We start from the raw sequence: 57,671 nt of genomic DNA, 5'->3' as shown, positions 1-57,671 counted from the left end.
TTTACATTAATTTTTGTTTTTAATTTTTTACCTATACCATAAGGCTTTAAAGAAGTATGGTTTTTATTAGCTGGGATTACAACCTTGCCTTCTCCTACTAAATTGAGTAATTCTTTAACATCCATATTTTCATATGTTGCTACTTTTTTTAACTCTTGTGTTATTATTCCCTTTCTTGCTGCATCCATCTGTGTTGTATAACTCATTTCATTTCCCCTTTCATTTTATCTTTTTAAAATTTTTAATCAAAAAAATCTTTCTTAACTTGGCAACAATAGCACCAAATAAGAAAGATTTTCTTAATATAAAAAGTCGCACAATAAATGTACGACCTCTAATCAAAATTAATAAATAATGTAATTAACAATAAAATGTTAAAACAAAATATATACAATATTTAATCTCCCTACGTCGGCATTATCCAAACAGGTTCAACGGGTTTAGAATTTAAAAATTCAATCTCAGCAATAGCTCCCCTAAATATTTTATTTTAATTTCATTCTAGCACTATACTACATTGACTTCAACATTATATATTTTTTTATATAGATATTTAAATATTTATTATTAACCTCTTCAATAAAATATTTAGATATATTTTTCGTATTTGTATGATAATAATAATTTTATCTAATTATGGTCAGATGAAAAAGCAATAACCTTATTGTAAAAACAAAACCATATTGATTTAAATATCAATATGGTTTTAAGTATATTTCCTATTATCTATATTAATCCAAATTTAAAATTATTAAGCAACTTTATTTTCAGATTCTTTCCTTCTCTTACCAAATTCTGCCACTGCAGTGTAGAGAACATCTGTTGAAGAGTTTAATGCAGTTTCAGCAGAGTCTTGTATAACTCCAACTATAAATCCAACACCAACTACTTGCATTGCTATTTCATTTGGTATTCCAAATAATGAACAAGCCAGCGGTACTAAAAGTAATGATCCTCCAGCTACTCCTGATGCCCCACAAGCAGACACTGCTGATAACACTGATAATATTATTGCTGTTCCTATATCAACTTTTATTCCTAAAGTATTAGCTGCTGCTAAAGCAAGAACTGATATTGTTATTGCAGCGCCACCCATGTTTATAGTCGCTCCTAAAGGTATTGATACTGAATAAGTATCACTATCTAATCCTAAATCTTTACAAAGTTTCATGTTTACTGGTATATTTGCAGCTGAACTTCTTGTAAAGAATGCCGTAATTCCAGATTCTCTTAAACATCTTAATACTAATGGATATGGATTTTTTCTTATTGCTATAAAAGTTATTATTGGGTTAACTATTAAAGCAAAGACTGCCATACTTCCTAATAATACAGCTATTAATTGCCCATAACTTAATAATGATTCTATTCCCGATGTTGCTATTGTATCAAATACTAATCCCATTATACCAAATGGAGCTAAATTAATTACCCATCTAACAGCTTGAGATATGGCGTCAGATACATTTACAATTACTTGCTTAGTTGAATCTGATGAATTTTTAAGTGCAAGTCCAAGAACAACAGCCCAAGTTAACACCCCTATATAGTTTGCACTTGCTATTGCATTTACTGGATTGTCAACTACATTCATTAATAAAGCTTTTAGTACTTCGCCTACACCTCCTGGAGGTGTCACTCCTTCAGCTCCTGCAGTAAGTGTTAATGTTACCGGGAATAAGAAACTTCCCACAACAGCTACAATACCAGCTATTAATGTGCCCACAAGATATAAAGTTATTATAGATTTTATATTTGTTTTTTGTCCTTCTTTATGCTGACATATGGCCGCCATAACTAAGAAAAATACTAATATTGGAGCCACAGCTTTTAAAGCTCCTACGAATAATGATCCTAAAATTCCTATTGGTGCTAATTGTGTTGGCATAGTCAAAGCAAACGTTATCCCAACTATTAAACCAATAATTATCCTTTTTACCAAGCTAATGTTATTCCATTTGTTGATTAGTTTTTTCATTTTTTCTCCCCCAAGTTTTTTTCTTGAATTTATAATAACATTATTCGACAACGTTTTCAAGAAAAAACCTTATTTCTCACAGAAAAATTTTTGCAAGCATATAATTATACAAGCATTTTAAATTTTATTTGAAGATGTATTATTAAATAATAATTAATTAAGCACTTGGTATACCAATATTATAACTAGGTCAATTCTCATTTTAAATAGTATTTTTAAAATCATTTTATTATTTCATGCAACACCTCGTGAAAACCTTATCCTATTTCTATTTTGATTTTATATAAAATAAAAGGAATGGTTTTCAACCATTCCTTTTACACCTATAGTATTTCTTGCATATATGTAAGCATAGTTTCAACATATTTTGCAAAATCTTCTTCATTACTTGGAAAAGAGTATTCTTCTATAAATTCCATTGTTTTATTTAAAATCAACTTAAAAATAGCTTTTTTATTATCTTCTTCTAATTCAATTTGCTCTCCTGTTTCCGCATTTATTATAGATTCTAATAAGTAATTTGTACACCCTTGTGCTAACTCTTTAATCTCTTCTATTTCAGCAAGTTCTTCTTCACTTATATTAAATTCTTTTATGTCTGTCATTAATATTTCTTCCCTTCTAAATTTGTATTTGTAATATATCATAAAAAAATATATATAACAATAATTAAAACCAAGTTATCTGAGTTCTTTCATAATTATGCTTATAGTCCCTTATAATATCTTCCATTTTATATAAAATATTATATTTTTCACATTCTGATTTAAAAATTTTCCATAAATAAGTTGCATTTGGTGAGGTGTTTTCATATACATCTCCAAATGTATTCATATATATTTTATCTAAGTTTTCTCTTGGAAATATTTTTCTCAATTGTTGAAAGTAATATTCTCTTTGATTATTTCTAAGTGTTACTCCCATGCCATATGTAAAAATAAATTTTCCACCACATTCATGTACTTTTCTTATAATATTTTTTATATTATCTTCATTATCATTAATGAAAGGTAATAACGGCATAAGCAATACACCCGTATATATATTATTATCACTTAACTCTTTTATAGCCTTAAATCTTTCCTCTGACGTACATACTTTTCTTTCAATTTTTTTGCACAGTTCATCATCAAAGGTTGTGATTGTCATTTTAACTATAACCGGAGAATGGCTTTGTATTTTTTTCAGTATATCTATGTCTCTGGTTATTAAATTGCTCTTTGTAGCAATTCCTATTCCAAATCTGTATTCATCAACTATTTTTAAAGCTTCTCTAGTAAGTTCATATTCTTTTTCAAATGGATTATAAGGATCGCTCATTGCTCCCGTTCCAACTACTCCTTTTTTTCTTTTAGATTGAAGTTCTTTTTTTATTGTTTCTATTGAGTTTTCTTTTATTCTTACTCTATCAAAATCTAGAATTTGATAACAGTTGCTCCTAGAATCACAATAAATACATCCATGACAACAACCTTTATATATATTCATATTGTAATTAATTCCAAACCAATGTGGATTTTCATTATAAGATGATATAATTGTTTTTGTTGGTATAAATTCCATTAAACTTCGATCCTTTCTTTTTTACTAAGTATTATATTTATGGATTATATCATAAATATAATACGTCAACATATATTATATAAATTTATTAATAGATGTTTTGTATATATTTTATAATTAGATTAATTCATTATGTTTATATGATAAATAATTTTTTGAAATTGAATAAAAATTACCAATAATATTTATACTCAAAATATGGTAATCATTATATAATTATTACTATAATAACTTGGAGGTATGAAATGAAATTAAAAAATTTAATTCATTATAAAGATTTTGATTGTGATAATATTATATTTAACTCTTTAACAAAAAGTACTGATGATGAGATACTAACTTATATAATTAATGTTACGTCTGATTTGTTAAATGGAGTATTTTTAGCTGACGATTTTAAAATAAAGTCAAAAGAAAATCTCATGAGCTATGACGAAAGAGATCTTGGAGAATTAGCTACATATATGTGTATAACACCTTTTATCCAATCTACTTTATCAAAAGAAGCTAACTGGCAAGAAAAAGCAACTTCTTACTTAGAGTGTTTTATAGGATATATTATTGGTACTATGGATAAAGAGGAATTTTTAGGTAATTTAATAGAAATGAAAGATATCTTAAATATGTCTAATAAGTTCTATACTGGATTGATTGTTTACTTTAGTGAAAATAAAAAAATTATAACTAATGGTATATTAAACAAACTACAATTTTAATTTTTTATATAAGAAAAACACTATCAATCTGTAGTGTTTTTCTTATATTACTTTACTCATCACCCCAAAATTCCTTACATAAACCCTTAATATCATCAGGCTTTTTTATCCTAATATAAGGACTCCATTCTTGTGGAAAAAGGTTTTTATATCTATAATTTGAATATCTATTATCTAGGAGTAAAATTACTCCTCTATCCTTATCAGTTCTTATACATCTACCCACAGCTTGAAGTACTTTTGCCATTCCAGGATAAACATATGCATAATCAAATCCTTTATTATTTTCATTTAACTGATCCTTTATTATATTTCTTTCAATGTTTATTTGCGGCATTCCAACCCCAACAACAATAACTCCTATAAGCTTATCTTCTGTTAAATCTATGCCTTCTGAAAAATGTCCTCCTAAGACACAAAACCCCACATGAGTCTCTTTATTATTATTGAATAAATTTAAGAACTCTTCTTTTTCTTCCTCACTCATATTATTTTCTTGTATGATTACATTCAGTTTTTCATATTTATCTTTAATTTTTTCATAAGCCAATTCCATATATTTATAGGATGGAAAGAACACCATATAATTTCCAACTTTGCTTTCCACACAAACTTTAATATATTCAACTAAATCTTCTATTGTATCTTCTCTTTTATTATATTTAGTAGAAATGTCATCTCCTATTATTATCAGCCTATTTTTTACATCAAAAGGGCTTTTTAAACTTATTACAAAATCTCCATCTTCACTGCCGTAAATATCTTTATAATAATTTAACGGTGTTAAAGTTGCAGAGAAAATTGTTGTAGATTTGGATTTATTCATTTTTTCAATAATTAAGTCTGAAGGATTTCCGCAAAACAATTTCACATTAGTACCGAGCAACTCATCACTATATATAGTTTTATAATTATTATTGTAAAACGTTGAAATAAATAAAAATTTATTAACTTCAAAATACAAGTCCAGTAGTTCAGAGTTTTCTTCATTGCTTCTTGATAAATATTCATCCATAAATTTCATTAAGATATTAAGTAGCTCTATAAGAGATTTAGGCAGTTCCTCTTCAATAATATGTTTTTCTTTTATTAGATTTAATACCTTTGATTTATCTATAAAATATTTTTCTATTTCTTTTATTGTATTTAATATTCTTTTATCTTTTTTACCTATTATTTTTTTCATTTTCATAAAAATATTTTGATTTATTTCTCCAGAGTACATACTTCTACTTCTGTCTAATAAATTATGTGCCTCATCTACAAGAAATGTAAAATCTGTTTTTTTACATCAAAATACCTTTTTAAATAAACTCTAGGATCAAATATATAATTATAGTCACAAATAATTACATCACTAAACATTGTTAAATCAAGACATAATTCAAAGGGACACAATTTATAAATTTCACTTATTTCATCAATATTTTTTCTGCTAAAATCATTATATTTACTTAAAATTAGCTTAAGATCCCTGTTTATTTTATCGTAATATCCACTGGCATAAGGACAATATTCTGGATTGCAATTAGTTTCTTCCATCTTACATATTTTTTCTTTGGCGGTTATTGTAACACTTCTCAAAACTAAATTTTGTTTTTTCATCAAGCTTATAGTGTCATTAGCTACCTCTCGTGTTATGGTTTTTGATGTAAGATAAAAAATTTTTGAAGTTTTCTCTTCTCCCATTGCTTTTATAGCTGGAAAAAGTGTTGATATAGTTTTTCCAGTACCTGTTGGTGCCATGGCAAAACATTTTTTGCTATCTACAATACTTTTATAAACTCGCACTGCAAATTCTCGTTGTCCTGGTCTATATTTTGCAAAGGGAAACTTTAAATTTTTAATGGATTCATTTCTTGTTTCCATCCATTGTTTCTCCATATTAGCCCATAATTTATATTCATTAATTAATTTAAAGAAAAACTCTTTTAATTCACTTAGTTGAAAGTTTTTTCTCAATATTCTTGTAGATTTATTTTCTATATTATAATAAGTTACTTGCAGATCTATATTGTCCAAATTATTTTGAATACAATACATATATCCATAGCATTTTACCTGAGCCCAATGAAGTGGGTAGCTATCTTCATCTATTAATAACAGATCTTTCGTGGTAGTTTTTATTTCATCAATTATAATTTTATCATTTTCAATTAAGAGTCCATCTATTCTTCCTTCTACTTCTATCTCTACTTCATCAAAAGCAAATTTATGTTTTATAGATACTTCTGAGGTGTATTCATCTCCATAGGATTTTTGTACTCTTTGATGGCCTCTAATTCCTTCAATCGCTTTAATATTTCCTACAAATCTGTTGTCTATGCTTCCCTTTTTCATAATAAACTCAACTAAGCTTGTCACTGATATTTTTATCTTTTTCATAATAACTTCCTTATTCCTATTTTTATAAATACCTATGTTTTATCTTATTATATACAAATTTACTATAAATTTAAAACTAGCACAAATTTATTAACGTATTAATAAATGTAATTTTATGTAACATTCAAAGCTATTGTGTCATATTATAGGATATAGGCATTAAAGAAATATGTCTTAATTTTATTACAAGGGAGGACAGTGAATTATGAATAAAGATAAAAATTTAATAAATAAAGTTAACCCTTCAAGTGTGAATAATTCTAATGCTTCTATTATAGTTCAATTTACTGTTTATACTAGCGAAGAATACCTATCTGCCTTGTTGAATGATCTTGGAGAAAATAACTTAAATATTTCTGCATTTTATATATCAGAAAATAACAAACAACTAAAATTTGTATTTATAGTAGGCGAAGATGATGTTCAGTCTTCAAGCGATGTAAATATTACAAGAAGTATATTAAAACAAAACAGATTTAAATTTGATGAAACAAAGGTAGTAAGAATATCAACCCCTAATAACGCAGGCTTACTTGCATATCATTACAGTGAATTGATTAAAAATTTAACAGTTTATAATTCTTACATTGGAGAAGATGGAAGTATTATATATGAAACTTGTTGCCCAACAAAAACCTTAAAAGCAGTAAATGAACTATCTTAAAAACAAAAGTGATGAATTATCTTATAATTCATCACTTTTTATTTACAATTAATTATGCTGTTTCCAACTTATAAAAATCATAGAACTTTTCTTCTTTTTTTATTAAATCATTAAAACTACCTTGCTCAATTATTTTGCCACCTTCCATAAAAATTATCTCGTCATATAAACTCAATAATTCCTGACTCATTTTATGCGTAATCGTTATTAATGTAAGATTATCTAAATTTAATAATCTACTTTCAATATCATATCCAGTTTGCATATCTATTGCTGAAGTCCCTTCATCTAAGACAAGGATTGGCGTCTGTTGAATTAAAGCTCTTGCTATGGCTATTCTTTGTCTTTGTCCTCCAGATAAGTTATTTCCATTCTCACCTACAAAATAATCCAATCCCTCTTCCAATTCATTAATAAATTTATCTGCACCACTTAATTCTAATATATTGCTTATATTCTCATATGAAAATTCCTTATATAGACAAATATTATCTTTTATGTTTTTATCAAACATATATACATTTTGATGAATTACAGAAATCATCTTATTAATTTTTTCTATGTTTACATTTCTAATTTCTTTGTCATCATACTTGATTTCTCCATTGTAGTCTGCATAATATCCAAGAACTAACTTTGCCAAAGTTGACTTTCCACAGCCACTAGGACCTACAATGGCATATTTTTTATTTTTCTTTATTTTTAAATCTACATTTTCAAGAATATTTTTATTCTCTTCATATGCAAAATTTACATTACTTATTTCTATAGATCTGTCAAATGAAGGATCTTCACTTCCTGTAAAGCTACTATCTTTATAATTAGACATATCATCTAGCCTTTTTATTACAGAAGTCATAGACGTAATCTTTGGAGCATAGCTCATTATCATAATAACAGGTTGAATAAAACTTCCTGACAATTGAACAATAGCTATCAGTGTCCCCATGGTAATATTGCCTTTTAAAACCAGGTATGCTGATAAAAATACTGCAATAAATTGAGTTCCCATACCAAGTAACTGAGATAAAGTTTCGTTTATTACTAGTAATTTATCTGCTTCAAACTTAGTCTTAGCTAAATCTTTATTTTCTCCTTCAAATTCTTCAAATGCATCTTTCTTTAAATTATAAGATTTTATAACATCATACCCACTAAGCATATCTTTGATTACAGTAGTAAATGAAGTAAGTTTATTAGAAAGGTTCATCTGTTTACTTTCTAGTTTTTTCCCAAAAATACTTGGTACTATAAAGATTAATAACATACTTACAAATAAGCAACCTGTCACTAAGGGGCTTAAGTATAGCAATATACCTATTGTTGCTATAAACGCCACTGAAAACTGTAAAACCAATAATAAAGATGTAATATAGTTTTCTTCCACTAATTTAATGTCATTAGTCAGTGCTGATATATAGTCTGCTGTATTTTTAGAATTAAAATCTTTATAATTGTGATTTATTATACCTGAAAAAATTTTACTTCTAAGTTCTCTCGTTACATTCCTAATAAACATTTTGCTAAGGATATCATAAATAAAATATAATAATCCCATAATTCCACAATATACTAAAGTAAAAATTAAGATTTTTTTAAATCCTTCCATATCTCCATTCATTACTTTGTCTATGGTTGATTGTAGTAATAATGATACACCTACCATGGTTATAGATGATATAACACTAAATATTATTGTAATAAATAATAATATTTTATTTTTTTTAATGCATTCCTTCATACATATTCTCCCCTCTGTATTTCTAACAATTGACTAATGTAATTTTTTCTTTATTTTTTCTTTGTTTATATACATTAATTCATCAATATCTTTAATATAATCATCAATTTGAGAATAATCATTATAAAATTTTTTATAGCCCGTACTTATAGTTAAGTTGTATGATTTATTTAATTTAACATTATATTTACACAGCTGAAGATTTACATCTCTAATTATATTATTTATTTGAATTTCATTTTCTTTGTAAATAATTATAATAAACTCATCTCCACCCATTCTACCTATCTTACCTATACCTTTAAAATACTCTTTTAGAAAATTAGCAATATTAATTAAAGCTTTATCTCCTTCATTATGACCATAAGTGTCATTAATAAGTTTAAAGTCATTAACATCCACATAAACAAGCGAAAATGGCCTATTTTTATTCATAAAATTATTATATATATATAGTTCACTCGTCATCCTATTCCATACACCTGTTAAATTATCATATCTTAAAAGTTTTTCTTGAAGATATATGTAATGTATTACTAAAGAGATTCCTACAGATCCCCAAATAAGTAATAGATTATTTAAAAATATTTGAATAATAGCTGCAATAAAAGGTATAGCTTCAAACATAATCAAATTTATATATTCTTTATCTTCTGTTTTTTCTTTATTAATAAATATAATTATTAAACTTGTTATAAAGTAAAAATATGTTATAAGAATGGATGTAATAAAAAAAGTACCTCTGCTATATACGTTTAGATTATTAACTTCAAATATTAAACCATATTTATAACTCAATATACTTATTGAAAAATTTATTATTAATGGTATCATCGTAAGTTTTGATTTTAGCTCCACGTTAAAATATTGCAATAAATATATCATCCATAAAAATGATACCATGGGAGATAATCCAAAACCAATAATATTAATTGTTTTTGTAATAGGAACAAGAATAGTATTATGATGTAATAATAAAATTTTATCTAATATTTCTAATATTATAATTATTATAGTGGTAATTATTATATAAACATAAGTTTTATTTATTTTTTCGTCCATTTTAAATTTTGTTTTATATTTATGTAGCATAACTACCAAAAAAATAACCACAATTATATCTAAATCTATAATTGGTAAAATTTTTTTATACATTTTTCCCCCTCAGTAGTAAGAAATTACTACTTTTATATTACTTTCTTATCTAAATTATATACAAACGTATAGAAAAATGTATTACAAAATTTATTAAATATTATTTTCAATATAGTTTACTACTTTATTTATTATATTTTTCATATATCTATCACTTTACATGCTCCTGCAGTTCCATATATTACACAATCATCTATTTTAAACATTATACCCTTTCTCATATTTCAAATTAAATTTAATATTTCGCCTACAAAAAAGTAGTTTTGACAACTGGTCTTACGTTATCAAAACTACTTGTTGTGAGCTTATTTCATCATATTTTCAAATTTTGTAGTTTTGACAACTGGTCTTACGTTATCAAAACTACTTGTTGTGAGCTTATTTCATCATATTTTCAAATTTTAATGTAAGTAAAACTTTTGCTGTATAATATGAGTTTTTATTGAAATTTACTAATATTTTTTATTAAAAATTTATAAATTATAATAAAGTTATTCCCGCTTGACTACATTCTTCAATCATTTCTTGAGGCCATATTCCTACTTGTACTTCACCTATATGAGCTTTATTTAAAAAGAACATGCATATTCTAGATTGACCTATACCTCCACCTATTGTATATGGTAATTTTCCATCTAACAATTCTTTGTGATAATCTAATTCTTTTCTATCTTCACATTTAGCTGCTTTTAATTGTCTTTCTAATGCATCTTCATCTACTCTTATTCCCATAGAAGAAAGTTCTATAGCACTATCTAATACTGGATTATAGAATAATATGTCTCCATTTAAATCCCAATCATCATAGTCAGGACTTCTTCCATCATGCTTTTCTCCACTGCTTAATACTTTTCCTATTTGCATTAAGAAAACTGCTTTTTTATCTTTTGCAATAGCATTTTCTCTTTCTTTTGGACTAAAGTCAGGGTACATATCTAGTAGTTCCTGTGAAGTTATGAAAGTTATTTCCTCTGGTAATATGCATTCTACCTCAGGATATATGCTATGAACATGTTCTTCAGTTTCCTTAAAAACCTTATATAAATCTCTTACAACTTTTTTTAGTGTTTCCATAGTTCTATCTTCTTTATCTATTATAAGCTCCCAATCCCATTGGTCAACATATAAAGAATGTAAGTTATCTAGTTCTTCATCTTTTCTAATAGCGTTCATATCAGTATATAAACCTCTACCTACAGGGAATCCGTATTTTTTAAGAGCCATTCTCTTCCACTTAGCTAAAGAATGTACTATTTCTGCATCTTTTCTTAGGTAAGGAATTTGAAAACTAACTGGTTTTTCCACTCCATTTAAGTTATCGTTTGTACCTGTTTCTGGTAAAACAAACAATGGAGAAGATACTCTTGTCAATTTTAGCATTTCTCCTAATCTATTTTCAAAAAAATCCTTTAAATCCTTTATTGCCTGCTGAGTTTCTATAACCCCTAAATTTGTTTCATATCTTTCTGGTATTACTAAACACATATTACTTCACTCCTTTTGATTTATTATTGTGATTTTTCCAATAAAAAAAGCCTTTCATCCTATAATAAATAGGACGAAAGGCTAGACTTCCGCGGTACCACCTAATTTAACTTTAATAAAAGTTCAACTCATTCAATGTACTAAATAATACATCGCCAAGTAGGTAACGGCTTGGTTCCGACTAAGTCTACTCTCTATTAGATTTCGGTTAGTGGCTCTGGGAGGTTCTTCATTATATACTTTGTACTGGACTCACACCATAACCAGCTCGCTTTAACTCAGTACTATAATTACTCTTCCCTTCATTGCTTTTATTCTTTTTTTAACTAATTAATAGTAATGTTATACGAATAAATATTATTTGTCAATAAATATTTTTAAAAATATTATTTCTCATTATAAAAATATTATTCTTGTTTCTAATATATTTTACTGTATATCTCTTTTAATTCACTAACTAATGGTGATCTTGGGTTAGCAGAGGTGCATTGATCATCAAAAGCTTCTAAAGATAATTTTTCTATAACAGAAAAATACTCATCTTTTCCTATACCACACTCTTTAATGCCTGTTGGTTCATTTAATTTCCTCATTAATGTTCTTATTTCTTCGATTAAATTTTTAACTCCCTCTTCAATACTATTCGCTTTTAATCCAAGTGTTTTTGAAATTTGCCAATATTTTTTATCAGCTACAAAATATTTATATTTAGGAAATGCTGTAAATTTATTTGGTATTTGTGAATTATACTCTATTATATAAGGCAACAAAATTGCATTTGCTTTTCCATGAGGTATATGAAACTGTGCTCCAAGTTTATGAGCTAAGGAGTGATTTATACCTAAAAAAGCGTTGGCAAATGCCATTCCAGCAATACAAGAAGCATTGTGCATTTTTTCTCTAGCTTCTTTGCATTCAGCTGTGTCTTCACCTTTATATGATATTGGTAAATATTTAAATACCATTTCTATGGCTTTTAAAGCCAGTGCATCTGTGTAGTCTGTTGCCATTACAGAAACATATGCTTCTATTGCATGAGTTAACACATCTAGTCCTGTATCTGCAATGACTGATTTGGGTAAGCTCATAACAAATTGAGGATCCACTATTGCCACATCTGGTGTTAATTCATAGTCAGCTAAAGGATATTTTATATTATTCTCTTTGTCTGTTATAACTGCAAAAGAAGTAACTTCTGACCCAGTTCCTGATGTAGTTGGTATTGCCACTAATTGTGCCTTTTTACCTAATTTAGGGAACTTATAAACTCTTTTTCTTATATCCATAAATTTAAGTCTTAAATCTTCAAAATTCACATGTGGATTTTCATAAAATAGCCACATTCCTTTTGCTGCATCTATTACTGAACCTCCACCTAATGCTATAATTGTATCCGGTTTAAATTTAACCATTTCCTTAGCTCCATTTAATACTGTATCTACGGATGGGTCTACTTCAACTGCTGTAAATTTTTCTATCATAACTGGATTTTTTCTTTTTCTTAATTGATATTCTATCTTCTTTACATATCCTATATCTTCCATAGTTCTATCCGTAATTATTATTATTCTTTCTGCATTTGGTAATTTTTCTAAATATTTAATAGATCCCATTTCATGATAAATTCTATCTGGAACTTTAAACCACTGCATATTTGTAGTTCTTTTTGCCACTTTTTTAAGGTTGATTAAATTAAGTGCAGATATATTGTCTGTAGTAGAGTTATTACCCATAGATCCACATCCTAAAGTTAATGATGGTATATTTGAATTATATATACCACCTATAGCACCTTGACTTGATGGAGTGTTTATTAAAAGCCTTCCTGTTTTTACTTTATTACTAAACTTCAAAATTATATTATCATCATTTGAATGTATACATGCCGAGTGTCCAAGACCACCAAACACTGTCATTTCAACACACTTATCTATACCTTCATCTGAATTTTTCACTTTTATACAAGCCAATACTGGACTAAGCTTTTCTCTTGATAAAAGATAATCCTCTCCTACTCCATTAATTTCTGCCACCAATATTTTAGTATCTTTCGCCACTTCAAATCCTGACATCTTTGCTATTGTATAAGCACTTTGACCTACTATTTTCGGATTTAATGATTTAGTTTCACTATTTATAACAGTATTTTCTAGCAATTGTTTTTCTTCATCATTTACGAAATAACATTTATTGTTTTTCATTAAAGAAACAACATCTTTGTATATTTCATCTTCTATTATTACAGCCTGTTCAGAAGCACATATAACACCATTATCAAAGGATTTAGACATTATCAAATCATTAACTGCTTGATTAATATCTGCAGATTTTTCAATAAAACAAGGCACATTTCCTGCTCCAACTCCTAGAGCTGGCTTGCCAGAAGAATATGCTGATTTAACCATTCCAGGTCCACCAGTTGCTAAAATTATTGATGTACCCTTATGTTTCATAAGTTCACTAGATGCCTCTAATGATGGTTTATCTATCCATTGTATACAGTCTTTTGGTGCTCCTTCTCTTATAGCTGCATCTCTTAATATTCTAGCTGCTTCAGATGAGCATTTTTGTGCAGATGGATGAAAACTAAATATTATTGGATTTCTTGATTTTATAGATATTAATGCTTTAAACATAGTTGTTGATGTAGGGTTAGTAACGGGAGTTACCCCGGCAACTACTCCTATAGGTTCTGCTACCATCATATATCCTTCTTCATCATTTTCTTCTACAATTCCAACAGTCTTTTTATATTTTATACTGTTATAGATATATTCTGTGGCAAAAATATTTTTTATTACTTTATCTTCAAAAATTCCCATTTTAGTTTCATCCACAGCCATTTTAGCCAATTCAATATGCTTATCAAGTCCTGCTTTTGCCATGGCTTGGACTATTTTATCTATTTTTTCTTGGTCCAAATTTAACATTTCTTCCATGGCTACATTAGCTCTTTTAACTAATTCATCAATCATATTTTCTACGTTCTTTTTTTCTTTTAGATTTTCAGTATTTTTTATCTCTTTATTCATTATGTTAATCCTCACCAAATATAATTATTTTATTTAAGCTTGTTATATTTTGATGATTATTGGCATATTTATACCTTATATTTACTTCCACATCTTTCAAATCTAATTTATAATTAAAAATTTACCCACATACTTTTTTAATATAAATATAAAGTCTATAAATAATTTAAGGCCTAATATCACTATTAATGATAATAGACCTTTTAATTTTTTATTTTTATAATAAAACAGCAAATATAATTTTTGATTCTAAATCACTATTATTTTCCCATCTATGTTTCATTCCAACAGGAATTTTTACACTGTCCTCTTTCCTTAGTTCAAATTTTTCATCATCTAAATGTAAAGTAACCTCTCCCTCTAATACATAGGCAATTTCATACCCATTATGATGAATATAGTCAATACACGATGATGATTTTGGGGATAAATTCATAATGGCAAATTCTAAATTATCATTTGCACCAGAGGCTAACATTTCATATATAACATTTTCAGCTCCAGGAAGTATTACTTTTTTTCTATTATTCCCTCTCACAATTAAATCCTCTTTTATTACCTCTGAAGTAAAAAATATAAACAAAGGTGCATTCAATGCATTTGCTATAGACTTTAGAGAGTTAACTGATGGATTTGCCAAACCTCTTTCTATTTGGCTTAGTAAAGATGGTGTAACTTCCGCCATTTTGGCCAACTCTCTTATACTCAAATCTTTGCTTTTTCTGTATTGCGCTATTTTTGCCCCTATATTTAAATCACTCATTTTTATTCTCCTTAAAAATTTATATGATAATTTTTTAATTCCCTTTTTATTATACCATAATTTCCCAACTTCCTAACTTGTAATCAAATGTAATTCATTTTGTTAAATCAAATTTAACACATTTTTATTTTCATAAAATATTTTTAATTTATTAAGTATTACTTTAAACAAAAAAATGTGAGCATACACATTAAGCTCACATTCTTATGTTATATATTAATAATTTAAGTAAAGGTTTATTTGCAAAAATATGACCTTTACTGTGAGAGTCTATTTTAATCTTCAAAATATCCTTTTGGATATAAAGGGAATTTTGAAATTAAGTTTCTTGCTTGAACTTTACATTCTTTTAAAACCTCTTCATTATCTATATTATTAGCAACCTTTTCCATTATTTCTGCAATTTCAGTGATTTCGGTATGCCCAAATCCACGTTCTGATATTGCTGTAAGCCCTATACGTACACCACTTGTAACAAATGGGCTTTCTGGATCATTTGGAATAGTATTTTTATTTACTGTTATACCTATAGATTCTAGAGCTTCATCAAACTGTTTACCTGTTATTTTTTTAGCCCTTAAATCAACAAGCACTGTATGGTTATCAGTTCCTCCACTTACTATTCTAAATCCCCTTACTTCCAATTCTTTTGCTAAATATTTAGCATTATCTAAAACTCTTTTCATCGTAGCAATAAACTCTGGCTCTCTTACTCTCTTAAACATATTTGCTTTTGCTGCAATACCATTTATTTGTATAGAACCGAGAGTTCCAGGAAAAGTGGATCTATTTAGTTCCTTTGCATATTTTTCTTTACACATTACAAATCCACCTCTAGGGCCACAAATTGTTTTTGAGCAAGAAGATGTACAAAAATCTGCATAAGGTATGGGTGAAGGAATTACTCCAGCTCCTATAAGTCCTGATATATGAGCCATGTCTACCATTAAATACGCTCCAACTTTATCAGCAATTTCTCTCATTCTTTTGTAATCTATAAGTCTTGGATAAGCACTAGCTCCAGCTATTATCATTTTAGGCTTAAATACTAAGGCCTTCTCTTCAACTTCATCATAATTTATTATTTCCCTTTCTAAGTCTACACCATAGTGCTCATAGTTAAATATTTTGCTTACAAAATTTGCTGGGGATCCATGAGTCAAATGTCCACCGTGATCTAACCTCATAGCAAGTATTTTGTCTCCTGGGTTAAGTACCGCATTAAATACGGTATAGTTGGCAGTTGCTCCTGAATAAGCTTGAACATTTACATATTCACAACCAAAGGCTTCTTTTGCCCTCTCAATACATAAGTTTTCTACCTCATCAGCATATTGTGATCCCGCTTGATATCTTTTACCAGGAAGGCCTTCTTCTGTTTTGTTTACAAATACACTCCCCATAAGTTCCAGTATTTCTGTTGGTGCCGAACTTTCAGATGCTATCATTTCTATATTGTATTTTTGTCTTTCTAATTCTTTTTCTACTATTGAATATAATTGTGGGTCAGTTACTTTTGTTGTTTTTAACATAATCATATCTCCCCCTAAAATATTGTTAATATCTGAAACTCAATCAAACTATTTTTATTGTAAATATATCCAATTATGTTTAATCATTTTTAATTAATTAAATTTTATTAATTAAATAGTAGTGTAACATTTTAATTTTGTCAATTAAATTTAAATAATTTAAATTTAATTAAACACTTTGAAACACTTTTTTGAATTTACAATTTTTCATAAATAAAAAAGTCTGTTATATTTTTTATAAAACAGACTTTTATTATATATTTATATTAATTTGTAATTTTTTTCTTTTTTAATATTCTAGTTTTTGAAAATCCTTTAATGCATCTTTTAGATAAACTTCTTTTAGTGAGTAATCTTCACTTACGAGTCTTCCAAGGGCATCTGCCTTTGCCAATAGTATCAAATCTTGCGGACAAACTGACTTTTTAAATAACTTTCGAGTACTTTTTAACTTACTATTTTGATTTGCTAGTTGATTTGGTTGCATGTGAAGTTCTACCATGTTTAGTACATAATCTTCAAATGCATTCTCTTGTTTTTTAACTGTTCTATCTAAAAATTTTCTAACTAATTTTAACCCAGCTCTTTCATGATTATAAGAAATTATTTTTCCATCTTCTTTCGTTGTGGTTGCAATCACTTTTCCAAAATCATGACATAAAGCTGAATACATAAATCCAATTGGATTTTTAGCTTTATTCTTTAACTTTGCAGCCTCATCTATAACCATCATAGTATGATTAAATACATCACCTTCTGGATGGTGTATTGGAGATTGAATTACCCCTACTAAATCACCTACTTCAGGAAATTTCATATCTAAATTATTATCATCTTTTAGATTCATAAAATATCTAGATGGTTTTTCATATGTTAATAGCACTTCTTCAAGTTCTTTTCCTATGTTTATATTTTTTGTCATAGTTTAAAATTCCCTCGTTTATTCATTAATTTCAATTTTCAAACTTATCAATTTATACTTAATGATTAACAATATCTAATTTTTCTATATCACTAATATCAGTCCCTGTTATTACTAATATGTCATTAGGAAGTATTTCTGTGGATCCATTTGGAATAATTATTTCGCCTTTTCTCTTTATCATAGCTACAAGAATTTCATCTGAGATATCTGCCTGTGCAATTGTTTTATTTACAAAATCACTTGTAGTTCCCACACATATTTCCATAAGTTTTGTACTCTTTCCTTCTTGATACATTCTCAATTTATCAAAATTATTACCTGTTACAACTAATATATCTCCAGGAAGTACTTTTGTAGAACCATTTGGAACAAATACATCTCCTTCTCGTTTTATCATCACTATAAGAATATCCTCTGGTATATTACTATCCATAATAGTTTTATTTGCCAAATTGCTATCTTCAGTAATTGATATTTCTATTAGCTTTGTGTTTTTATCTTCTTTATAGTCATTAAATGTTTTGAAAACTGATGATTCATCATCTATTAAATCTAATTTTAATGCAATTTTAGGTATAAGAGTACCTTGTACTCCAACAGAAAATAATGCTATGAAGAATATAATGTGAAATATATCACTATTAATGGGAACTCCATAAGTTATTGCAAATATGGCAAAAGCTATAGATGCAGCACCTCTAAGACCTACCCAAGATATAAATATCTGCTGTTTGAAAGGTATTTTGAACCAACTTAGAATACTAAATGTAGCTATAGGTCTTGCTATAAATATCATAAATATAGATATTGCAATACCTTGAACCATTATACTGGACATTTGAGAAGGATAAGATAATAATCCTAATAAGAAAAATAATATTATTTGCATAAGCCATGATATGCTATCAAAAAATTCAAATATACTTTTTTTGTGAGGAATTTTACTATTCCCAATTATTATTCCTGTTATATATGCACTTAAATAACCATTTCCACCAAATAACTCGCTTAATCCATAAGATAACACTGCAATAGCTGTTACAAATATGGGATAAAATCCATCTATTTCAAAGTTTATATGTCTTAATAGATATATAGTTAATTTGGATAAAACAATAGCTAATATAATACCTACTACAATCTGACTAAATAGCATTGGTAATATACTTGAATAGCCTTTATTAGTCATTAATGAAAGTATAATTATAGTTAACATATACGCAAAAGGATCATTGCTCCCACTTTCAATTTCTAATATAGATGCAATTGAACCTTTTAAATTTAGTTTTTGTGAACGAAGTATAGAAAACACTGAAGCTGCATCTGTAGATGCTACTATGGAACCTATAAGAAGACTTTCTAACCATGTAGTTTTTAATACTCCATAGCAAAATGCGCCTGTAAGACCAGCCGTTATAACCACCCCTATGGTTGACATTAGTATAGATGGAATTGCAATAGGTTTTGCCATTTTCCAGTTTGTACCAAATCCACCAAAAAACATTATAAATATAAGGGCCAAGGTACAAATGTCTTTTGTTAATTCAAAATTATTATAATCAATCCCAAATATCCCATCTGCTCCAAAGACCATCCCAAGTATTATAAAAATTAAAAGTATGGGTACCCCAAATTTATATAACACTTTACTAGACGTGACGCAAGTTAATATTACGAGAGCGCATATAACCATTAATTCTATCATCCTACCACTCCTTTACAATATAGTTTTTTATATTATTATACACAATTATAATATAAAAATTAATAAGTTAACAGTTTGTCAATTTAATTTTAACTTTTTTTTAACTCATTTTTAACTTAATTTTAACCTCAAATGTCTTTTGTTGTCAATTTTTGTATTTTTATGTACAAAGAAACCTTCTATTTTTCATAGAAGGTTTCTTGTATTACACAAAATATTAATTTTAAGGTTATATTTTTAATGAATCACTAATTTAACTATTTTTGTACTACTATTTTTTAGATTCTTTTAATACTTTTTTAGTTGGATATATATTCTTATATATATCATGTAATTCAGTTACCAACGGTAATCTTGGGTTAGCTGGAGTACATTGATCGTCAAATGCATCTAAAGCTAATTTTTCAATTGCAGCAAAATAAGTTTCTCTTTCTACTCCACATTCTTCTATAGACATTGGTATATTTAATTCCTTCATTAAACTTCTAATAGCCTCAACTAAACTCTTTACACCTTCTTCAGTTGTATTAGCTTTTAATCCAAGAACTTTTGCTATTTCAGCATACTTCTTGTCTGCTACGAAAGATTTATATTTAGGGAATGCAGCAAATTTAGTCGGCATTTGTGCATTGTACTCTATTACATGTGGTAATAATATTGCATTTGCTCTACCATGTGGTATATGGAACTCAGATCCTAACTTGTGAGCTAATGAGTGGTTTACACCTAAGAAAGCATTGGCAAATGCCATACCTGCCATACAAGATGCATTGTGCATTTTTTCTCTAGCTTCTCTGCCCTCAGCAGTGTGTCCACCTTTATATGATAATGGTAAATATTCAAATACCATTTGTATAGCTTTCATTGCAAGAGCATCTGTATAATCAGTTGCCATTATAGATACATATGCTTCTATGGCATGAGTCAATACATCAAGTCCTGTATCTGCAGTAACAGCAGCTGGTACAGACATTACAAATTGAGGGTCTATTATAGCCACGTCTGGAGTTAACTCATAATCAGCTAAAGGATATTTAATATTATTTACTTTATCAGTTATAACTGCAAATGAAGTTACTTCTGAACCTGTTCCTGAAGTAGTTGGTATAGCTACCATTTTTGCTTTTCTACCTAATTTAGGGAACTTATAAACTCTTTTTCTTATATCCGCAAATTTAAGTCTTAAATCTTCAAAGTCTGCTTCAGGATTTTCATAGAATAACCACATGCCTTTAGCAGCATCCATTGCAGATCCTCCACCTAAAGCTATTATTGTGTCTGGCTGGAACTTTCTCATTGCTTGAGCACCATTTAATACTGTGTCTACTGATGGATCTGGTTCTACATCAGCAAATACCTCTACCATTACTGGATTTCTTCTTTTTCTTAATTGATATTCTAATTTATCAGCATATCCAAGTTGAACCATCATTCTATCAGTTACAATCATTACCCTTTCAACATTTGGTAGTTTTTCTAAATATTGTATTGAACCTACTTCATGATATATTCTTTCAGGGACTTTGAACCATTGCATATTAACTCTCCTTTTAGTAACTTTCTTAACATTTATTAAGTTTACAGCAGATACGTTGTCTGTAGTTGAGTTATTACCCATTGATCCGCATCCTAAAGTTAATGATGGAGTATTTACATTATATATATCTCCTATTGCCCCATGAGTAGATGGTGCATTTACTAAAAGTCTTCCTGTTCTTACTCTATTTGAGAATTCTAATATTACATCATCGTTGTTTGAGTGAATAACTGCTGAGTGTCCAAGTCCACCAAACTCTGTCATTTCAACACATTTTTGTACACCTTCTTCAGCATTTTTTACTTTTATACAAGCTAAAACTGGAGACAATTTTTCTTTTGATAATGGATAATCCATCCCAACACCTTCTATTTCAGCAACTAATATTTTAGCATCTTTTGGAACTTCAAATCCTGCCATCTTAGCTATTGTATATGGACTTTGTCCAACTATATTTGGATTTAATGCTTTAGTTTCTGGGTTTATAACTGTTTTTTCTAATAATTCTTTTTCTTTTCCATATACGAAGTGACAGTTGTAATGCTTAAGTAAAGCAACTACTTCATCGTATATACATTCTTCTATTATAACTGCTTGCTCAGAAGCACATATCATTCCGTTATCAAATGATTTAGATAATATTAAATCATTTACTGCTTGTTTTATATCAGCAGATTTTTCTATGAAACAAGGTACGTTTCCGGCTCCAACTCCAAGTGCTGGTTTTCCTGCAGAGTAAGCAGATTTAACCATTCCCGGTCCTCCTGTTGCAAGTATTAATGATACTCCATTATGCTTCATTAATGCGCTTGATGCTTCTAATGATGGTACCTCTATCCATTGTACGCAGTTTTCTGGAGCTCCTGCTTCTATCGCTGCATCTCTTAATATTCTAGCTGCTTCAGCAGAACATTTTTGAGCTGACGGATGGAAACTAAATATTATTGGATTTCTGCCTTTCATAGATATTAAAGTTTTAAACATTGTTGTTGAAGTTGGATTTGTAACAGGAGTTACCCCAGCTACTACACCTATCGGTTCAGCCACCATCATATATCCTTCTTCATCGTTTTCTTCTATTACTCCAACTGTTTTTTTGTATTTTATACTGTTATATATATATTCTGTAGCAAAAATATTTTTTGTTACCTTATCTTCAAATATTCCTCTTCCTGTTTCATTTACTGCAAATTGAGCAAGTTCTATATGTTTATCAAGTCCAGCTTTTGCCATAGCTGCTACTATCTTATCTACTGCTTCTTGATCTAACTTTAACATAGCTTCTTTAGCTATAGTTGCTTTTTCCACTAATTCATTAATCATACTTTCAACATTTACCTCTTGGTTCACAACTTTAACTTTTTTTGTTTCTTTACTCATTTGGAAACTCCCCCTGTATAATTATAATGTTAATAAACCTTGTTATATTTTTAACAACTTTTCATACTTTTATATTAAATTATCTTATTTAATCTGTCAATACATTTGTTAAATTTTTATCAAATTAATATATAAAATTAAATTCACATATATAACCCCCCTTAGAACAGCTTATCTACTAACTTTTTAATTAGTTATTTTTATAAGCAAAAATGAGTCATATTACAAAATCAATTTTTTATATAGTTTATTTTTTAACAATAAATTTTATTCCAATGAGTTTTTATTGAATTTACTTATAAAAACTTTTAAACTATATATTGTCCTTGAAAATTACTACTAATAAATTTCAATAATTAATATTATCAAAAACTATTAATATGTAAGTTTATTAATATAGTTATTTAAAGATAATTTACATTTTTAATATTCAACAGGAGGATTTATGAATTACAAATTAATTGCATTAGATATTGATGGAACTTTAATCAATAGTTCACACCAACTTACAGAAGGTGTAAAAAAGTCTATAAAAAAAGCAAAAGAAAAAGGCGTTAAAGTAGTTTTATGCACTGGCAGGCCACTAAAAGGTGTTGAAAAATTCATAGATGAATTAAGCCTTAAAGAAGAGGGAGATTATGCTGCTACTTTCAACGGAGCTTTAGTTCAAGATACTTTTACTGAAAATCCAGTATCTCACTTAACACTAAAATATGAAGACTTAGTAGATTTATACAATCTAAGCCTGGAAGTTGGGTCTAGAAGCCATTTTTATGACACTAAAACTATTTATACTTTTAATAAAGATATCAGTGATTATACGGTATTTGAATGCCACCTTACCGGAGTTCATTTAAATGTTACTACATTAGATGAAGCTCCAAAAGATATTGCCATGTCTAAGTTTATGATGGTAGATCATCCAGAAATATTAGATGAATGTATAAAAAAAATTCCTAAAGAATACTACGAAAAATATACTATAGTAAGGAGTACTCCTTCATTTTTAGAATTTTTAAATCCAAATGCCAATAAAGGTAATGGTATTTCACTTCTTGCTCAAGAGCTTGGTATAAAGAAAGATGAAATCATCTGTGTTGGAGATGCAGAAAATGATAAACATATGATAGAATATGCAGGACTTGGAGTTGCCATGGGAAATGCTACAGGAGAAATAAAAGACTTAGCAGATTATATTACTCTTTCAAATGATGAAGATGGAGTTGCTCATGTTATAAATAAATTCATACTAGAAGAAAGATAATTTTAAAAGGAACTACTCTATATAAATTTTAGTAGTTCCTTTTTATATAGTATTTGTAGACATAACTATAAAATAATTGTAAAATATTCATTGTTATAATTTTCCAAAATACACTCAAAAGGAGCCTATGTAATGGAGTATAATAATTCTACAGACATATATAAATTATTTTTAGAAAATATACCTTATCCTGTATGGATACAAGACATTGATACAAAAATAATTTTTATAAATGATCATTATGAAAATTTATATAACGTAAAAGCATGTGATGTCATTGGGAAAAAAACTGTTGATGTATTTTCTAAAGAAAAGTCTGACACTTATAATGAACAACTAAAAAACACATTGATAACAAAAAAAGTAACTATTTCTGAAGTACTTATTAAAGGTTTATACTTTAGAACTTATATATTTCCTATTCTTGATAAAAAACAAGAAACACAAGGTGTTGCAGGCATAGTTATCGATATAAATGAAAAAAAACAAAAACACTTAGAATTAATACATCAAAAGAATATTTTAAGAACTATTATAGATACACTCCCTGAGGCAATTTTTTACAAGGATGAACATTCTAAATATCTAGGTTATAATAAGGCGTTTTTAAATAACTTTAAAAATTTTCACAATTGTAACTTATTAGATGATGATGGTCTACTAGAAAAAACTGACCTAGATTTAATGTATAACAAACAAAGAGCCATGAACTTTTATAAACAAGACAAAAAAATTTTAAAAACTAAAAAACCAATTAGTTTTGAGAATTGTTATAAACACGCTGACGGTCATATTATAACTGAGGAAAGCATAAAAACACCCATAATTGATGAATATGGAAATATCCGTGGTATAGTTGGAATATCAAGGGATATAACTCAACATAAAACATTAGAAGATAAGCTAAGATATTTAAGTGAAATAGATGCCCTTACTGATCTTTATAACAGAAATAGTTTTGAAGAAAAAATAAAAAAACTTAATAAAGCAAATTATCATCCTTTAGGTATAATAATGGGAGATGTTAATGGATTAAAATTAATTAATGATACCCTGGGTCATTTAGAAGGAGATAATTTATTGAGAAGCATTTCTAATGTTTTAAAATCCTCTTGTAGCGAAAGCGGATATGTTTTTAGATGGGGTGGAGATGAGTTTATAATTCTTGTTCCTAATGCTGATGAATTAAAATGTGATAAATTAATAAAACAAATTTTAAATGATTGCAAAAAATATGATTACAAATATATGCAACTTAGCATTTCTTTGGGAGCTGTAGTTAAGCATGAGGTTGATGATAATATCTATGATTGCATAAATAAGGCTGAAGAAAAGGTTTATCGTCATAAATTATTAGATAATAAAAGCATTAAAAGCTCTATTATGGATTCTTTACTAAAAAGTTTAGAAGAAAAAAACTTAGAAACTAATGAACATGCCAAAAGAGTAACTAAATATGCTTTAGCTTTAGGACAAAAGTTAAACTTTAAAATTTCAGAATTAGATGAATTAATTCTGGTAGCTAGACTACATGATATTGGCAAAATAGGGATTTCTGAAGATATATTACTAAAACCAGGTTCCCTTACTAATGAAGAATTCGAAATAATGAAAACTCATACAGAAAAAGGATATCGAATTATAAATGCCTCTAGCGAACTGTATACTGTTGCAAAGTGTGTTCTTACACATCATGAAAGATGGGATGGCAAAGGGTATCCTCTCGGTCTAAAAGGAGATGAAATACCTTTAGTATCTAGAATAATTAATATTGCTGATTCTTTTGATGTGATGACTAACAATAGACCTTATAAAAATACAAAGAGTAAAAATGAGGCTATAAAAGAGCTACAAAGGTGCGCTGGAACACAATTTGATCCTACTTTAGTACATTATTTCATAGAATATATTAATGATATAGAGGAATAATTCCCCTATATCATTTTTAAATTGTATTCTATAGTATTTTTAGATTACTTCTAATTCTTTAGATTTTATTTATTAATTAATTATTTATATATTTTTCAAAAACATATCCAAAATCTTTATTATTGTAATTTTCTCTTATATCGCTCATCCAGCTAAAATTAAACTTAGTAATTTCTTCTATCATATTGGCAGTATTCCCCTCCATACGAGACCTACTTACAGCATCATTTGCCATGTCTAGGCTTTTCATTCCATATTCATATGACTGTCTATTTTTATGCTGTATTTTGCCAATCTCAAATAAAGCTTTATATAAATCTTTTAATTGTTCTATTTGTTTTTTATCAACATCTATACTGAAATAATTATCTGCAAAACTAAATTTTATTTCAACATCTAAATCTACTGTTCCTGCTGTTTCTAGTGTTACCGAGTGAACATTTTCACTACGAAACTCATGTCTTTTTACTACTCTTTTTTTACTTACAGCAGATGCACCATCCACATGTATTAATCCTCTATTTGTAAATACATACTCATCTGATTTTGATTTTATAACAAAGTAGATTTTCTCCCCATCTTCGTTCATTATATAATCATCTCCATCAACTTTGTTAAAGTCCTTTGGATCTATTATCTTTCCTATATCAGATAGACCTAATGTATCTGCTGCCATTTTTCCAAATATATTTCCTGCCATATTGTCCTCCAAATTATTTGATTTTTACTACATTTATATATTATATCATTTTAGGATTTCTATTCAATCATGATAATTTTAAAATTAATTCTGGAGCAGATTTCATGAAAATGTATTATTATATATATCATTTATATAACTATGTTTACTTTAAAATACAGGTATTACAATTCCATTATATTTAGATTCTATAAGTTCTCTGCATTTATCAGATGTAAGAACTTCTTCAAGCACTTTTATTTTTTCCCTATTCTTGTCTTCGATTCTATATGCAAGTAAATTAGCATATTCATCATTTATAGGTGCTGTATAAATTCCGTCTTTCTTTGCACTAAGACCTGCAGGTATGGCGTAAGTTGTATCAACAAATCCAGCTGTAACATCTTCTAATGCTGGAGGAATTTGTGCAACATCTAGTTGAACAAATTCTAAATTTTTCGGATTTTTAGTAATATCCTTGACTCCAACTATATCACCTTTTTTTAGAGCTATTAATCCTTCACCCTCCAAATATCTTAAAGATTTTGATGCTGAAGCAGCATTATCACTTATTGCAATCTTATCTTCGCTTTTAAATTCATCAATAGAGTTTATTTTCTTAGAATATAACACTCCTGGACAAACATATAATTTAGATCCTGCCATTATTTTATAGCCCTTGCTCTTTACCGCCTCATCTAAATATGGTTTGTGTTGAAATAAATTTGCATCTATTTCTCCATTATTTAATGATTCATTAGGTAGTACATAATCATTAAATGTTAAAACCTCCAACTTATACCCTTTTTCTTCTATAAGTGGTTTTAACTCTTCTAATAATTCTCCACCAGGAACTAATGTAGCCCCTACTTTAATTGTTTTATCCTCTTTAGATTCAGGTGATGAATTCGAGCATCCAACTAAGGATGCACATAGTAGTGCACTTAGTGCTAAGTTTAATAATCTTTTTAATTTCATAATAATGTTCCCCCTTAAATTTGTAATAAAATAAAAATCTGCTTTAATTAAGTCACTGGGTGGGCACTACACTTCATGTCGCCAACGAAATATTTTCGTTACCAATTAAGACAACTATGCTGCTTAAGATTTGCATTGTTTATATTCTCTTTTTTATAAATTTTGTATAAATTCAAAACTAATGTATTTTTCTAGTAAATAAAAAAAACTTGAGTATAAACTCAAGTTTTAATAACGAATTTATACTTATCTTTCAGCAAATATACTGCAGGATTTAGCACCATGTATATAAAAATATACTGGTTGCCGGGTTTCATAGGGCCAGTCCCTCCACCACTCTAGATAAGAGATATTTATTTTTTAATTTGATAATTATAGTAACACCATTCTTTTTCAAAGTAAATTATATAATTTATTTTTTATATTTTTATTTATTTTTTATATTAGTCTCCTATTTTTATTATTTTATCTTTAATATTATTAGCAAATCCTATATCATGAGTTATTATCAAGATTGCCATGCCTTTTGACTTTAAATTTTTTATTATTTTTGAAACTTTTTTTATTGAATCCACATCTAATGCTGATGTTGGTTCGTCAAAACAAAGTACTTTTGGTGTTAATGCACAGGCTCTTGCTATGGCAACTCTTTGACATTGTCCTCCAGATAATTCATAAGGATAAGAATTTATTTTTTCCTCTAAATCTACCATTTTCAAAATTTCTTTTGCATCTTTTATTGCATTTTCCTTAGGCTTTTTCAAAACATTTACTGGAGCTGATATTATATTTTCTAAAACAGACATATGTGGAAATAAATTAAAATTTTGAAATACCATTCCTGTTTTATTTCTATTTTTTAATATATGACTTTTATCTCTCATTACACAATTATCTAATATTATTTCTCCATGATCAAAATCTTCAAGACCATTTATACATCTAAGAATTGTAGTTTTCCCTACACCTGATTTTCCCAAAAGTACGCATACTTCACCACTATTTACTTCAAAATTTATATTATTTAGTACTTTATTATTTCCAAAGGATTTATTTAAATTTTTTACTTGTAACATAATTTTTCTCCCATCTTTTTATCTATAATACGCATACTTGTTTTCTATTTTTTTAAACATAATTGTCAAAATTCCAATTAAAACTAAATACACTGCTCCAGCCTCTATTAAAGGAACTATACTTGCCTGTTGATTTTGTGATATTTGAGCGATTCTCAATATATCATTTAACCCTATTACATAAACTATAGCAGTGTCTTTAATTAAAGTTATTACTTCATTAGACATGGCAGGTAACACTCTTTTTATGACTTGTGGAAAAATTATTTTTCTGTACATTTCAAATTTACTAAATCCTAGTACAAAAGCACCTTCATATTGACCCTTGTCTATAGATTGAATTCCACCTCTAAATATTTCAGCAAAGTAAGCTGCATAGTTTAATGAAAATGCTAGGATTACTGCATCAAATCTGTCAAATATTATTCCCATTAAAGGAAGACCGAAAAATACAAATACAAGTTGTAATAATAAAGGTGTTCCTCTCATAATTAATATATATAAATTTGCCATTTGGCTTATTATTTTATTTTTAGATAATCTTAAAAAAGCTATCATAATTCCAAGTGGTACTGATATTATCAAGGTTATGAAAAACACTGATAATGTAATTTTTAATCCTTCTAGCATTGTAAAATTTCCTCCTTGTTTTTTCCTTAATTTTCATACCTTAATCAGCTTTTCCAAACCATTTTTTATAAATTTCATCAAAAGTTTTATCTTTTTTCATTTCTTTTATTGTCTTATTTACCTTGTCTCTAAGCTCAGTATCATCTTTTCTAAATGCAACAACATAATCTTCAGTTCCGAAATTATCATCTAATATTTTATACTTTTCTTCACCTTTTTTACTTATATAATATTTAACTAAAGTTTCATCTCCAACTATTGCATTTATTCGTCCTGCTTCCAAATCCCTAAAAACTTTGTCGAAAGTATCATGTAAAACTGGTGAACCATCTAAACTTTTTAATACTTTTGTATCTTTTTCTAAAGCTTCTTGTCCAGCAGATCCTTGTTGAGTTCCTATTATTTTACCTTTTAAATCTTCTTTATTTTTAATTGGTGAATCTTTTAGAGTTACTATAAGCTGACTATTTTTCATATATGCATCTGTATAAGTAACTTTTTCTTTTCTCTCCTGAGTCAAAGAATAGCCATTCCATATGGCATCTATGTTTCCTGAGTTTAATTCAGTTTCTTTCATCGACCAGTCTATACTTTGAAATTTTACATTCACATTTAGTCTCTTAAAAGTTTCTGTTGCTAAATCCACATCAAAGCCTACTGTCTTTCCATTGTCATCTAAATATCCCATAGGAAAATATGTATTATCATACCCTATTACTATTTCATTATTATTTAAATCTACATTTTTTTTATTACACCCTACTACCCCTATCATAATTACTAAAACTGCTAATCCCATTGTTAATTTCTTTAGTATCTTTTTCATTTCTTTCTCCTCCTAATAATTTAATTTTTATTTGTTAATTATTGCAATAAAAAAACCACATAGGCTAATACCTATGTGGTTAATATTTGTAATATATACTCCACCATAGATACAAGCCTTTTTAACAACGCTAAAAGGGCTTGTATCTATGAATTAAATTTCATAATTTACAATCCCTTGGCTCTATGATGGTGATGATGAAGTTGTATATTTAATTTTATTGTAATTGTTGATTTTTTCATAACACCATTTCTCCTCTTCGTATTTTTTTATTAAAATTAATTATGTTTACTTGTAGTTTATAGTAATACCATTATTTGAAATTGTCAAATGTTTTTTGTTTTTTATCCTAGTTTATTTTGATATTATGTCCATAAAATCAAAGTTTTCCACATCAAATAATCCTTTATCTGTAAGTTTTATATTAGGTATTACTGGAAGTGCTAAAAATGCTAAAGTTAAAAATGGATCTATCTCTTTGCTTACTTTTAATAAATTGTATGCTATATCTACCAACTTACTAAATTTTGAATTAACATACTCTATATCTTTATCACTCATTAATCCACCAATATTTAAAGGTAAGCTTTCTAAAATTTCATTTGAAGATGAGATTGCAATTCCACCATCCATACTTATGACTTTATTTACAGCATTCACTATATCCTCATCATTATCACCAACAACTATAATATTATGGGAATCATGAGATATAGTCGTTGCTATAGCTCCATTTTTTAATTTGAAGTTTTCTACTAAACCTATACCTATATTTCCTGTATTTTTATGTCTTTCTATTACTGCTAACTTTAATATATCTTTTTCATTGTCATATTCAAACTTATTATTAACAACGTCAACCTTAGCTTTTGATTTTTCAGTTATTAAGCTATGAGGATTTAATGAAATAATATTTACTACTTCCTCTCCATTTTTCTTTTCAAAATATATTTGTATGTCTTCTTTAATAATTTTTGAAAGATGAACAGTTTTTAACACTTTAGAAAAATCTTTTTCTTTAGTTGTAAATAAAGGCATTTTTTCTTTCCCTACTAACTTTCCATCCTTATAAACTTCTTCTATATTGAATTTTTCTAAGTTATCAAATACGATTATATCAGCCTTATATCCTGGAGCTATTGCTCCCACATTTTTTAAATTGTAACAGTTTGCTGGATTTATAGTGGCCATCTGTATTGCTGTTATTGGATCTATTCCATTTTTTATTGATAATCTAACATTGTAGTCTATATGACCTTCTTTTAATAAATCTTCTGGGTGTTTGTCATCCGTACACAATAAAATTCTTTGATAGTTATATTCATTGACACCATTTATAAGATTTTTAAGGTCTTTAGTTGCTGAACCTTCCCTTATCATGACATACATACCTAGTCTTAATTTTTCCAACATTTCATCTTTTGTTGTGCATTCATGATCCGTGTTTACTCCACTTAAAACATATGCATTTAAGCCTTCTCCATTTATACGAGGAGCATGGCCATCTACTCTTTTTTTATTTTTATACGCTAGATTTAGCTTGTCTATTACATCTTTATCTTTACATATGACACCAGGATAATTCATCATCTCACCTAAACCTAGAACTCTTGGATGATTTATATATTTTTCCAAATCATCAGCCTTAAGAACTGCTCCTGAATTTTCAAAATTAGTTGCTGGTACACATGAAGGTAGCATAACATATGTATTTAAAGGTAGTTCTTCACTTGAATTCAATATATATTCAATTCCATCAAGACCACAAACATTAGCTATCTCATGTGGATCTGTGATTATAGTTGTAGTTCCTCTTGGTACTATAGCTTTTGAAAATTCCCCTGGTGATAACATAGATGACTCAATATGAACATGGGAATCTATAAGGCCCGGTGCTATATATTTCCCATCTAAGTCTATATTAGTATTTCCTGTATATTTTCCAATCCCTACTATTATCCCATCATGTACTGCCACATCTCCTGTTACAATTTCATGGGTAAATACATTAACTATCTTTACATTTTTTAATACTAAATCCGGATTTTTATTTTTCATTGATCTATCTATTAATTCACTAATATACATAATACTCTCCCAACTATCAAATATTTTTTAAATCCTATAATATCATATTTATATTCATAGTCAAGTTTTTTATTAAATTTTTTTCTTCCTCACAATGGTTTATCTTAATCATTTATTCATCTATAATATATTTATACATATTTGTAAAATTATGTAATTTTATAATAAGGGGACAAATTTATGAGAAATTCAATGAAAAAGTTTTTAGCTATTTTTTTAGCTAGTATAATTTGCTTTTGTAGCTTTCAAAATTTAAGTTATACTTTTGCTGCAGAAAATTCTGTACTTTCTAAAGGATATGTTCATGTTACATCTGCACCTGACAAATTAAATGTTAGGTCCAAACCTTCCACATCTTCCAAAATAATAGGAACTATAGATCATAAAAAATCAGTAAACATAGTAGATAGCGTTACAAAAATTACTAAAGTCTATGACAAAGATAGTAAATCTTATACAAATGTTGTAACAGACCCATGGTATAAAATATCTTACGCTAAAGGTTATGGATATGTTTCTGCTGATCATAATTATGTTAAGTTATCAAATGAAGACAAGCCTTATCAACCTAGTAATAGTACTGCCGTAAAAGGAATAGATGTAAGTTATCATCAAGGAAATATCAATTGGAACAAAGTAAAAAATTCTGGTGTTAAATTTGCTATTATTCGTGGTGGAAGTGGAACTAAAGAAGACAGTAAGTTTAAAGCAAATATAGAAGGTGCTTTAAATGCTGGAATAGAGGTTGGTGTTTATTGGTTTTCCAATGCTTATACTGTAAATAGTGCAAAAGATGAAGCTCAAAAATGTATGGAAGTAATTTCACCTTATAAAAATAAGTTATCTTTTCCTGTTTTCTTTGACTACGAAGAATACACTATAAAATCGGCGCAAGATAGTAAAGTTAATCTTAGCCTTCGTTCAGTATCTAATATTTGCGAAACATTTTTGTCTAAATTAAAATCAAATGGATATAAATGCGGAATATATACAAATAAAACCGTATCAAAATTTTATCTTAGTGATAATCTAAGGAATTCTTATGATTTTTGGATAGCTCAATATATAGCTCAATATAATGATAATTGTAATTATTGGGGAAAATATACCATGTGGCAATATAGTAAAGTTGGAAAAGTTGATGGTGTAAATGGAAATGTAGACTTAAATTATTACTATAAAACTAATCCTCTAAGCATTTCAAAAACTACTATGAATTCTATTCCAAATCAAAAATATACTGAAGGTAAAATTACTCCAAATATAAGTATAAAATATAATAATAAAACCTTAGTAAAAAACAGAGATTATACTATATCATTTAATAACAATACATCTATAGGCACTGCAACAGCCACTATAAAGGGTAATGGTAAGTACTCAGGAACAAAAAAAATAACCTTCAAAATTGTTCCTAAAACTGTAACAAATGCTAAAATTTCAAATACTACTTCTTCGAGTATAAAACTAAGTTGGTCAAAAGTTGCAAATGCAGATGGATATAGAATCTATAGATCATATAGTAAAAATGGTACTTACACTAAAATAAAAGATATTACTAAAAATTCTACTTTAAGTTATACTGACTCACGTTTATCTAGTAATAAAAAATATTATTATAAAATAAAATCTTTCAAAACTTCAAAGAAAGAAAAATACTATAGTTACTATTCAAGCATAGTAAATGGAGAAACAAATTTATCTACACCTACAGTAAAATTATCAACTCCAAAAACTAAAAGCATAAAAGTTTCTTGGAAAAAAATTTCTGGGGCCAAAGGATATGAGGTTTATAGATCAACTAGTAGAAATGGAAAGTATTCAAAAACCACTACAAGCAACTTAAGTTATACCAATACAAATCTAATTAAAAAGAAAATTTATTACTATAAAATCAGAGCATATAAAGTTGTAAAAAACAAGAAAGTTTATAGCCCTTATAGTTCTATAAAATCTATTTCTACCAAATAGTTAAATTCTAAAAGCAAAATAAAGAAGGTATTGCTTATTAAGCAATACCTTCTTTATTTTTATTTTCTATTTTTTTCATTTTTCTATAATAAGTTATCATAAGAGGTACAGCAGCTGCTATCCAAGCTATAGGATCTGATAAACAAATACCTGTAAATCCTATAAACTTTGGTAGTGTAAATGCCACTATACTTCTTGCAACTAGTTCATAAACCCCTGCCATCATAGGTACAAAGGATTCTCCCATGCCTTGAAGTACATTTCTATATACAAATATAAATCCTAGTGGTATAAAAAATACTGCTGAATAATTAAATACTTGTTGAGCGTAGCTAAATATTTCAGGTGTTGGATTTTCTATAAATAAAGTGACAAAATATTTTCCAAGGAATATAAGAATAGCCCCTGCTATTAAACTCGTAACTATAGATACTTTATTCATTATTTTCATACCATTTTTAATTCTATCAAATCTACCGGCACCTAAGTTTTGTCCTGCATAAGTTGCTATTGTAACCCCAAAGGAAATTGATGGTTGCATAACAAGTTGAAGAACCTTTGAGGATGCTGTATACGATGCTATTACTATTGATCCGAATACATTTATAGCACTTTGAACTATTATAATTCCAACAGCTGTTACAGAAAATTGCAATCCCATAGGTACACCAATCTTCAAATGTTTTGTATAATAGTGTGTTTCAACTTTAAAATCTTCTTTTTTAAGCCTTAATACTTGGAACCTTTTATAACTGTAAATTAAGCATAGTACTGCTGAAAATCCTTGAGCAATATTGGTAGCATAAGCGGCTCCTGATACACCCATTTTAAAATTAATTATAAATACCAAGTCTAAAATAACATTAAGAATAGATGAAATTATTAAAAAATACAGTGGTGTTTTACTATCGCCTAATGCTCTAAGTATGCCGGCAGACATATTATAAAGAGCCTGAGTTATTAATCCTGCAAAAATTATAGTTATATATGTGTTTGCATTATCAAAAATATTTTCTGGGGTATTCATCATCCTAAGAAGAGGATTTTTTACTATTAAAGCTATTACTGTCATTAAAAAAGTTGAAATTAATGTTAATGTGATATTACTTGCTACAGCCTTTTTTACACCTGCTTCATCCTTTGCTCCAAATTTTTGAGAAACTAATACTCCAAATCCACTAGTTAAACCTAGTATCATACCATTTACTAAAAAAAACATAGATCCAGTAGAACCAACTGCTGCCAGTGCATCTACTCCTACAAATCTTCCAACTATTATTGTGTCAACCATGCTATACAACTGTTGAAATATATTTCCAATTAATAAAGGTATGGAAAAAAATATAAAAATCTTTAAAGGACTTCCCTGAGTCATATCATTAGTCATATATTTATTTCTCCTATCTTTATTTGTTTTTATATACTGTAACAAGAAATGCTCTATATCTATTGTTACATCATAATCTATTTGAAACTAATAATTATTTATAAGTTAAACAATTCATAGTTTTTTTTACAATAAAAAAGCAAGCATTACTATACTAATGTCTGCATTATTTTTTTCAATCTTATAAATGATATCAAATAAGAAATTATAGGTCAACAAGTATATTTTAACCTCTTAGCATGAAATCGTTTTTAGTTTAAAATTAATACTTTTAATTTAAATGTAAAAAAGGTGTACTAAAATTAATACACCTTTTTTTGGTGACCCATCCGAGACTTGAACTCGGGACACCCTGATTAAAAGTCAGGTGCTCTACCGACTGAGCTAATGAGTCCCAACTTTTTAATACTTCTTTAATATTAATTTTCCCTCATTATTTTCTATTATTCATTCAATTCTATGTATTAAATTTGTAGTTATGTATAAAATTTCCCTTTTTAACTCATTTAAAACTATTGATTTCTATTTATGATATAATAAATAATTATAATAAAAAAATAAAAGGTGGTAATTTATGACTAGTAAGAGAAAAAAAGGAATTCTAGCAAGCTTTTTAGCAGGAGCAATGGCTCTTGTAGGATGTTCTCAAGGAGAAATGAATGATGAAGTTAGAACTCCTCCCAAAGAACTTCCTATAGCAACTATAGTTATCAAAAATTATGGAACTATTGAAGCTGAACTTTACCCTCATATAGCGCCAAATACAGTAAATAACTTCATATCATTAGCTAATAGTGGTTTTTATGATGGACTTACTTTCCATAGAATAATAAAAGACTTTATGATACAAGGTGGAGATCCTAATGGTAATGGTTCTGGCGGTCCTGGATATAGTATTAAGGGTGAATTTACTAAAAATAAATTTAAAAATGATCTAAAACATACTGAAGGTGTTCTATCTATGGCAAGAAGCCAAAACAAAAACAGCGGTGGCAGTCAATTTTTTATTATGACTAAAGATTCTCCTCACTTAGATGGGCAATATGCTGCTTTTGGTAAAATTATAAAGGGTATTGATATAGTTCATGAGATTGAAAATACAAAAACAGGAAATAACGACAAGCCTGAAAAAGATATAGTCATAGAATCTATAAAAGTCGATACTAAGGGTATAAAATATGATGCTCCTGAAAAAATATAATATTTACTTTATTTAAATTTAAACAAAAAGAAGACGGAATTTCAGGGGTGAAATTACCGTCTTTCTTTAATTATGGGGTATGTTATATTTAAATATTTGTATAATGGGGATCATACAATACTTAAATATAGGGTTTGGTGTATTTAAACATGGGGTTGTTTAAATACGGGGTTTTACTACCAAGCCTAAAATAAAAAAACTACCATTAAGGGTAGTTGCCATTCTATTCTAATATCATAAACTTTTATAAAAATAGCTTGGGTTTATGATAACAAAGAATTTTTTATTCTTCGGCAACTGGCTGGCATAGTGTGATTAACCTTAGCCCCTATAGCTTTGCGTCTCTAGATTTCTCTAGATTTGCCAATATTTAGCTATTACACTATAAATTATATACACTTTACATCATATATGCTAGCGTTTATTTATATTTTTTTGTTTTATTTTATTTTTATTTTAAATCAACTTTCATCTATGATTAAATCCTTACTTTAGATAGTTTTTTGTCTTAATATCTTTTCAAAAGCTATTCTTTCAGATTTATCTTTTAAATAAATTACACCACAATATTCAAATTTGTTTTTACTTAAAAATTTTTGCATTGATTTATTGTGTCTATGAGTATCAATTCTAATATGATTTATATTGTTTTCTAGACAAATTTTCTCTATATGATTAAATAACTCAGCAGCTACTCCATTACCTTTTATATTGCTAGAAACTGCCACTCTATGCACAACAGCATAGTCTTCATTACTAATCCAATTTCCATCATATATAATTTTATAATCCGTTTCTCCATTAAAAGATAAATAAGCTGTAGCAATTACTTTATTGTCTTTCAATAAAACATAGGATTGGCCATTTTCAATATCGTTAATTATGCTCTCTTCATTTGGATATCCGTCTTGCCATTGATCAATATTATTTTCTTTAAAATAGTTTTGAGCTTCTTCAATAATATTTATAATTTCCTTTATATCTGATTTTTTTGACTTTCTAAATTCCATATATTCACCTCCATATTTTTATTTAAATTTATTATATACGAAAAAAGCCCTCCTAATAAAGAGAGCTTTTTCATATATAATAAAATTATTTACTTATCTTTTTTTCATATCTTTTATAAACAAAAAATAGTATTCCACTTACAATCAAGGTCACTATAAATACAGCGGCTGCCATAGTGTAATTCTTTAACCCAAGACAACACCCTCCAATAGTTGAAGAAACAACAGATGGTATCCTCGCCACTCCTGAAACCAGTAAAAATGGCACCAGTTTAATAGGTGTAATTCCTGCCACATATGAAATAACATCTTTAGGAGTTCCCGGAATTAAAAATATAAAAAATGTTGTTATATATAATTTTTTATTGTCTTTTAAAAAATTCATTTCTTTAATTTTTTCTGTTGATACAAAAATTTCTACAAAATCCATTCCAAATTTTTTAGCAAACAAAAATACTACTATTTGCCCTAGTAAGGTTCCAATTAAGCATAGCACTGCACCCCAAAACCATCCAAATGCATATCCTGCTGCAATTTCAAAGGGCTCTCCTGGTATAATTGCCACAATAATTTGAAATGCTGAGATTCCTATCATAATAAATTTACCCCATATTCCAGTACTACTTATCCATGCTCTAAATTCTTTTGGGTTTTTTGCAAGGGAAACTATTTTTTTTCCTACTGTAAATCCTAGGGCAGCAATAATTAATAAAAATATTATTCCTCCAACTAATAGTATCTTCTGCTTCTTATCTAGTTTTTTTATAATAATTTCCCTCCTTACTTAAAATTTTTCATATTTTCAACTGTACTTATATTAACCAAATAGACTCATTACATTCTTCCTTGTATAGACTTCTTTTGTCAAATGTATTAATTCTGCTTTTGTTATAAATTTCATGTTTACACAGAACAATAGTTCGAATACAATTATATTGTAATAAACATTAGTTCTATTTGAAAGGAGGTGCATTTTTTGAACAAAAGACTTATTTTTCATATTGATGTAAACAGCGCTTATTTATCTTGGACAGCTGCTTATTTACTAGATAAAGGATATCAAGTAGATATTCGAAATATTCCTAGTGTCATAGGAGGCAATGAAGAGGCTCGCCATGGCATTGTATTAGCCAAAAGTGACCCTGCTAAAAATTATAAAATCCAAACAGGGGAAACTTTATTTTCCGCTAGAATCAAGTGTAAAAATCTAGTTATAGTTCCTCCCCACTATGATTTATTTAAAAGATGCTCTGATTTTATGGTAGAACTTCTCAATGAATATACGCCTAATATACAAAGATTTAGCTGTGATGAATGTTTTTTAGATTTTACAAGCATGGAAAATTTATACAAAAACCCCCTAGATCTAGCTTACGAAATAAAAGATCGAATAGAAAAAGAACTTGGTTTTACAGTTAATATAGGTATATCAAGCAACAAATTATTAGCAAAGATAGCATCCGACTTTAACAAACCAAATAAAGTACATACCCTTTTTCCTGAAGAAATAGAGTTAAAAATGTGGCCTTTAGATGTGGGTGAACTATTTGGAGTAGGGAAAAAAACTCTAAAAAAACTTAACACCTATGGTATAAAAACCATAGGCGACTTAGCAAATTTTGATGTTGATATTTTAAAATATAAACTCAACTCATATGGTGAGCAAATTTGGAAATATGCAAATGGAATTGAAAATTCACAAGTTCGAAAAAGTAATTATATAGGTATTAAAAGTATGGGCAATAGTACAACTACCAATTTTGACATAACAACTAAAAGGGAAGCTTCTATGGTCATTTCTTCTCTTTGCGAAACAATTGGTATGAGGCTTAGAAAAAATAAGAGTTGTTTCAATGTAATATCTATTCATTATAAGACTGATTCTTTCTTTTCTAGAAGAAAACAGAAGAAACTAAGTTATTTTACTGATAGCACCCAAGACATAAAAAAAGAAGCTATAAAACTATTTGGTGAACTATGGGAAGAAGAGCCTATTCGCCAAATAGGCGTACATGTAACAGGACTGTTTAATAATAATGAAGTTCAGCTATCTTTACTTGAAGAAGGGAACACTGAAAAAAAGAAAAATTTAGACAAAACTATTGATAATATTAGAAATAAATATGGAAAATATTCAATATCAACAGCTCAATTTATAGATACCCCCATGCCACCACTATGTGGTGGTATAAACGAAGATGACTATCCCATGATGAGTAGCTTAATATAATATATTGGAAGGTGATAATTAAATGAAACTTGTATCTAAAGAAATAGATATAATCACTGTATTTGATAAAAATGGTAAAATACAACCTATTAAATTTAAATTTGAAGATAAAGATTCTACTAAAGTTATAAAAGTAGATAAAGTTATAGATTTTGTAGATTGTAAATTTGCTGGTGATTCATTTATAGTTTATAAATGCCAATCTTGTATAAACAATATTATAAAACCTTTTGAACTAAAATTTGAAAGAAGAACTTGTAAATGGTATTTATACAAAATTTAAATAATAAAAAGAACATCTACAAAATGTGATTTGAAGATGTTCTTTTTATTATTTAGCTATATTAATTTATAACAATAAAGAAAATTATTCAACTTGAACTTACGCCACTATTTCTTGCTTTTCTTCACTACAATATTTGTCTATGTCAAAATCTTTTTCGCTATTGGCAACAATTAGTGTACACACATTATCTCCCATAACATTAACTGTCGTTCTAAACATATCTACTATTCTTTCCACTCCCATAATTAATCCAATTCCTTCTAACGGTAAGTTGACAGAAGTAAGAACCATAGACAGCATTATCATTCCAACACCTGGAACTCCAGCAGTACCTATTGACGCTAATGTGGCTGTTAAAACTATCGTCATCATTTGATTCATTTCTAAATTTATACCATATATTTGAGCTATAAATAAAGCTGCCACACCTTGCATTATAGCAGTTCCGTCCATATTTATAGTGGCTCCCATAGGTATTGTGAATGATCTTGTAGTTTTACCTACGCCTAAATCTTCTAATATTTCCATACTAGCCGGAACGGAAGCATTACTTGATGAAGTTGAGAAAGTAATAGCTGCAACTTTAGTAAACTTTTTTAAAAATGGCTTAATTTTTTGTCTTGTAAATACTTTAAATAATCCACCATAAACCACAGTAACATGAATAGCTAAACCTAATAGTACAACTGCTAGATACTTAATTAAAACTAATATAGCATCTTTACCTACAGTTGAGAAAGTTTCTGCAACTAAAGCAAATACACCTATTGGAGCTGCCATCATTATTATTCCAACCATTTTCATGCATATGTCATTGGCACTTTCAAACACTTTTCTTACAGGCTCTGCTTTTTCTGCCACCATGCTCATTGCTACCCCTGTAAGCAATGCAAAGAATATTATTTGTAGCATATCACCATTTGCAAAAGATGCAATTGGATTTGATGGTATTATACCAAGTATAATATCTACAAGTGATTTTGACTCTCCTATGGCTACCTCTCCAGTAACTACAGCACTCATATCTAAACCTGCACCTGGTTTTAATACACTTCCTAAAAATAAAGCTATGATTATTGCTACAGCAGTAGTTGATAAGTAAAATACCATAGTTTTACTTCCTATTCTTCCTAATTGTTTAACATCTCCCATAGATGATGCTCCACATACTAATGAAACAAATACTAATGGAACAACCATCATTTTAATTGCAGATGTAAATCCAGTACCTAATACCTTAAATAATCCACCTATAATTACTGTGTCCTTAATATAACTTCCTGGTAATGATTTCAATATTAATCCAAATATAAAACCTAAAAATAACCCTATTAAAATTTTGCTTGTTAATGTGACTTTTTTCTTCATTGTTAAATCTCCCTTATTTCTTTTTCGTCGTTACTATTACATTATACATTATTTTTAATATTTTTGTTTATTTTTTTAAGTTTATGTGTATTTAGATATTATTTTTGTTTATTTTTTAAATCATTTCAGTCTAATACTTTATTTTTTAAATCAACATGTGATTTGACAGGTGATTATTAACGTGTTTGTTAAAAAATTCATTAAATTTCAAGGTTTGGCGAACTTTAAATATATTTTAATATATTAATGTTCTAGTTTTTCAATATATAAAATTATAAGTTATTTGGATTTTTAAAATAAAATACACCATAAGATATATACCTTTAGGTGTATTTTGGTAAATATAAAATTTATCATATTATATTGCATATATTTTAGTATTACAGTACTGCATAAGTGGTACCTCTAATTCTTTATCCAATTGGCTCATAATCATAGTAACATCATAGTAATTTTCATCTTTTTGATAAATAGCATAAGTTGATTTTATATGTCCTTGTATGGAATCTGTTATTACTTTCGAAGGAGAGCATACTTGACATTTTTTATTATTCATTTGGCTATCTACAGGAATTAACTCTTCAACTTGCAAAGGGTGTAATCTTCCTCCTGGATTAAAAAGTTTTTCATAATCATCTTCACTGTACTCAATTACATAAGATGTTTCTGTATTAGTATTGCTATCTTTTTTTATTATTTTTTCGCTGTTATTTTCAAAAATTTCTTTCGTTGTATATGTTCCTGAAAAATCACCCCTAACAGTTACTATCGATCCTTTTTTTTCACTATAATTTACTTCCATAGTTGTATTAGAAGAGAAGGTAATTATATTATTATTGTCTTTGTTTACTTCCTGGCCTGTGACTCCGTACTCAATTTTTAATTTTTTAGCATTGTTAACTAACTTTATTAGTTGTTGCAATACACTACTTTCATACATTTAATCACCTCCATTTATTCATTTTTAATAAATATCATTTAAGTATATTATAATTTAATATAAATTATTACTAACTCCATCAATCCATATTAACAAATCAATATCTTCAATCATATAAATAAAAAAGGAGGTGCGTAAAATGACTAACTTAGTGCCGGACATAAATTTAAAGACTGTCATAAACCAATACTTTTCCAGGGAAAAAAACACAGAAATAACTAAATCAGACTTGAAAAGTATAAAAGGTTATATATATTCAGATATATCCTCCCTAGGAAAATATATCTGTAGTATAGAAGGTCTTCAGTATGCAATCAATATGACAGAGTTGCTTATTGAAAATAATTTATTAACTAGCATGGAACAACTTGTTAACTTACAAAATTTAAATACTTTATTTTTAAATAACAATTTGATTACAGTTGTGCCAGATTTGTCTAATATGACTAATTTGACGTCTTTACTACTTAACGGTAATGAGATTAAAGATATTTCACCTATTTCTAGTGGAAAAAATCTTAGATTTATTAAAATTAATGAAAATAGAGTTTCTGACTTATCTTCATTATCTGCTTTAGAAAACCTTAAAGAATTACGTGCCATAAATCAAGATATAGAAATCAAAGATGTTATAGAGTCATCTGATTTCTATACATTAGATATTAGTTTTTTAAAAGACATTAATGGTGAAACACCAAAAAAAATATCTCCTACTCACTTAGGTGAATATAATAGTGAGAATAAAGAGATAATTTGGGATACATCATTAGTTTCTTTTGAAAGCCCTAGTTTTACTTTTGAAAGTGATGATGGCTATTTTTCTGGTATTGTTACAGTAGATTTGGTAGATGTGGATCAAACTGTTATTATAGAAGACAAAAACTTACAAGAAGAATTAATGTTTATTTTAGATAAAAAAAACAATATTATAACTTTAAAAGATATGCTAAAGCTTCGATATTTAGATTTAAGCAATAAAAACATCAAATCTTTAAAAGGTTTACAACATGCAAATAATTTATATACATTAATATTAGATGGCACTTACATTACTGATTTGCAGTATGTTCCTTCATCTGTTAATTATGTGTCTTCCAAAGACTTAAAAAACGAAGTAAACATTCCAGATGATAGATTAAAATCACTTATAAATATTGTTCTAGGTAAAAATGATAAATGCATTCTTACTTTTAATGATATAAAAAATTTAACTGTTTTAGATGAATTTGCTAACCATATTAATTCTTTAGAAGGTTTACAATATGCTGAAAACTTGAAGATTTTAAGTCTTCTAAACAATAGAATTTCTGATATAAATCCTCTGTGCGCTTTAACTAACCTAACTTATTTGGACCTTAGCAATAATAATTTAAAAGATTTGTCACCTTTATCTTCTTTTTATAAAAATATCTCTTATGTTTATGCTAATAATCAAAAAATTACAGTTGAAAAAGGTATGACACCACAAAATAATATTTTTAATTTACCTTTAGATTTTGTAAAAGATATTGATGGAAGTATTATTGAAAATATAACTCCTTGCCAAGGAGGAATATATAATAATGAAGAGAACTCTATAACTTGGAATTTAGATTGTATACCTTGTGATCTTAGCTTTAATTTTTCTGGTATACATGATATTTTTTCTGGAACTGTTTATGTAAAGGTTAAAATAATCGAATAAATAAACATAAATTTTTTAATAAAAAAAGCCAGCTCTTATACTGGCTTTTTCTATTAAACTTCTTTATTTTTTCTTTTTCTTATAAAAATAAATCCACAAATAGCTATAACTCCTACTCCCCCGGCTATAATTATAATATTAGAAAAGTTTGGGACGTTGAATTTAACATGAATGTTATCCAGTGTATTTAAAGTATAGTCCCAGCTATAAGTAGTTCTTCCATCCTTCTCTTCAAATGTACTTGTCGCATTAGATTCTACTAGTTTAAATGGTGTTGTCATATGTAAATTCATGCTGGCTGAGTTTCCTATAAAGCTAAGTATTGACAAATCTTCTTCTGTCATTTCTCCAATAAGAGCTTCCTTCATATTTAAAGTAACATCATAAGTATTGTAAATCAAACTTTTTTCTTCTGATATATTTATAAATTTACTATCTTTTATATCTTTATTTCCCCTTGACACTAAATCTTTTATATTTCCTAAATCTTTATTCAGCAAATACCCTGACTGATTATCCTCATTTATTTTTTCAATAGAATCTGCCTTATACTCTTCTTTTACCTTTTGTAAATCCTCTTGTGTTATATTCTCAGTCACATAGTTATTAGTTAATAATTTCATAGCCATGGTCATATTACCTTTTTTGTCTATATCCAATGTTATGTCTGTATTTACACATCCTACCAGTAAAATACTAAAACATACCAATAATATTGCTAATAATTTTTCCATTTTTACCCACCTTTACTTAAATATTTCATATAATATTATATTCCCTATGGTAATAAATGACTAGTTAATCTTTTTTCTATTACATATAAAATTTTATTTAACTTATTGTTAAATACTATATCATTGTATATGTCAAATTCAATCGAATTATGTTGCACTATTTTTTTCAATATGTTACTCTATATAAGGCAAAATATTTTTTATACATAATATGTATACAATATAACTTTGGAGGTAAAACATGAAAAATATATGCGTTATAGGCAGCTTAAATATGGATTTAGTTGTTAATGTGGATACAATGCCAAAGCCTGGACAAACTCTTTTAGGAGGCAATTCCAAGGAAGTTCCAGGAGGTAAAGGAGCTAACCAAGCCGTTGCAATGGCTAGATTAGAAGGAAATATTTCTATGATAGGCAAAGTTGGTAATGATAGTTTTGGCAAAACATTAATAGAAGCCCTGAATGATGATAATGTTAATACAAATCATGTTCATACAGCTAATTGTTCTACTGGTGTGGCATTTATAACTGTAGATAAAAATGCTCAAAACGCTATAGTTGTAGCCCCAGGAGCAAATTTTCAATTAACTAAAGATGATATAGATAAAAATATAGATTGCATAAAAAACAGTGATATAGTAGTCATCCAATTAGAAACTCCTTTAGAAACTGTAAAATATGCTCTACAAGTTGCAAAAGACTTAAATAAATACACAATACTTAATCCTGCACCAGCAGTTAAATTAGATGATGAAATAATAAAAAATGTGGATTTATTAACTCCTAATGAAACTGAATTAGAAATTATCTCTGAAATAAAAATAGAAAATGAAGATGATATAATTAAAGCCGCTAGTAAAGTAATAGAAAAAGGTGTTAAAGAATTAATAGTTACCCTAGGATCTAAAGGTAGCTTATATATAAATGAAGAAAGATCATTCTTTAAATCTGCATACAAAGTTGAAGCAGTTGACACTACTGCTGCTGGAGATTCATTTACAGGAGCTTTAGCAGTTGCTCTATCAAACAATAAAACTATGGAAGAAGCCATGGATTTTGCTTCTAAAGTCGGTGCTTTATCTGTTATGAAAGAAGGCGCTCAAAGCTCACTTCCAACATTAAAAGACGTTGACAACTTTAGGAGGTAATTATGAAAAGAACAAAAATGATAAATAGCGAATTATCTTATGTAATAAGCCAAATGGGACATACTGATTCTTTAACTATTGGAGATTGTGGTTTACCAATTCCATCACAAACTAAAAGAATAGATTTAGCCTTAACTCATAATGTACCTACTTTTATTCAAACTTTAGATATAATACTTGAAGAGTTATGTGTTGAAGAAGCTATAATAGCAACTGAAATAAAAGAAAGAAATCCAGAAGTTTACAAAGCAATAAAAAAAAGAGTTTCTAACTTACAAGAAGTAAGTCATGAAGAATTTAAAGTTTTAACAAAAGACAGCAAGGCAGTAGTAAGAACTGGAGAATGTAGTCCTTACGCTAACATAATTTTAAAATCAGGAGTAGTATTTTAATGAAAACACCAATTTTAAAAATGACAAATATAGTTAAAGAATTCCCTGGTGTTAAAGCCCTTGATGGAGTTAATATTGAGCTTTACGAAGGTAGAGTTATGGCTCTTATGGGTGAAAATGGCGCTGGAAAATCAACACTTATGAAAATACTAAGTGGTGTATATAAAAAAGACGAGGGTGAAATCTTTTATGAAGGAAAAAAGGAAGATATCAAAGGGCCAAAGGATGCCACAGATAAAGGTATCGCCATAATACACCAAGAATTAAACTTAGTTAATGACCTAAGCATAGGTGAAAATATATTTTTAGGTAGAGAACCTAAAAAAGGATTTAAAATAGATTTTAATAAGTTACACGCTGATAGCCAAGTTTTATTAAAAAGATTGAATATAAATAAAGACCCTAGAGAACTTGTTGAAAACTTAAGTATGGGCGAAAAGCAAATGATAGAAATTGCTAAAGCTCTTTCTCTAGACGCAAAAATAATAATAATGGACGAGCCAACAGATGCTTTAACTGATAAAGAAACTAAATCATTATTTAAAGTTATAAATGAGCTAAAAGCTGATAATAAAGCTATAGTTTATATATCACATAGATTAAAAGAGATCTTCGAACTTTGTGATTATATAACAGTCCTTAGAGATGGTAAGTTTGTTGGTCAAGAAGAAATATGCAACCTTGATGAAGATAAAATGATAGAAATGATGGTTGGTAGAAAACTAACAGATCAGTTTCCTCATTTAGAAGTTGAAAAAGGCGAAACAATTTTAAAATTAGAAAGTGTTTCTAATAAATTTGTAAAAGATATTTCTTTTGAAGTTAAAGCCGGGGAAATCCTTGGAGTATCAGGACTTATGGGTGCTGGTAGAAGTGAACTTGCCAAAACTATATACGGCCACCTTCCTTTAGAAAATGGTCGTATCATAAAAAAAGGAAAAGTGCTAAATCTTAAATCATCTCAGGATGGTGTGAAAAATAGAATTGCTTATGTAAGTGAAGATAGAAAAGGTGACGGACTTATTTTAGGTTTATCAATAAGAGAAAATATGACTTTATCTTCTCTAGAAAGAATTTCAAAATCTTTTGTAGTTGATAAAAATAAAGAAAAAGAAAGAGTTAATAGTTATATAGATAGAATAAGAATTAAAACTCCTAACATGGAACAATTAATTAAAAAATTATCTGGAGGTAACCAGCAAAAGGTGGCCATAGCAAAAGCTCTTATGACACACCCTGATGTGTTAATCTTGGACGAACCAACTCGTGGTGTTGACGTTGGTGCTAAAAAAGAAATTTACGATTTAATAAATGAGTTTAAATCACAGGGAAAAGCAATCATTATGATTTCTTCTGAAATGCCAGAAATTCTAGGTCTATCTGACAGAATTCTAGTTTTAAGTAATGGTAAAATAACAGGAGAATTTGATATAAAAGAAGCTACACAAGAAAAAATATTAAAATGTGCAGTAGAAATTAAGGAGGATCACAGGGATGTCATCTCAAGTGAAGCAACAGCATAATAAATTTGATCTAAAGGAAACATTAATAAAATACAAAAGCTTAGTAGGACTACTTGCTCTAATAGTTGTAGTTTCAATACTTAGCCCATCATTTTTAAGTACAAAAAACATATTTAATATATTAAGACAAACTTCAGTAAACGGAATAATTGCAGCAGGTATGACTTTTGTTATATTAACCGGCGGAATTGACTTATCTGTAGGTTCTATACTTGCCATAAGTGGTGCCCTATGTGCCTCTCTATTAGTTTCAGGTAATAATATATTTATGGCAGTTTTAGCTGCTTTGTTAATAGGTGCTTTAGTAGGATTTTTAAATGGTTTCATAATAACTAAAGGTAAGTTGCAACCATTCATAGCAACTCTTGCTACAATGACTGTTCTTAGAGGTTTAACTTTAGTTTATACTGATGGTAAGCCAATAACTCTTGGAAGTGGTGAATTAGCTTTAAGTTTTGGACAAATCGGTGGAGGTAAAATTCTTGGTATACCTACACCTGCTCTAATTATGATAGTAACATTTGCAATATGTACTTATATACTTAAAAATACTAAAATGGGTAGATATACTTATGCTTTAGGTTCAAACGAAGAAGCAACAAGACTTTCTGGTTTAAATACAGACAAAATAAAAATAGCAGTTTACACTATAAGTGGTCTACTTGCTTCTATTGCAGGTATAATAATAACTTCTAGATTATTCTCTGCTCAACCAACTGCAGGTAATGGATATGAACTTGATGCTATAGCCGCTGTAGTTCTTGGAGGAACTTCCCTTACTGGTGGTAAAGGTAAAATAACCGGAACAATAATTGGTGCATTAATAATCGGTGTTTTAAGTAATGCCTTAAACATATTAGACGTATCATCATATTATCAAATGATGGTTAAGGGTGCTGTTATATTAATAGCTGTACTTTTAGACAGAAAAGGTAACTAGGAGGTAGTAAAAATGTTTAAAAAAATAACTACCATAATAATATCATTAATTTTATGTACATCATTACTAGTTGGATGTAGTGAAAAAAGTGTTGATAATAATAAGAAAATAGGTCTTATAGTATCTACTTTAAACAATCCTTTCTTCGTAGATTTAAAGTCTGGTATAGAAAGTGAAGCAAAAAAACTAGGATACGATGTAGTCGTGCTAGACTCTCAAAATGATCCTGCCAAAGAAGTTTCTAACATGGAAGATATATCTGTTAAAGACGTAGATGTGGTTTTATTAAATCCTGTTGATTCAGATTCTGCCATAGCCTCAGTTATGGTAGCAAATAACTTAGATTTACCTGTAATTACAGTGGATAGAGTTTCTAATGGTGGGAAAGTCGTCTCTCATGTTGCTTCTGACAATGTGGAAGGTGGAAAAATGGCTGCCAAGTATTTAATTGAAAAATTAGGCAATAAAGGAAACATTGTGGAACTTGAAGGTATGGCTGGATCTTCTGCAACTCGTGATAGAGGAAACGGATTTGATAATGAAGTAAAAAATAGTAATTTACAAATAATAACTAAGCAAAGTGCTGATTTCGATAGAACTAAAGGCCTTTCTGTAATGGAAAATATAATTCAATCAAAGGGTAATATTGATGCTGTATTTGCTCAAAATGACGAGATGGCTCTTGGTGCTTTAAAAGCATTACAAGATGCCAATATGAAGGATGTTTTAGTTGTAGGATTTGATGCTACAGATGATGCTGTAATATCTGTACAAAAAGGTGATATGGCTGCAACTATAGCTCAACAACCCAAATTAATTGGAAAAACTGCAGTAAACTTAACACACAGATTTTTATCTGGGGAGAAAGTTGAAAACTTTGCACCTGTAGAATTAAAATTGATAGAGAAAAAATAAAAATAATAAAAGGTCAACATATAATCTATATGTTGACCTTTTATTATTTTTCAAGTTCAAAAAGTTGCTTATCTTCTACTTTTATCCATCCATATCTTCCTGATTTATTTACTACTTTTATACATTGATTACCATTATAATTATAAAGTGCTACTAAATTAATTTTATCACCTCTTAAAAGATTATATGCCTTTACATTACCAATATTAGTCTCATATACTATAGTTTCATCTTTTACTACATATTTATTTTCTTTACTAATACCTACAACTTCAGCTTCTTTTTTATCTATATCAGTAAAATCACAATCAAGTTTTCTTTTATAAACATAATTTATAAAAATTGGTTCACCACCAATAACTTCGCTATAATGATTAAAATTAGTTGAATCATCTGTTACTCCATAGGTAATTTTCATTGTTCCGTTTTTATCATCATTATTTATAATTCTTCCATTCATTTTAAAATTATAACTTTTATTTTCATCACAATATGTAAAAATACTTATTTTACTGTTTTCAATCTTATTACCTAAAATTACATATATTTCTTTCTTATTGTCAATCTTATTGAAATCATACATATGTACACTTATACTATTTTCATCTCTAAATTTTTCTTTTAATTTATTATTTATATATAAGCTCACAATAAAATCATCTTTCCCGTCTTTATATGACTCTAACGTTATTTTTTCACGTTCCCCATCGCCATTTAAATCAAAAAAGTATTCTTTACCATAATTCAACTTATTTTGTGATAAATTCATTCTAAAAAAGTTCTCATCTATTTTATCGTAATTCAAAAATATCACTACTGCAAAAACAATTAACACTACTATCCTTTTCATCTATACCCCCTACACACTTCGGTAACTGTTTATAAACAATTGTACACTAAAAATATATTTTATAGGTTACATATATTTTTTTTTATATATCATTGAATTTATTTAATTTTGTAATTTTATTAAAAGTTAAAGTCTAAATGTTATATTATTCCCAAATAAATAAATCCTCTTGTAATATGATATTTATATCATATTACAAGAGGATTTATAATTATATTAAGCAACTACTTCAGATACATTATCTGTTGTTTCTTCTAATACGCCTAATTTTTTCGCAACTAGTTTAGTAGTACTTGCTTGTACTATTAAAGTTACAAGTATAGTCATAAATACTACTGAAGATATTATTTCATAACCTGGCACTTTCATAGCCACTATTATTCCTGATACTGCAGCAGGTATAACTCCAGTTTCTCTAACCCACATCATAAATAATTTATCTTTAAATGTCCACTGTGCCTTTCTATCAAATGCAGTAGATGCTAACACTACTAAAGGTCTTCCTACAAACATTAAAACTAACACTGTTATTAATGATGGTAACCAATATTGAGCTAATGCCGATATATTTACTTGAGTACCTAGTAAAACAAATATAGACATACGACATATTGTTGCTATACTTTCCGTGAAATGTACTGTTGGTTGATAATCAGCTTCTTCTAACCAAATTCCAAACATTTTTTTATTTCCTGAAATTAATCCTGCCATAAATACTGCCATATATCCACTACCATGGAACATTGTAGCTAGCTCATAAGCAAGAGTAACTGTTAACATTGACATAATTGGAGCATAAGAATGGAATATTCCCACTCTTTTATCTGAAACTAATATTATTAATAAATATCCTACTAATATTCCTACACCTATTCCTACTGCTGCTGAAATAAGTAATTCCTTAATACTATCTACTGCTGAGAATTGACCACTCATAACTATACCTAATAGCGCAGAAGATAATATAGCACCAACTGCATCATTAAAAGCAGACTCACTTACAACAGTTTGTTTTATTTTGTCCTTTATTCTAACCTGTTTAAATACAGGTATAAGGGCTGCTGGGTCTGTTGAAGCTATAACAGCTCCTAAAAGAAAAGCTGTCATAATAGGTAAATTAAATATCTTAGCTGCCACAACACCTACTACAACTGCAGATATTACAACTCCTACTGTTGATAACATTCCTACACTTACTTTTACCTTATTTAGTACTTTTAAATTAATCTCTTTACCACCTTCGTATAATATAAATGCTGATCCAAAAGTAAGTATTAAATTATTTTCTACTGGAAAAGCCCCTATACTTAAAATATTTAAAAAGGCTGGTCCTATTATTATCCCTGATATTAAATATAGTATTACATCTGGAATTTTTAATATTTCACTTACCCTTCCCAGTGCAATACCAGTAATTATTATCATCGAAAATATTAACAATAAATTATTGGTAGCAATTGCTTCTATGCTTCCTTCCATACCATTCATCTCCACTCTCTCAATTTTGTTTTTAATCTAATAATTATCCATTATATACCCCTAATTATAAGAAGTCAATGCTCGTGAACGTTGTCGAAATGTAAAATTTCATTAACATTTTTACAATTTTTTGGAAATTATATGGTAGGTTTAATTTTTGTTAAACTACAATTAATTATTAATATATTTTTCTTTTTTTTTAACTAAAAAAGCTATAAGATTTAATCTTATAGCTTATCTTTAACAGAATTATCTTCTGTTGTTGTTATTTTGTTGTTTTCTAGCTTTTCTACATTCTGGACATCTAACTGGCTCGTTATCAAATCCTTTTTCTTTGTAGAATTGTTGTTCTCCTTCTGTGAATAAGAACTCAGCTTTACAATCTTTACATATTATCTTTTTATCCATTATATTAATCCTCCTATAAAGACTATATAGCAATAATTTGTCTTTATAGGAAAAAATTATTATCTAAATTAATCTTTATTTATTCTTATTCTAAGAATAACATATTATCTCAACAAATACAAGTATTTCATATATTTTAGTGTTTTTATTTTCATCCAAAAATGATATTATTACTGCTTAAATACTACAAGTAACCTTAACTTACCTATCATCATAAAATATAATAAGTAGTTTAATATAAGGGGGCAAAATATGAATATCCTTAATCGAGAACCAATTATACAAATAGGACCGGTTCCTACATCACCATCTTTAATAATTTCAAGACCCGGTCCATCTATTTCACCATTTCCGTCTGAAGCAGAACTTGAAACAAACATATTTCCAGGACTAGATATTCCTAAGTTAAAAATAAAATCACTGTTTTCAAATGCATTTGTAATAGTAGGATATAATGACGTTTTATATGCCGTCGCCACTATTGCTCAACAAGGAGAAACCTTCAAAATAATTCCTATTAATAACTATCAGGTAAAACTTAAAATTGTTGGGGGACAATTTGTAAGAATCGATTATAATGGTTCATTAGTTGCTGATGTTAATAAAAATAATGCTACTATTTTTAATATTTCAAGAACAGGATATATGGAATTTAGTTTAATAGTGCCACAAGGAAAGTACGTTAATGTAAGACAAAGAGATAACATGTTAGTTGCCAAATCAGAATATGCCGGTCCTAAAACAAAGTTTAAATTTAAAAATGATAATTAAAGAAAAGGTGAAGTGTAACTTGTTACACTTCACCTTTTCTTTAATTTATCTATTGTTTTTTATTTCCTTTTGAATTTTCTTTAAAACTTTTTTAGATCCTCTTTCTATATCCCTATCTAGCTTTCTTTTTTCAAAGCTTACAAACAAACTATTTAAGTCATAGCCTTTGGGATATAAATCTTTAGCTTTAAATTGTAATTTTAGTCTTTTAGCATTTATATTAATGAACTCATCTTTATATAAAATTTCCACGTTGTTAAATTTGTCAATTGGCTTATACACTATACCAAAATCCTTAAAATCTAATAGTTCTACCTTATCTCCCATTTCAAAATTCGGAAAATCTGTCAAAACTAAATTTTCTTTTTCAACAACTTTATTTAAAATCTTATTTTCTTTTACTAAAGTGAAATCATAATTTTTATTGTACATATAAGTTTTTGCCTTTTGTAACACTTTATCTTTTATTCCCATTTTTTTAGAAATAAATAAGGCATTACTATCCTCTGATTTGCCAATAACAAGCTTGTATAATGGCTCTAATGTTTCCTTATTAAACATCATTCCTGCATTTTCAAAATCAGGATGCTTATTAGCAAAATGCTTAATTTCTTCATAGTGAGTTGATGATATCATAATACAGCCCATTTGATAAAATTCTTCAAGAAGCGCAATAGCTAAACTTGCTCCTTCATTAGGGTCTGTACCAGAACCTATTTCATCAAATAGTATTAAAGTACTTTTATTAGCCTCTCTCATAATATCAGCTATATTTTTTATATGAGAGGAAAAAGTACTAAGTGCATTTTCTATACTTTGATTGTCTCCTATATCAACAAATACTTTTTCAAATACACTAATTTCAGTATTTTCCATAGCAGGTATATCAAAACCACACTGTGTCATTAAAGTTAAAATACCTACAGTTTTTAGAGTAATAGTTTTTCCACCTGCATTAGGTCCTGTTATAATTAAACTTCTATATTTATTACCTATTTGAAAGTCCAAAGGCACTACATCACCTTTTAACAAAGGATGCTTTCCTTTAATAATATTAGTATATCCATTATTATTTATCTTCGGTGTAATACATTTATTATTTTGACTAAATTTAGCCTTGGCAAATACCATATCATACTGAGAAACTATTTCCATATTCAACTTAATCTCTCTAACTTTGTCATAAATCAATTCTGTAATATATGATAAAATCTTATATTCTTCTATAGATTCTTCACTTTTTAATGTAATTAACTCTAAAGAATATTTGCTTATGGATGATGGTTCAATAAACACCGTTGAACCTTTTGAAGAAGTATCTAAAATTGTTCCATCAACTTCATTTTTAAAAGATGATTTAATAGGTACTACAAATCTATCATCTCTTTTACTTATAATAAATTCTTGTATATACTTTTTATTAGTAGATGATGTTAAAAATTTATTTAACTTTTCCTTTATTCTACCTTCGCATATATCTATACTTCGTCTAATTTTCTTCAATTCTTTACTAGCTTCACTAGAAATTTTATTATTTTTAATTGAAAATTTAATTTCTTCTTCTATGCTTTCGCATTCTGTTATATTTAATGCATAAGAACTTAATGTAGGCGAATAAAATTCCTTATCCAACATAAATGATTTTATTTTTCTACATCCTCTTAAGAAATCTTCACAAGAAATAAGTTCTGCAGTATCTAAAACCATTCCCTTTTCTACTTTATATATTACAGGGTATATATTAAATAATCCTTCTAATGGTATATGATCACTACTTTCCAGTACTTTTCTTGCTTCTTTATTTTCCTCTAGCTTTTTCTTGACAACAAAATAATTTCCACTAGGTTCTAATTTATCTATAAGACTTTTCCCAAGTGAACTTACACAGTGTACTTTTACTAATTCTTTAACTTCATTTAATTGTAATTTTTCAAATGTATCTAAATTCATTTTAATCTCCTTTATTTATATATCAATCTTATTAAAAAAGACTTCTTTATAAATAAGGATAGTATTTTGCGGTTACTCCTTATTTATAAAGAAGTTCTCCCACAATGCTCTTATTATTTTTCAAAAACAACTCTCCTTTTTCATTTTTATTTACAATATTATATTATCATAAAAATAAAAAAAAGTGTAGATTTTGAACTATATACAAAATCTACACTTTTTTATTCACTTTACATTACAACCATTATATTAATATTAATTTTAACGAAAATCAAATAAGCAATTTTCATCAAACTTTACAAAAATCTTATCTCCAACTTTTAAAGGTTCTATATTTTTATTAGTTTCTAATTGTATTGTACTAGAATTCTCATTTTCCAAATTTTTCACATATACTATATATGTAAAGGAACTCTCAAAAACTTTTACTACTGAGAGTTGAAATAAATTTTCTCTGCTAAATTGAAGGTTATTTTTAACTATTCTCATATGATGTGCTCTAATGCCAATATATTTTGCTTTGTCTATTACATCTTGCGATAAAGTACATTCTATTCCCCATTCTTTTGCAAATACTCTTCTTTCATCAATTATATCTATTTCAGAAATATTTTTACAGCCTGTGATAATTGCTTCTGTCATTGACATAGGGTGCTTAAATAAGTCTTTTTTAGATCTTTTGTTTATAGCTAAACCTTTATTAAATACAACTATATCATCACATATACGATAAGATTCACTTATATCATGAGTAACATATACAATATGACCTTTAAAATCATTAATAATATCTATTAATTCATTTTCCATATTACTTTTCAAATGATAATCCAGTGCAGAAAATGGTTCATCTAAAATAAGTACTTCTGGATTACAAGCCAACGCTCTAGCAAATGCTATTCTTTGTTTTTGTCCACCTGACAACTGATAAGGATATCTTTTTTCAAATCCTTCTAGTTTCATTTTGCGAAGATAGTCTTTTACTATTTTACTTTTTTCCTCTTTACTAAAATTACCTAATCCTATTTCAATGTTTTCTTTTACCGTCATATGAGGGAACAATGCATAATTTTGAAATAAATAACCTACTTTACGTTCTTGAGGAGGAATATTTATCTTCTTTTGTGAATCAAAAAATACCCTTCCATTTAAAATTATTTTACCTTTATCTGGTTTAACAATTCCTGCTATACATTTCAAAGTCATACTTTTCCCACAACCTGACTCTCCTAAAAAACCTAAAACGCCACTTTCTTGATTTATATTAACTTTTAGAGAAAAGGAGCCAAAGTCTTTTTCTATATCTACTATTAGTGACATACCTTAACCCCTCTTCCCTACAATTTCTTGTTGCTTGTCGGACCATTTATTTAATATAAGTATCATTACTACTGAAATAGCTACGATAGTCATTACCCAAAGCATAGCTCCTTTATAATCCATAGCTTGAACTTCAAAGAATATGGCCAAAGGCATTGTTTGCGTTTTGCCTGGAATATTACCTGCTATCATAAGTGTTGCTCCAAACTCTCCCAATGCCCTTGCAAAGGATAATACTAGCCCACCTATTATTCCAGGCCAAGCAAGGGGTATTGCAATTTTATAAAAAATTTTCCAATTACTAAGTCCTAGGGTCTTAGCTGCTGAAATTAAATTAATATCAATCTGCTCAAAAGCTGATCTTGCACTTCTATACATCATTGGAAAGGCAACAACTGTTGCTGCAATAACAGTAGCACTCCATGTAAAAATTATGCTTTTGTCCATAAGTGCTAGTACTTTCCCCATAGGTCCATTTTTACCAAATAAAAGAAGTAAAAAGAAACCTAACACTGTTGGAGGAAGTACAAGAGGTAAAGTAAATAAACTATCTATTAGGCCTTTCCACTTACCTTGATAATTTGCTACTAAATAAGCACTTCCTATTCCTACAAAAAATGTTATAAACGTTGCTAATAAAGATGTCCTTATTGATATCCAAAGTGGTGTTAAACCTGCATTCATTATACTTCCTCCAATTCTATAACCTAGTTAGCTTTTTTAAATCCATATTTTTCAAGAACAGCCTGTCCATCATCACTTAATAAGAAATTCTCAAATTCTTTAGCTTTGTCCTGCTTTTTACTTTCTTTCATCACAGCAACTGGATAATTTATAGGTGAGTGAGTATCTTTGTCTGTAGTTAAAACAACTTCTACTTTATCAGCACCTACAGTATCACTCAAATAAACAAATCCGACATCGGCATTTCCTTGTTGTACCCAAGATAAAACCTCTTTTACATCTTTTGCAAGAACAAGTTTATCTTCTACTTTATTATATAACTTTGTATTACCTAGAACTTCTTTAGCGTATTTACCTGCTGGAACTGACTCTGGATCTCCCATAGCTATATGTTTCACACTATCAGATGATAAACTCTCTAAATCTTTAACTGTTTTTCCTTTAGTA

49 protein-coding genes, 1 tRNA gene, 3 riboswitches and 1 other annotated feature (2 of these 54 only partly in view) are annotated in these 57,671 nt (G+C 28.0%); of the genes, 15 read left to right on the top strand and 35 right to left on the bottom strand.

What is annotated here, in order from left to right:
* The 4 genes from thiC to JW646_RS13925 form a co-directional block, all read right to left on the bottom strand.
* Window positions 1-206, bottom strand: the 5' end (the start) of a protein-coding gene (gene thiC / locus JW646_RS13940) for a phosphomethylpyrimidine synthase ThiC (protein WP_228415486.1). 1,099 nt of this gene lie to the left of the window's left edge; only the first 206 of its 1,305 coding nucleotides appear in the window; the start codon lies at window positions 204-206; its stop codon lies off the left edge, out of view.
* A gap of 180 nt (window positions 207-386) precedes the next feature.
* Window positions 387-488, bottom strand: a riboswitch (TPP riboswitch).
* 263 nt (window positions 489-751) lie between these two features.
* The gene (gene sstT / locus JW646_RS13935) at window positions 752-1,978 is read right to left on the bottom strand and encodes a serine/threonine transporter SstT (RefSeq protein WP_228415485.1); all 1,227 of its coding nucleotides are present in this window, start codon (window positions 1,976-1,978) and stop codon (window positions 752-754) included.
* Between the two features lie 323 nt (window positions 1,979-2,301).
* Entirely contained in the window at window positions 2,302-2,583 is a 282-nt protein-coding gene (locus tag JW646_RS13930) for a hypothetical protein (RefSeq protein WP_074915122.1), read from the bottom strand.
* 64 nt (window positions 2,584-2,647) lie between these two features.
* Window positions 2,648-3,541 carry an SPL family radical SAM protein gene (locus JW646_RS13925; RefSeq protein ID WP_228415484.1) on the bottom strand — a complete coding sequence of 298 codons (894 nt, stop codon included), beginning with the start codon at window positions 3,539-3,541 and terminating at the stop codon, window positions 2,648-2,650.
* 245 nt (window positions 3,542-3,786) lie between these two features.
* Between JW646_RS13925 and JW646_RS13920 the strand changes: the two genes are divergently transcribed.
* Window positions 3,787-4,257, top strand: a complete 471-nt coding sequence (locus JW646_RS13920; RefSeq protein WP_148556206.1) for a hypothetical protein — start codon at window positions 3,787-3,789, stop codon at window positions 4,255-4,257.
* 52 nt (window positions 4,258-4,309) lie between these two features.
* Here JW646_RS13920 and JW646_RS13915 read toward each other — a convergent pair whose 3' ends face one another.
* Both JW646_RS13915 and JW646_RS13910 read right to left on the bottom strand, forming a co-directional pair.
* A complete protein-coding gene (locus JW646_RS13915) occupies window positions 4,310-5,482 on the bottom strand; it encodes an ATP-dependent DNA helicase (protein WP_228415483.1) in 1,173 nt (390 codons plus the stop codon).
* Between the two features lie 35 nt (window positions 5,483-5,517).
* On the bottom strand, window positions 5,518-6,642 hold the full coding sequence (locus tag JW646_RS13910) for a DEAD/DEAH box helicase (RefSeq protein WP_228415482.1): 1,125 nt from the start codon (window positions 6,640-6,642) through the stop codon (window positions 5,518-5,520).
* A 205-nt stretch (window positions 6,643-6,847) separates the two neighbouring features.
* On the opposite strand from JW646_RS13910, the gene JW646_RS13905 reads away from it, so the two are divergent.
* Entirely contained in the window at window positions 6,848-7,306 is a 459-nt protein-coding gene (locus JW646_RS13905; RefSeq protein ID WP_074915118.1) for a hypothetical protein, read from the top strand.
* Window positions 7,307-7,358: 52 nt separating this feature from the next.
* On the opposite strand, the gene JW646_RS13900 is transcribed toward JW646_RS13905, so the two are convergent.
* From JW646_RS13900 to adhE (JW646_RS13860), 9 genes are all read right to left on the bottom strand, one after another.
* Window positions 7,359-9,047 (bottom strand): ABC transporter ATP-binding protein, encoded by a 1,689-nt coding sequence (locus JW646_RS13900; protein WP_228415481.1) that lies wholly within the window; start codon window positions 9,045-9,047, stop codon window positions 7,359-7,361.
* A gap of 33 nt (window positions 9,048-9,080) precedes the next feature.
* Window positions 9,081-10,202 (bottom strand): GGDEF domain-containing protein, encoded by a 1,122-nt coding sequence (locus tag JW646_RS13895; protein WP_228415480.1) that lies wholly within the window; start codon window positions 10,200-10,202, stop codon window positions 9,081-9,083.
* Between the two features lie 480 nt (window positions 10,203-10,682).
* On the bottom strand, window positions 10,683-11,687 hold the full coding sequence (gene asnA / locus JW646_RS13890) for an aspartate--ammonia ligase (RefSeq protein ID WP_228415479.1): 1,005 nt from the start codon (window positions 11,685-11,687) through the stop codon (window positions 10,683-10,685).
* A 66-nt stretch (window positions 11,688-11,753) separates the two neighbouring features.
* Window positions 11,754-12,002: a binding site (T-box leader), on the bottom strand.
* A 104-nt stretch (window positions 12,003-12,106) separates the two neighbouring features.
* Window positions 12,107-14,719, bottom strand: coding sequence for a bifunctional acetaldehyde-CoA/alcohol dehydrogenase (gene adhE / locus JW646_RS13885; RefSeq protein WP_228415478.1), 2,613 nt, complete (start codon window positions 14,717-14,719; stop codon window positions 12,107-12,109).
* A 217-nt stretch (window positions 14,720-14,936) separates the two neighbouring features.
* Complete coding sequence (locus JW646_RS13880) at window positions 14,937-15,482, bottom strand: helix-turn-helix domain-containing protein (RefSeq protein WP_228415477.1); 546 nt, start codon at window positions 15,480-15,482, stop codon at window positions 14,937-14,939.
* Between the two features lie 275 nt (window positions 15,483-15,757).
* Window positions 15,758-17,014, bottom strand: a complete 1,257-nt coding sequence (locus tag JW646_RS13875; protein WP_074915105.1) for a serine hydroxymethyltransferase — start codon at window positions 17,012-17,014, stop codon at window positions 15,758-15,760.
* A 289-nt stretch (window positions 17,015-17,303) separates the two neighbouring features.
* Window positions 17,304-17,936 (bottom strand): HD domain-containing protein, encoded by a 633-nt coding sequence (locus tag JW646_RS13870; protein ID WP_228415476.1) that lies wholly within the window; start codon window positions 17,934-17,936, stop codon window positions 17,304-17,306.
* 58 nt (window positions 17,937-17,994) lie between these two features.
* Window positions 17,995-19,644 (bottom strand): potassium/proton antiporter, encoded by a 1,650-nt coding sequence (locus JW646_RS13865; protein WP_228415475.1) that lies wholly within the window; start codon window positions 19,642-19,644, stop codon window positions 17,995-17,997.
* Between the two features lie 271 nt (window positions 19,645-19,915).
* Window positions 19,916-22,561: a bifunctional acetaldehyde-CoA/alcohol dehydrogenase gene (gene adhE, locus JW646_RS13860; RefSeq protein ID WP_074915102.1), complete on the bottom strand. Its 2,646-nt coding sequence runs from the start codon at window positions 22,559-22,561 to the stop codon at window positions 19,916-19,918.
* A gap of 445 nt (window positions 22,562-23,006) precedes the next feature.
* Here adhE (JW646_RS13860) and yidA point away from each other — a divergent pair, with 445 nt between their 5' ends.
* Both yidA and JW646_RS13850 read left to right on the top strand, forming a co-directional pair.
* A complete protein-coding gene (gene yidA, locus JW646_RS13855) occupies window positions 23,007-23,825 on the top strand; it encodes a sugar-phosphatase (protein WP_074915101.1) in 819 nt (272 codons plus the stop codon).
* Between the two features lie 132 nt (window positions 23,826-23,957).
* Window positions 23,958-25,754: a sensor domain-containing diguanylate cyclase/phosphohydrolase gene (locus JW646_RS13850; RefSeq protein WP_228415474.1), complete on the top strand. Its 1,797-nt coding sequence runs from the start codon at window positions 23,958-23,960 to the stop codon at window positions 25,752-25,754.
* A gap of 76 nt (window positions 25,755-25,830) precedes the next feature.
* Here the strand turns inward: JW646_RS13850 and JW646_RS13845 are convergent, their stop codons facing one another.
* The 6 genes from JW646_RS13845 to ade form a co-directional block, all read right to left on the bottom strand.
* Window positions 25,831-26,454, bottom strand: a complete 624-nt coding sequence (locus JW646_RS13845) for a PH domain-containing protein (protein WP_083399234.1) — start codon at window positions 26,452-26,454, stop codon at window positions 25,831-25,833.
* A 150-nt stretch (window positions 26,455-26,604) separates the two neighbouring features.
* On the bottom strand, window positions 26,605-27,411 hold the full coding sequence (locus JW646_RS13840) for a MetQ/NlpA family ABC transporter substrate-binding protein (RefSeq protein ID WP_148556194.1): 807 nt from the start codon (window positions 27,409-27,411) through the stop codon (window positions 26,605-26,607).
* A 243-nt stretch (window positions 27,412-27,654) separates the two neighbouring features.
* Window positions 27,655-27,760, bottom strand: a riboswitch (SAM riboswitch).
* A 94-nt stretch (window positions 27,761-27,854) separates the two neighbouring features.
* A complete protein-coding gene (locus JW646_RS13835) occupies window positions 27,855-28,487 on the bottom strand; it encodes an amino acid ABC transporter ATP-binding protein (protein WP_074915098.1) in 633 nt (210 codons plus the stop codon).
* An 18-nt stretch (window positions 28,488-28,505) separates the two neighbouring features.
* Window positions 28,506-29,117: an amino acid ABC transporter permease gene (locus tag JW646_RS13830; RefSeq protein WP_228415473.1), complete on the bottom strand. Its 612-nt coding sequence runs from the start codon at window positions 29,115-29,117 to the stop codon at window positions 28,506-28,508.
* Window positions 29,118-29,157: 40 nt separating this feature from the next.
* Window positions 29,158-29,943 carry an amino acid ABC transporter substrate-binding protein gene (locus tag JW646_RS13825; RefSeq protein ID WP_228415472.1) on the bottom strand — a complete coding sequence of 262 codons (786 nt, stop codon included), beginning with the start codon at window positions 29,941-29,943 and terminating at the stop codon, window positions 29,158-29,160.
* A 354-nt stretch (window positions 29,944-30,297) separates the two neighbouring features.
* A complete protein-coding gene (ade, locus tag JW646_RS13820; RefSeq protein WP_228415471.1) occupies window positions 30,298-32,031 on the bottom strand; it encodes an adenine deaminase in 1,734 nt (577 codons plus the stop codon).
* A 180-nt stretch (window positions 32,032-32,211) separates the two neighbouring features.
* Here ade and JW646_RS13815 point away from each other — a divergent pair, with 180 nt between their 5' ends.
* A complete protein-coding gene (locus JW646_RS13815) occupies window positions 32,212-34,002 on the top strand; it encodes a GH25 family lysozyme (RefSeq protein ID WP_228415470.1) in 1,791 nt (596 codons plus the stop codon).
* Between the two features lie 37 nt (window positions 34,003-34,039).
* On the opposite strand, the gene JW646_RS13810 is transcribed toward JW646_RS13815, so the two are convergent.
* Together JW646_RS13810 and JW646_RS13805 are read right to left on the bottom strand one after the other, a co-directional pair.
* On the bottom strand, window positions 34,040-35,389 hold the full coding sequence (locus JW646_RS13810) for an MATE family efflux transporter (protein WP_228415469.1): 1,350 nt from the start codon (window positions 35,387-35,389) through the stop codon (window positions 34,040-34,042).
* Between the two features lie 318 nt (window positions 35,390-35,707).
* Window positions 35,708-35,783: transfer RNA gene (locus JW646_RS13805), tRNA-Lys, on the bottom strand.
* Between the two features lie 180 nt (window positions 35,784-35,963).
* Between JW646_RS13805 and JW646_RS13800 the strand changes: the two genes are divergently transcribed.
* Window positions 35,964-36,590 carry a peptidylprolyl isomerase gene (locus JW646_RS13800; RefSeq protein WP_206924131.1) on the top strand — a complete coding sequence of 209 codons (627 nt, stop codon included), beginning with the start codon at window positions 35,964-35,966 and terminating at the stop codon, window positions 36,588-36,590.
* Window positions 36,591-36,879: 289 nt separating this feature from the next.
* Window positions 36,880-36,965, bottom strand: a riboswitch (cyclic di-GMP riboswitch).
* 116 nt (window positions 36,966-37,081) lie between these two features.
* On the opposite strand, the gene JW646_RS13795 is transcribed toward JW646_RS13800, so the two are convergent.
* Complete coding sequence (locus JW646_RS13795; protein WP_074915087.1) at window positions 37,082-37,600, bottom strand: GNAT family N-acetyltransferase; 519 nt, start codon at window positions 37,598-37,600, stop codon at window positions 37,082-37,084.
* 85 nt (window positions 37,601-37,685) lie between these two features.
* A complete protein-coding gene (locus tag JW646_RS13790; protein WP_083399233.1) occupies window positions 37,686-38,195 on the bottom strand; it encodes a TVP38/TMEM64 family protein in 510 nt (169 codons plus the stop codon).
* Between the two features lie 381 nt (window positions 38,196-38,576).
* Here JW646_RS13790 and JW646_RS13785 point away from each other — a divergent pair, with 381 nt between their 5' ends.
* Together JW646_RS13785 and JW646_RS13780 are read left to right on the top strand one after the other, a co-directional pair.
* Entirely contained in the window at window positions 38,577-39,830 is a 1,254-nt protein-coding gene (locus tag JW646_RS13785) for a Y-family DNA polymerase (protein WP_228415468.1), read from the top strand.
* 22 nt (window positions 39,831-39,852) lie between these two features.
* Window positions 39,853-40,113 (top strand): hypothetical protein, encoded by a 261-nt coding sequence (locus tag JW646_RS13780; protein WP_228415467.1) that lies wholly within the window; start codon window positions 39,853-39,855, stop codon window positions 40,111-40,113.
* Window positions 40,114-40,212: 99 nt separating this feature from the next.
* Here JW646_RS13780 and JW646_RS13775 read toward each other — a convergent pair whose 3' ends face one another.
* Window positions 40,213-41,484 carry a dicarboxylate/amino acid:cation symporter gene (locus JW646_RS13775; RefSeq protein ID WP_228415466.1) on the bottom strand — a complete coding sequence of 424 codons (1,272 nt, stop codon included), beginning with the start codon at window positions 41,482-41,484 and terminating at the stop codon, window positions 40,213-40,215.
* A gap of 358 nt (window positions 41,485-41,842) precedes the next feature.
* Complete coding sequence (locus JW646_RS13770; RefSeq protein ID WP_074915076.1) at window positions 41,843-42,424, bottom strand: hypothetical protein; 582 nt, start codon at window positions 42,422-42,424, stop codon at window positions 41,843-41,845.
* 139 nt (window positions 42,425-42,563) lie between these two features.
* Between JW646_RS13770 and JW646_RS13765 the strand changes: the two genes are divergently transcribed.
* Window positions 42,564-44,108: a leucine-rich repeat domain-containing protein gene (locus tag JW646_RS13765; RefSeq protein WP_228415465.1), complete on the top strand. Its 1,545-nt coding sequence runs from the start codon at window positions 42,564-42,566 to the stop codon at window positions 44,106-44,108.
* Window positions 44,109-44,161: 53 nt separating this feature from the next.
* On the opposite strand, the gene JW646_RS13760 is transcribed toward JW646_RS13765, so the two are convergent.
* A complete protein-coding gene (locus JW646_RS13760) occupies window positions 44,162-44,842 on the bottom strand; it encodes an LPXTG cell wall anchor domain-containing protein (protein WP_228415464.1) in 681 nt (226 codons plus the stop codon).
* A 241-nt stretch (window positions 44,843-45,083) separates the two neighbouring features.
* Between JW646_RS13760 and rbsK the strand changes: the two genes are divergently transcribed.
* The 5 genes from rbsK to rbsB are packed head-to-tail and all read left to right on the top strand — an operon-like array spanning window position 45,084 to window position 49,762.
* Window positions 45,084-45,992, top strand: a complete 909-nt coding sequence (rbsK, locus tag JW646_RS13755; protein WP_228415463.1) for a ribokinase — start codon at window positions 45,084-45,086, stop codon at window positions 45,990-45,992.
* Window positions 45,993-45,994: 2 nt separating this feature from the next.
* A complete protein-coding gene (rbsD, locus tag JW646_RS13750; protein WP_228415462.1) occupies window positions 45,995-46,384 on the top strand; it encodes a D-ribose pyranase in 390 nt (129 codons plus the stop codon).
* On the top strand, window positions 46,384-47,907 hold the full coding sequence (rbsA, locus tag JW646_RS13745; RefSeq protein ID WP_330677182.1) for a ribose ABC transporter ATP-binding protein RbsA: 1,524 nt from the start codon (window positions 46,384-46,386) through the stop codon (window positions 47,905-47,907). Before rbsD ends, rbsA begins: the two co-directional genes overlap by 1 nt.
* Complete coding sequence (gene rbsC / locus JW646_RS13740; protein ID WP_228415461.1) at window positions 47,879-48,847, top strand: ribose ABC transporter permease; 969 nt, start codon at window positions 47,879-47,881, stop codon at window positions 48,845-48,847. Before rbsA ends, rbsC begins: the two co-directional genes overlap by 29 nt.
* A 12-nt stretch (window positions 48,848-48,859) precedes the next feature.
* Window positions 48,860-49,762, top strand: coding sequence for a ribose ABC transporter substrate-binding protein RbsB (gene rbsB / locus JW646_RS13735; protein WP_228415460.1), 903 nt, complete (start codon window positions 48,860-48,862; stop codon window positions 49,760-49,762).
* A gap of 43 nt (window positions 49,763-49,805) precedes the next feature.
* Here rbsB and JW646_RS13730 read toward each other — a convergent pair whose 3' ends face one another.
* From JW646_RS13730 to JW646_RS13720, 3 genes are all read right to left on the bottom strand, one after another.
* The gene (locus JW646_RS13730) at window positions 49,806-50,612 is read right to left on the bottom strand and encodes a hypothetical protein (RefSeq protein ID WP_228415459.1); all 807 of its coding nucleotides are present in this window, start codon (window positions 50,610-50,612) and stop codon (window positions 49,806-49,808) included.
* A gap of 216 nt (window positions 50,613-50,828) precedes the next feature.
* Entirely contained in the window at window positions 50,829-52,091 is a 1,263-nt protein-coding gene (locus tag JW646_RS13725) for a cation:proton antiporter (RefSeq protein ID WP_148556180.1), read from the bottom strand.
* A gap of 249 nt (window positions 52,092-52,340) precedes the next feature.
* Entirely contained in the window at window positions 52,341-52,499 is a 159-nt protein-coding gene (locus JW646_RS13720; protein WP_209006040.1) for a zinc-ribbon domain-containing protein, read from the bottom strand.
* Window positions 52,500-52,751: 252 nt separating this feature from the next.
* On the opposite strand from JW646_RS13720, the gene JW646_RS13715 reads away from it, so the two are divergent.
* Window positions 52,752-53,270, top strand: a complete 519-nt coding sequence (locus tag JW646_RS13715; RefSeq protein ID WP_074915057.1) for a fascin domain-containing protein — start codon at window positions 52,752-52,754, stop codon at window positions 53,268-53,270.
* Between the two features lie 45 nt (window positions 53,271-53,315).
* On the opposite strand, the gene JW646_RS13710 is transcribed toward JW646_RS13715, so the two are convergent.
* The 4 genes from JW646_RS13710 to modA form a co-directional block, all read right to left on the bottom strand.
* Window positions 53,316-55,220 (bottom strand): endonuclease MutS2, encoded by a 1,905-nt coding sequence (locus tag JW646_RS13710; RefSeq protein ID WP_228415458.1) that lies wholly within the window; start codon window positions 55,218-55,220, stop codon window positions 53,316-53,318.
* 261 nt (window positions 55,221-55,481) lie between these two features.
* A complete protein-coding gene (locus JW646_RS13705) occupies window positions 55,482-56,540 on the bottom strand; it encodes a sulfate/molybdate ABC transporter ATP-binding protein (protein WP_228415457.1) in 1,059 nt (352 codons plus the stop codon).
* A gap of 3 nt (window positions 56,541-56,543) precedes the next feature.
* Window positions 56,544-57,224, bottom strand: a complete 681-nt coding sequence (gene modB / locus JW646_RS13700) for a molybdate ABC transporter permease subunit (protein ID WP_228415456.1) — start codon at window positions 57,222-57,224, stop codon at window positions 56,544-56,546.
* A 23-nt stretch (window positions 57,225-57,247) separates the two neighbouring features.
* Window positions 57,248-57,671, bottom strand: the 3' portion of a protein-coding gene (gene modA / locus JW646_RS13695; RefSeq protein ID WP_228415455.1) for a molybdate ABC transporter substrate-binding protein. Its footprint extends 386 nt past the window's final position; only the last 424 of its 810 coding nucleotides appear in the window; its start codon lies off the right edge, out of view; it ends in the stop codon at window positions 57,248-57,250.

Origin of the sequence: Terrisporobacter hibernicus, assembly GCF_020809405.1 — a bacterium.
Lineage (GTDB): Bacteria > Bacillota > Clostridia > Peptostreptococcales > Peptostreptococcaceae > Terrisporobacter > Terrisporobacter petrolearius.
The sequence above is the reverse complement of the archived record's forward strand: the minus strand, read 5'-3'. Positions and strand labels throughout refer to the sequence as shown.

Excerpts from the sequence above, each read along its gene's own strand:
- JW646_RS13730 (WP_228415459.1), bottom strand. The coding sequence starts at position 50,612 with ATGAAAAGGATAGTAGTGTTAATTGTTTTTGCAGTAGTGATATTTTTG.
- ade (WP_228415471.1), bottom strand. The coding sequence starts at position 32,031 with ATGTATATTAGTGAATTAATAGATAGATCAATGAAAAATAAAAATCCG.
- JW646_RS13790 (WP_083399233.1), bottom strand. The coding sequence starts at position 38,195 with ATGATAGGAATCTCAGCATTTCAAATTATTGTGGCAATTATACCAGGA.
- JW646_RS13925 (WP_228415484.1), bottom strand. The coding sequence starts at position 3,541 with ATGGAATTTATACCAACAAAAACAATTATATCATCTTATAATGAAAAT.
- adhE (WP_074915102.1), bottom strand. The coding sequence starts at position 22,561 with ATGAGTAAAGAAACAAAAAAAGTTAAAGTTGTGAACCAAGAGGTAAAT.
- JW646_RS13865 (WP_228415475.1), bottom strand. The coding sequence starts at position 19,644 with ATGATAGAATTAATGGTTATATGCGCTCTCGTAATATTAACTTGCGTC.
- JW646_RS13800 (WP_206924131.1), top strand. The coding sequence starts at position 35,964 with ATGACTAGTAAGAGAAAAAAAGGAATTCTAGCAAGCTTTTTAGCAGGA.
- sstT (WP_228415485.1), bottom strand. The coding sequence starts at position 1,978 with ATGAAAAAACTAATCAACAAATGGAATAACATTAGCTTGGTAAAAAGG.
- yidA (WP_074915101.1), top strand. The coding sequence starts at position 23,007 with ATGAATTACAAATTAATTGCATTAGATATTGATGGAACTTTAATCAAT.
- JW646_RS13905 (WP_074915118.1), top strand. The coding sequence starts at position 6,848 with ATGAATAAAGATAAAAATTTAATAAATAAAGTTAACCCTTCAAGTGTG.
- JW646_RS13720 (WP_209006040.1), bottom strand. The coding sequence starts at position 52,499 with ATGGATAAAAAGATAATATGTAAAGATTGTAAAGCTGAGTTCTTATTC.
- JW646_RS13930 (WP_074915122.1), bottom strand. The coding sequence starts at position 2,583 with ATGACAGACATAAAAGAATTTAATATAAGTGAAGAAGAACTTGCTGAA.
- rbsD (WP_228415462.1), top strand. The coding sequence starts at position 45,995 with ATGAAAAGAACAAAAATGATAAATAGCGAATTATCTTATGTAATAAGC.
- rbsB (WP_228415460.1), top strand. The coding sequence starts at position 48,860 with ATGTTTAAAAAAATAACTACCATAATAATATCATTAATTTTATGTACA.
- JW646_RS13920 (WP_148556206.1), top strand. The coding sequence starts at position 3,787 with ATGAAATTAAAAAATTTAATTCATTATAAAGATTTTGATTGTGATAAT.
- asnA (WP_228415479.1), bottom strand. The coding sequence starts at position 11,687 with ATGTGTTTAGTAATACCAGAAAGATATGAAACAAATTTAGGGGTTATA.
- modB (WP_228415456.1), bottom strand. The coding sequence starts at position 57,224 with ATGAATGCAGGTTTAACACCACTTTGGATATCAATAAGGACATCTTTA.
- JW646_RS13845 (WP_083399234.1), bottom strand. The coding sequence starts at position 26,454 with ATGGCAGGAAATATATTTGGAAAAATGGCAGCAGATACATTAGGTCTA.
- JW646_RS13770 (WP_074915076.1), bottom strand. The coding sequence starts at position 42,424 with ATGTATGAAAGTAGTGTATTGCAACAACTAATAAAGTTAGTTAACAAT.
- JW646_RS13725 (WP_148556180.1), bottom strand. The coding sequence starts at position 52,091 with ATGGAAGGAAGCATAGAAGCAATTGCTACCAATAATTTATTGTTAATA.
- JW646_RS13835 (WP_074915098.1), bottom strand. The coding sequence starts at position 28,487 with ATGTTACAAGTAAAAAATTTAAATAAATCCTTTGGAAATAATAAAGTA.
- JW646_RS13915 (WP_228415483.1), bottom strand. The coding sequence starts at position 5,482 with ATGTACTCTGGAGAAATAAATCAAAATATTTTTATGAAAATGAAAAAA.
- JW646_RS13850 (WP_228415474.1), top strand. The coding sequence starts at position 23,958 with ATGGAGTATAATAATTCTACAGACATATATAAATTATTTTTAGAAAAT.
- JW646_RS13775 (WP_228415466.1), bottom strand. The coding sequence starts at position 41,484 with ATGAAGAAAAAAGTCACATTAACAAGCAAAATTTTAATAGGGTTATTT.
- JW646_RS13900 (WP_228415481.1), bottom strand. The coding sequence starts at position 9,047 with ATGAAGGAATGCATTAAAAAAAATAAAATATTATTATTTATTACAATA.
- JW646_RS13870 (WP_228415476.1), bottom strand. The coding sequence starts at position 17,936 with ATGACAAAAAATATAAACATAGGAAAAGAACTTGAAGAAGTGCTATTA.
- JW646_RS13830 (WP_228415473.1), bottom strand. The coding sequence starts at position 29,117 with ATGCTAGAAGGATTAAAAATTACATTATCAGTGTTTTTCATAACCTTG.
- JW646_RS13710 (WP_228415458.1), bottom strand. The coding sequence starts at position 55,220 with ATGAATTTAGATACATTTGAAAAATTACAATTAAATGAAGTTAAAGAA.
- JW646_RS13780 (WP_228415467.1), top strand. The coding sequence starts at position 39,853 with ATGAAACTTGTATCTAAAGAAATAGATATAATCACTGTATTTGATAAA.
- JW646_RS13715 (WP_074915057.1), top strand. The coding sequence starts at position 52,752 with ATGAATATCCTTAATCGAGAACCAATTATACAAATAGGACCGGTTCCT.
- JW646_RS13795 (WP_074915087.1), bottom strand. The coding sequence starts at position 37,600 with ATGGAATTTAGAAAGTCAAAAAAATCAGATATAAAGGAAATTATAAAT.
- JW646_RS13825 (WP_228415472.1), bottom strand. The coding sequence starts at position 29,943 with ATGAAAAAGATACTAAAGAAATTAACAATGGGATTAGCAGTTTTAGTA.
- JW646_RS13840 (WP_148556194.1), bottom strand. The coding sequence starts at position 27,411 with ATGAAATTAAAAAGATTATTAAACTTAGCACTAAGTGCACTACTATGT.
- JW646_RS13875 (WP_074915105.1), bottom strand. The coding sequence starts at position 17,014 with ATGTTAAAAACAACAAAAGTAACTGACCCACAATTATATTCAATAGTA.
- rbsC (WP_228415461.1), top strand. The coding sequence starts at position 47,879 with ATGTCATCTCAAGTGAAGCAACAGCATAATAAATTTGATCTAAAGGAA.
- rbsK (WP_228415463.1), top strand. The coding sequence starts at position 45,084 with ATGAAAAATATATGCGTTATAGGCAGCTTAAATATGGATTTAGTTGTT.
- JW646_RS13705 (WP_228415457.1), bottom strand. The coding sequence starts at position 56,540 with ATGTCACTAATAGTAGATATAGAAAAAGACTTTGGCTCCTTTTCTCTA.
- JW646_RS13760 (WP_228415464.1), bottom strand. The coding sequence starts at position 44,842 with ATGGAAAAATTATTAGCAATATTATTGGTATGTTTTAGTATTTTACTG.
- JW646_RS13810 (WP_228415469.1), bottom strand. The coding sequence starts at position 35,389 with ATGACTAATGATATGACTCAGGGAAGTCCTTTAAAGATTTTTATATTT.
- adhE (WP_228415478.1), bottom strand. The coding sequence starts at position 14,719 with ATGAATAAAGAGATAAAAAATACTGAAAATCTAAAAGAAAAAAAGAAC.
- JW646_RS13880 (WP_228415477.1), bottom strand. The coding sequence starts at position 15,482 with ATGAGTGATTTAAATATAGGGGCAAAAATAGCGCAATACAGAAAAAGC.
- JW646_RS13895 (WP_228415480.1), bottom strand. The coding sequence starts at position 10,202 with ATGTATAAAAAAATTTTACCAATTATAGATTTAGATATAATTGTGGTT.
- JW646_RS13910 (WP_228415482.1), bottom strand. The coding sequence starts at position 6,642 with ATGAAAAAGATAAAAATATCAGTGACAAGCTTAGTTGAGTTTATTATG.
- rbsA (WP_330677182.1), top strand. The coding sequence starts at position 46,384 with ATGAAAACACCAATTTTAAAAATGACAAATATAGTTAAAGAATTCCCT.
- JW646_RS13765 (WP_228415465.1), top strand. The coding sequence starts at position 42,564 with ATGACTAACTTAGTGCCGGACATAAATTTAAAGACTGTCATAAACCAA.
- JW646_RS13815 (WP_228415470.1), top strand. The coding sequence starts at position 32,212 with ATGAGAAATTCAATGAAAAAGTTTTTAGCTATTTTTTTAGCTAGTATA.